Genomic DNA, 54,979 nt, shown 5'->3' with positions numbered 1-54,979 from the left:
AAAAATCTTCGAGATTCCCAATAATTAGCCTATATTTGTAATATAATAAAACGTTGGTTTATTTAAATTCAAATGGACTATTTAATCCTCAAAATTCCATGTTTGGAATTGTCATTCACTTGATTTAGGGATAATTCAGTTGTAGAATAATCACTGTTTGTATTTTTATCTTTGAGATTACACGTTATAAATGTAGTTTTTTCCTATTTTTGCGGGAATTCGAAAATTAGATAGAATGTACGAAGAAATCATCGAGAAGATAAAAGAAAGGCTGGCAGTCAAAAATTTGAATGTTGTTATTATACCTCATATTTCATCTGACGGGGATGCGGCGGGATCGTGTTCAGCCTTGTGGCAAGTGTTGGATAAAGTCGGGATCAATGCGCAATTGATGACGTGTGATTATATACCGGATTATTTGAAGTGGTTGAAACGTATACCGGATGCCATTTCTTTCCAGAATAGACAGAAGGAGTGTAAACAGTGGTTGAGAAAAGCGGATGTATTGTTTATGCTGGATCATAATACCATAGCGAGAGAAGGGGATTTGGAGCCTTTCGTGAGGGAATTCAAGGGGGAAACGATCATGATAGATCATCATCCCGATCCGGACGAGGTGACTTATCGGATTTCCGATACCAGTGTTTCTTCCACGTGCGAATTGTTGTACAACGTGATTTCCGGGATATGGGGAAAAGAGATCATTGATACGGATATTGCCAATGCCATATATGCCGGGATTTCAACGGATACGGGCGGTTTGAGTCATAATTCTTCTCATCCGGAAACCTACCGGGTAATTGCCGATTTATTAGCCTTGGGGCTGGACAAGGATTACGTGCATGAGCAACTTTACCAGCGTAACACGCTCTCTCGATTGAGATTGACGGGAAATTGTCTTTTGAATAAACTCACGATAGATGAACATTTTCCGGTTGCCGTTATTCCGATTACTTTGCAGGAATTGGATGTCTATAATTACAAGGACGGGGATTTGGAAGGTCTGGTGAATATCCCGCTGTCAATAGAAGAGATATTGGTTTCCGTGCAGATCACGGAACGTAAGGATAAAGTGAAATTATCATTCCGTTCAAAAGGAAATATACCCGTGAATTTGTGGGCGAAGGAATATTTTAACGGGGGAGGACACTTGAATGCCGCGGGGGGACAAATGCCGTTACCATTAAACGATGTAGTACAGAAAGTACGGGAAACATCTGAATGGTTTTTCAAACAATTGAAAATTGAAAATTGAAAGTGGAGAATTATTTCTTTACGGGAGATATAATGAAAATATTCCATTGAAGTTAAAATGTTTAATCTTGCAGGATAGAGGATCATTTTCAATTTTCAATTCTGCATTTTCAATTAATAGTTATGCCTTTTTTGAGATTTCATGCCATAGAAAAAGAGAAATTGGCTCGGGTAGGCGAGCGGTTGATTTCCGAGATTGTAAGTACCTTGGGATGTCCCCGGGAAACGGTTGTATTGGAGGTGGTGCATTCCTCTTTTGTGTCCGGGGATGAGCATTTGCAGGCGTATCCGTTCGTGAAGATCGAGTATTTCGAACGCCCGAAAGAACAACAGGATGCTTTAGCTAAGATCGTGTACCAGAGTTTACAAGAAGCCGGATATCCGGAGAGTGATGTCTATTTTTCTTTCTTGTCACCGGAGCGATATTACGAGAACGGGGAGGTTATCAAGTAATTTTCGAGAGAAATAATCTTGCTTGAAGTATTTATTTTCGGAAAAAATAATTAAGTTTGTGCATAGTATAAAATGCAACGACTATGACCGAACTAAGTGAACTGGTAGCCCTTTTGAGCAAGGCGGAAAGAGGTTACACGAAAATGCTGAATCGTAGTTTTCAAAATGCCGGTTATGATATCAGCCGGGAGCAATACGAGCTTTTGCAAGTGTTGTGGGCAAAAGATAACGTGAACCAACAAACCATTTCCAAACAACTTCAAAAGGACAAATATAATGTCACTAAATTGTTGAACACCTTACAGAAAAGAGGATACGTTCAACGAAAAATGTGCAAAGAGGACAAGCGGAATAATTTTATCGTTCTGACGGAAAAAGGAATTGATTCCCGTCACGCGTTGGAGCAGATAGAAGAGCAGGTGCACACGGACATGAGTTTCACCCTGTCTTCGCAAGAGTTGAAGTCTGCCATTTGGGTGTTGAAGAAACTGAATGTATAATATATTTATGATTTATGAATTACGATTTACGATTAAAAGAAATTACAAATTCATAAATCTAAAATCTAAAATCTAAAATTACTATGGGTGTTTTTCAAGGATTAAAACCAGAAGCTGTTTGGGGATATTTTGAAGAAATTTGTCAAGTTCCCCGCCCTTCTAAAAAAGAAGAAAAGATTATTGCTTACATGTTGGATTGGGCAAGCAAGCATGGTTTAGAGGCAAAAAGAGATGATGCCGGAAACGTGTTGATCAAGAAGCCGGCAACAAAAGGACGGGAGAATGCCCCGACCGTGATATTGCAAGCACATATGGATATGGTATGCGAGAAAAATTCCGATACGATACATGATTTCGATAAAGATCCTATATTACCTTACGTGGATGGGGAGTGGGTACGTGCTAAAGGAACTACTTTGGGTGCGGACGACGGAATCGGTATGGCTGCGCAAATGGCCGTGTTGACCTCTACGGATATTGCTCATGGTCCTATCGAATGTTTGTTTACCGTGGATGAGGAAACCGGATTGACAGGTGCATTTGCTTTACAACCGGGTTTCCTGAGTGGTAATATCCTTTTAAATCTTGATTCGGAAGATGAAGGAGAGATGTTCATCGGTTGTGCGGGAGGTATCGATACCGTTATTAATATGGGATATGAAACGGAAAAGACTCCGGCAAATTCTTTCGCCGTGAAAATACAGGTAAAAGGATTACAAGGAGGTCACTCCGGTGACGATATAAATAAAGGTAGAGGAAATGCCATTAAAATACTGAATCGGTTCGTGTGGGATCTGAATCGGAAGTATGGAGTACGGGTTTCTGTTCTCGAGGGAGGGAATTTGCGTAACGCTATCGCTCGCGAGGCTTCTGCCGTGATCACCTTTGAAGATCAATATCGTGAAAACGTGAGAGCGGATTTTAATGTTTACGCGGCGGAAATGGAAAACGTGTGGAAGATTACCGAACCGGGTTTACAGTTGGCATTGGAATCTGATGATGTTCCTGCGGAAGTGTTGACTGCAAAAAGCACTAACGCATTGCTTAATTCATTGTATGCATGTCCGCACGGGGTTTTCTCCATGAGTTATCGTATGCCGGGATTGGTGGAAACATCCACGAATCTGGCAGCAGTCCGGTTTAATGAACCGAACAACATTTTAATCACGACTTCCCAGCGCAGTGATGTAAATTCGGAGAAATTCAATATCGCGAATATGGTTGAGTCCGTATTCACGCTGGCAGGAGCCAAGGTCGAACATGGAGAAGGTTATCCCGGTTGGGCTCCGAATCCGGATTCTCCCGTGGTAAAAGTGGCAGTGGAGTCATACAAACGTTTGTTCGGCAAAGCACCTATCGTGCGTTCTATCCATGCCGGGTTGGAATGTGGTTTGTTCCTCGAGAAATACCCGAACATGGATATGGTTTCTTTCGGACCGACTTTACGGGGCGTACACTCGCCGGACGAAAAGATAAATATCAAGACTGTGGAAATGTGGTGGCAGCATTTGGTTGATATTTTGGAAAAACTTTAATAACGCTCTAATTTACGATTTATGATTTCAGATTTGCGATGTAGCTCTCCGGAATCATAAATCGTAATTCGCAAATCAGAAATTAATATATGAATCAATCTAAGAAACTAGCCAAATACGATCGTTTGTACGAACAAATCAAGCAGTACATTCAGTCGACGGAAGATGTCTGGGCTCGACTGGCGACCATGGAGGCGGTGTTGCATCACAAGATGCAATCTTTTTTTTGGACGGGGGTGTACGTGTTGATAGACGGAGAATTGATCGTGCGTTCATACCAAGGTCCCGTGGCTTGTCAGAAATTGCGTAACGGGGGTGTTTGTTGGGCGGCTATTAATTCGGGAGAAACCGTTATCGTGGATAATGTGGAAGAGTTTCCCGGACATATCGCGTGTAATGCGGCTTCAAAAAGTGAAATTGTAATCCCGTTAAGAGATCAAAAAGGGGTTATTTTCGGTTGTTTAGACGTGGATAGCGATCATTTATCGGCATTTGACAAGGAAGACGAGATTGGGTTGAAGAAAATTTTGTCACTTCTTTATCAGTCAGATAGCGTAAAATGAACTCATAAATGTGAAAAATAAGTTAAGAGGCTTTTGATTTTTCTTAAGAGTGTGTTATCTTAGGGGCATGAATAATGAAATTTATCACGTAAAATACAAAACTCAGAGGATTATGAAAAAACTACTTTTATTTGTTCTAGTAAGCTTTTTTGTGGGAACACTTGCAGCACAAACGACGGAAGAAGAAGCAGGTAAATTAAAGAATGCGGGAAATGCCGCATGGAAAGCAAAAAATTACAAGGAAGCATTTACCAATTGGGAGAATTATTTAAAAGCAATAGATTTTAAAGATGACGCCAGTGTTTACAACGTGGCTGTTTGTGCTAATAAACTGAAAGATTACGTGGCTGCCGAGAAGTATTTCACGATGTCTATCGCGAATAAATACAAATTAAAAGATTCCTATGCCGGAAAAGCAGATGCCGAGAAGAACTTGAAGAAAACAGACCAGATGATTAAAACACTGGAAGAAGGTATCAAGGCGACTCCGGGACAGAATTCCGCTTTGATGAGAACATATGCCGTGTATTTCTTGAAAGAAGGGCAGAAATTCCAAAAGGCGAATAATATTGCCAAGGCTGCCGAGAATTACCAGAAAATAGCCAACATGAGTGACAAAGGTTTTAAAGCTCAAGGATTGGTTAGTTTAGGTACTTTGTATTTTAATAATGGTGCCGCTATTCTTCAAGAAGCGACTCCTTTCGCTAACAAGGAAAATGATAAATACGAAGCAGGAAAAGCAAAAGCAATGGCAGAGTTTAAAAAAGCCCAAGGTTTTTTGATTGAAGCCATGAGTGCTGACCCGAAGAACGTGGAAGCTCCTGAGGTTCTAAAGGAAGTAAAGGACGCCATGACAAAATTGACAACTCCTCAAAGTTAAAGATAGTCTTGCTAAAGAGGAAGAAGGCTAAGATTTACTTAGCCTTCTTTTTTTTATGCCGTTTTTTTTGTAATTTTGAACAAATTAGTGAGGAATTTTAAAATTCAATGATATGAAAACAGATTCTTTTAGCGGTAAGTTACCATGGGAGGGACGACCGCCTATTTTCGAGCATGTAAAAGCCCATTTGAAAGACAAGAATGAGAAGGATAGATATTTACCGGATGTTAGCGAGAATAACCTACATTGGAAGGATTATACCCCGGGGTATAATGATTACTCGTTGATAGATAGAGAGGACCCTAAGATAAACTCAAAGTTTATTGACCGGTTGATTTATTTATTCGATAATTATTCAAAACATGCGCGTCTTGAGGATAAGGTCGAGTTCTATAATATGGTGAAAGATCATCACATCATAGGGTACATGGATGAGTTTTTTGAAAAATTGTCTGATAGAAAGATAAGGATTGAATATAATGCTATAGAATTAATTTACTGGATGGTTCGAAAAGCACCGGACCGGGAAGTGGTGAAGCTGGGTATTCTTTTTGTGGGTATGCTTCGTAATAAGAAAGATTTGAATTTACTGACCACGCTCAGCCAGCATGAAGAATTCACATTCTATGTCGGGATAGCACTGTTTAATATGACACCTGAATGGGAGGTTACTCTTATCAAACTGATAGAACCGTTAAGTGGTCACGGGAAATTACTATGCGCGATATTTACTCTCGAATTCGGAACAAGAAGACACGATAGAATGGTGTATCAGATATGGATATCAAAGACTGGAAATGACCGAGTTGGGTGTGATGGACTGTATGCAATATTGCAATGTCCCGGATTATCTGCAAAAGGAAAAATGGGACGAGCCATTGACGAGGGGCGTCCAAGTGATGCTTTTGTTTTCTTTACAATATATTGAATACGAACCGGTGTTTGACAGGATAGGGAAGATACTCTATTTGTATTTGCGCCAAACACGCGGGAAAAGGAGAGGGATCATACAATATTTCATACTATTATGGGCAGACAATTTTTTTAAATCTTTCAAAGAGAATGAAGAGGTTGTAGAAATAGCCGATATTACAGAAGAAGAATTCGCTGATATGTGGATAGAAGTACTCCAAGAAAAGAAAAAGTCTTGGTATGCTGAATTTCATATGTGCTGGGACCTTGATCGGGACAAGCTGTGTAAACACGCTAACAAAGCATTTAGTGAATTACTGATGAAACGATTCGATCAGTGGTAATATTGGGATATTACTTCTGCCGCCTTAGGGTACCCGAGGCGTTTCGAGATTTCGAGATCTTCGAGGGCTTCTTTGTAATTATCAACGACCAGCTTGGATATAGCCCGGTTGTAATAGGCTTTCGCGTTCGAGGGGTCTATTTGTATGGAGCGGGTGTAACTTTCGATAGCGTTGCTTAATTGTCCTTTTTGGTGGAAGATAACCCCCCGGTTAAAGAACAAGGCGCTTGATTTTAAACCTAACGAGATCGCTTTCTCGTAATCTGCCAATGCGCCGTCCAAATCCTTCATCCCGTAACGCACGATTCCCCGGTAATGATAGGCTTCCAGTAAATCGGGTTGCAGATTAATGGCATGGCTGTAATCTTGTATCGCTAAAGTGGGTTCACCCAAATTCTCGTGAATAATTCCCCGGTTGTAATATGCCATAGCATGGTTGGGCACGTTGGCAATCACGTAATTCATGTCTTTAAGCGCTTCTTGGGGTTGCTTCAGATTTGCCAATGCAATAGCCCGGTTATAGTAAGCCGAAAAGAGATTCGGTTCCAACGCGATGGCGTTATTGAATTCCTGTAAGGCCTTTCCGGGTTGTTCCCGGGTAATGTAATCCATACCCCGTCGGTTACTCTTCACCGCTTGATGATATGAGCACGAGGTGAGTATGAAAAATAACATTATCCAGATATAGTGGCGCATATTTGTTTTTATAATTACGTGATTCAAAGTTAATGATTAATCGTGAAATAATAAATAATTATCTATTTTTATTTGAATATAACCGTTTTACGATATCATTTCTTTTCAGTTTCGTCAAGATACCGATAATTTCATCCTTGAATTCCCTTTTATACCAGAAGAAGAAGATATTCTGACGTTTTTTCTCTGTTTCTGTCTTGGCAGACTGAATCTTACGCAAGGAGTAGGGGTGAAGTCCGGAATAATACATATCCGTGGCTAATGTCATGGGCGTGGGTGTAAAATCCTGCACCTGTTCCAAACGGAAATCCAGTTCTTTTGTCTGGATGGCCAATTCTGCCATATCCACGAGATTACATCCCGGGTGAGAAGATATAAAATAAGGTATGATTTGTTGCTTTAAATGCTCTTTTTTATTGATTGCGTTGAAGCGGGCTGTCAATTCATGAAATAATTTGAACGAGGGCTTGCGCATCAGATGCAGCACGTTGTCAGAACTATGTTCCGGTGCGACTTTAAAGCGCCCGGAAACATGGTGTTTAATGACCGTTTCGAGGTATTCCCGGTTTGTCGAGTCTACTTCTCTGTTACCCGTGCGGTGCATAACCAGATCATAGCGGATGCCCGAACCTATAAAACAGTGTTTCACTCGCGGTTCTTGCCGCACCTTATTATATAACTGTAACAGGTGCGAATGGTCGGTATTCAGGTTTTTACACACGGTAGGGTGCAGACAGGAGGGACGTTTGCATAGTCCGCAAATGTTCAAGTCTTTGCCTCGCATCGCGTACATATTGGCAGAGGGTCCCCCCAAATCGGATATGGTTCCCTTGAAATCCGGCATCTCGCACACGTGCTGTACTTCACGCAAGACGGATTGTTCGGAACGGGAAGCAATAAATTTTCCCTGATGAGCCGAGATCGTGCAAAAGGTACATCCCCCGAAACATCCGCGATGCAGGGTGATGGAATGCCGTATCATGTTGTATGCCGGTATTTCCTTGTCCTTGTATTTCGGGTGAGGCAATCGGGTGAACGGGAGATCGTAAACGGCATCTATCTCGTCCGTGGTCATGGGAGGATAGGGCGGGTTCACGATGATAAGTTTGTCCTCAATCGGTTGTATCAATTTGGCGGCGTGAATACTATTGGATTCTTCTTCGATATACCGGAAATTCGTGGCGTATTTCTTTTTATCCGTCAAGCATTCCTCGTGTGACGCTAAAGTAATGGTTTGCCATCTTTTATTCGTGGCGTATTTTTCTTCCTTATCCCGTAGCACGCAGGTTTGCGGGATATTTGTCAGACTGTGGAAAGGAATCCCTCTCCGTAACATTTGACAAAGCTCGGTAAGCGGTTTTTCTCCCATGCCATACACGAGCATATCTGCCTGACTTTCAAAAAGGATAGAGGGTTTAAGTGTATCTTTCCAATAATCGTAATGCGTGAAGCGACGCAATGATGCTTCAATTCCCCCGATAATGACGGGAGTATCCGGGAATAACTCTTTTAATATACGGGTATAAACGATGGTGGGCATATCGGGACGTGCCCCGCTACGATTACCGGGCGTGTAGGCGTCATCCGAACGGCGACGTTTGGCTGCCGTGTAATGATTGACCATGGAATCCATGCATCCCGGACTAATACCGAAAAACAAATTGGGTTTCCCTAATTTCTTGAAATCCCGTAAATCGTCTTGCCAGTTGGGTTGGGGGACGATAGCCACTTTCAAACCCAATGATTCCAACAGGCGTCCGATAACTGCTGCCCCAAAAGAGGGATGATCCACGTAAGCATCTCCGGAAAAGAGAATTACATCGATACTATTCCAACCCCGCTGTTCAACTTCTTTTTTGGTTGTCGGTAACCATTGCTGTATGTTGTAGTTCATAAGGTTCATAAAGTTTGTAAAGTTCATAAAGTTATTTCTTCACGAACTTTAGTCATTTGCTTGAAATTCGTTGCAAAGATACGGAAAGTCTCTGTAATAATTATATTTCGTTTGTTTCTTCTTGGTTGTCAAAATAAAAAATATCCGAAATCGTTTCTCCCTTCTTCAAGAGATGAGCCTGCCATCCGTTTGCCTTGGCTTGTTCTATATTGGCTTGATTATCATCAATGAATAATATTTCGCGAGGGGCTATTGCAAGTTCTTTCGTGATCCGCTCGTATGCTTTTGGATCGGGTTTCCGTAAATGTAATTCATCTGAATAGAAGTATTTGTCGAACAGGTCTTCAAAATCATACCCGAATTGCTCCCGGAACATGGCTTTATATGTTTTCCGGTGAGGATAGTTGGTATTACTGAAAATACAGGTTGTATAACGCTTTCTTATTGTTTTAATCAGCTCTATTCTTTCTTTATTGTAAGGCTGAAGCATATTGTTCCAAGCCTTCCAAATATCCTCGTCCGATACGTTTTTTGATGCTGGGAAATTCACGTGAAATTCATCAATGAATTCGGCAGGAGTTATTAACCCGAGTTCGAGATCACGGAAAAACGACCCGTTTTCGGCTATAATGTCATTATAAGCGAGTCCGTCGATATTGAGTTCTTCAAAAGATTTAACTGTTTTATTAACATCGACATCCATAATGACACCACCGAAATCAAAGATAACAATATTACATGTGTCAGCAAATTTTCTTATTTCTTTCATACTCGTTACTTTTTATAGTTTATAAAAGCAAAAATAGGAACGAGAAACCGGAAAAAATTTGTGATAGATTAAAATCGTACCTTTATTCTCCTCGTATTCTACTTAGAGTGGGTAATGTAATACCGAGATAGGAGGAGATATAACCTAAATTAACCCTGTTGCACAAGCCGGGAAGATCCCGAAGTAGTTTTTCATACCGTTCTTTAGCGGATAGTGTAAGCCTTTCGATACGCAAATCTTGTAATAGCAGAAATGCATCTTGATGAGAAACGCGAGCCCAATTAGCTAATTCGACATTGGTTCGGAACAACTCATTAAGTGTATCTATCGGAATGGAATATGCTATTGTTTCTTCAAGAGTCTGCACATACTCGAAACCAACCTTGTTCTTTAGAAAGTCCAACGATCCGTAAGTCCAGTCCCCCTCTTTGGAAAACCACGTGGTTATTTCTTTACCGTCAGACAGGATATAAGACCTCGTGAGTCCCGATTCAATAAAAAACACTTTCCGGTCGGGCTTGTCTGCCTTTATTATATGGGATTTACGGGGAAATAAGTGTTTTTCAAAACGGGAAGTCAATGCCTCTATCGTTTCATGGGATACAGGATACTTTTTTATAATGGATTCTATTATATTCTTCATGTCGGTTAGCTTTAAATTAGCTGGTGAATTTAACAAAGATACGGAAAGTCAATTAAAATACAGAATTAGAAATTGAAAATGAAAAATATTACCTTTGTCGGCAAATTTTGAAAGCAGAATGAAGAAAGTAAATATTATAAGTCTTGGGTGTTCCAAGAATCTCGTGGATACGGAGTTGTTGATGAAGCAATTGGAGAAAGTAGGGTATAGTGTTGAAGTTGATGTTGAGAATTCCAAGGCTAAGATTGTTGTAATCAATACTTGCGGGTTTATCGGGGACGCGAAAGAAGAATCGGTGAACACGATACTGGAACAGGTGGAGTTGAAGAAAGAGGGAAAGGTGGACAAAATATTTGTTATGGGATGTTTGTCCCAACGTTACGAGCCGGAATTACAGAAAGAGATCCCGGAAGTGGATGCTTATTTCGGGAAATTTGACTGGAAGGGTATTTTAGCGGAGCTTGGGAAAGAGTACGATGAAAAGCTTCGGAATGAACGCCATTTGACGACACCGCCGCATTACGCCTATTTAAAGATATCGGAAGGATGCAACCGTAAATGCTCTTATTGTGCCATTCCGATCATGACGGGAGAATACAAATCCCGTCCTTTCGAGGAAATTGTTGATGAAGCGGAGCGTTTGGCTAAACAAGGGGTAAAGGAACTATTGGTGTTGGCACAGGATATTACTTATTACGGGATTGATAAGTACGGGAAAAATCGACTTGCCGAGTTGGTGGAGCGAATTGCAGATATCAAGGGAATCAAGTGGATAAAATTGCATTACGCTTATCCGGCGGGGTTCCCGATGGAGTTGCTGCCCGTGATGCGGGAGCGCGAAAATGTATGCAAATATCTGGATATTGCTTTGCAGCATTGTAGTGATCACATGCTGAAACAGATGCGAAGAGGTGTAACAAAACAACAGACCATAGACCTCATCAATAAAATTCGGGAAGAAGTACCCGGAATAGCCTTGCGAACCACTTTAATGGTGGGACACCCGGGAGAAACGGAAGAGGACTACCGGGAATTGATTGATTTCGTGGAAACGATGAAATTCGAACGTCTGGGGGTATTCCCGTACTCGCACGAGGATGATACTTATTGCGACAAGAATTATAAAGATGATGTTGCTGAAGAAATAAAAAATAAGCGGGCGGAAGAATTAATGGAAAGACAGTTGGAAGTGGCGGCGGCGTTGAATCAAAGTTGGATCGGGAAGAAACTTACCGTATTGATAGATAGGACGGAAGGCGAGTTTTTCGTGGGACGCACGCAATACGATTCGCCGGAAGTGGATCAGGAAGTATTTGTAACAACCGACCGTCCTTTACAAGTCGGAGAGTTCTATGAAGTGGAAATCACGAGCGCGGAACCGTTCGAACTATACGGCGTAATCTAAAAATTTTATAAAAAATATAGAAACGGAGAATAATTTTTCGTTTTTATTCGTACTTTTACTCATCGAGGTTCATTGAAATTTTGATGAGTATTTTTTTGTATGACTTTTTACTAACTACAAATATAAATACCATGTTGAATAATCTATTTTGGATAGTACCGGCATGTGCCGTTATCGCACTTCTTTTCGCGAGGATTTTCTTTAAAGGGATGATGAAAGAGTCGGAAGGAACCGACACGATGAAACGTATTGCCGGACATGTCCGCAGGGGAGCTATGGCTTATTTGCGACAACAATACCGGATCGTGGCTATGGTGTTCCTCGTGTTGTGTATTCTGTTTGCTTGGATGGCGTACGGTCCCGGGCTGCAAAACCCGTGGGTATGGTTTGCTTTTCTTACCGGAGGTTTCTTTTCCGGTCTGGCAGGCTATATCGGGATGAAAACCGCAACTTATGCTTCGGCGAGGACGGCAAATGCCGCACGCAGAAGTTTGAACGATGGATTGAAAGTTGCTTTTCGTTCGGGTGCGGTAATGGGATTAGTAGTGGTCGGCTTGGCTCTGCTTGATATTTCGTTATGGTGGTTATTGCTCGATTATTTCGTGGAAGAGGCTACATCCACGGAGAAAGCGATAGTGATCACGACAACCATGTTGACCTTTGGTATGGGGGCATCGACGCAGGCGCTGTTCGCCAGAGTGGGGGGAGGTATCTTCACGAAAGCGGCCGACGTGGGTGCTGATCTCGTGGGTAAGGTTGAAGCGGGTATTCCGGAAGATGATCCTCGTAATCCCGCGACCATCGCAGATAACGTGGGGGATAACGTGGGGGACGTTGCTGGTATGGGGGCAGACCTTTACGAATCGTATTGCGGTTCTATTCTTGCCACGGCTGCTTTAGGTGCCGCGGCGTTCCGACTGGAAGCGGATATGCAATTTAACGCCATACTGGCCCCGATGCTGATTGCCGCTTTTGGAGTTATCTTATCGTTGCTAGGTATATTTATGGTAAAAACAAAAGAGGGTGCTTCTCAACAACAATTACTGAGAGCGCTTGACCGGGGGATAAATGTAAGTTCAATTCTTATCGTGGGCGCCAGTTTCTTGGTGATCTATTTATTGGGATTGAGTTATTGGATTTGCGGATCCGTGATTGTCGGGTTGATAACGGGAATCATTATCGGTAAAGGAACAGAATATTATACTTCACATGCCTATAAACCGACGCAGGATATTGCCAAGAGTTCGGAAACCGGACCCGCAACCGTGATTATTAAAGGTATCGGTACGGGTATGATTTCGACGGCTATCCCGGTTTTCACGATCGTGGTGGGTATTGTACTTTCATTTTTGTTCGCGTCACAATTCGACTTCTCCAACATGTCCATGGGATTGTACGGAGTGGGTATTGCCGCTGTCGGAATGCTTTCTACCTTGGGTATCACGTTGGCAACGGATGCTTACGGACCGATAGCCGATAACGCGGGGGGGAATGCCGAAATGAGTCATTTGGGCGAGGAAGTTCGTCATCGTACGGATGCATTGGATGCTTTAGGCAATACAACCGCGGCGACAGGCAAAGGATTTGCTATCGGTTCCGCGGCTTTGACCGGATTAGCATTGATTGCCTCTTATATCGAGGAAATAAAAATTGGATTGTTACGTATGGGAGAGGAGATTCTGACAGTCGGGGAAAACACGGTAAGAACGGCCGATGCAACGTTACAGGATTTTATGATTCATTATGATGTTACTTTAATGAACCCGAACGTGTTGGCAGGTATTTTTATCGGTTCCATGATGGCATTTGTATTCTGTGGACTGACGATGAATGCCGTCGGACGGGCTGCACAAAAAATGGTAAACGAAGTACGTCGCCAATTCCGTGAAATCAAGGGTATCATGACCGGAGAAGCAGAACCGGATTACGCTAAATGCGTGGAGATTTCGACTAAAGGCGCCCAACATGAGATGATCTTCCCGTCATTGCTGGCTATCATTATTCCTGTGGCTATGGGACTTATCTTCGGTGTTGCAGGTGTAATCGGTTTGTTAGCCGGGGGCTTGGGAAGCGGATTCGTGCTCGCTATCTTTATGGCAAACTCCGGTGGTGCATGGGATAACGCTAAAAAGTATATTGAAGAAGGCAATCTAGGGGGTAAAGGTTCCGATAACCACAAGGCTACCGTGATCGGAGATACCGTGGGTGATCCGTTTAAGGATACTTCCGGACCGAGTTTGAATATTTTGATAAAATTGATGAGTATGGTCGCTATTGTTATGGCAGGAGTGACTTGTGCATATAGTCTTCTCTAAGTTCCGACTATCTATCCAAGTAGTTGGTGTTTGCCCAAGTATACGTGATGAATATACTTGGGCAATTTTTATGTCCGTTTACTTCAGATAAAAGATAAACCATGAAAGGCTTAACTTTTTTGAAAAATAATCGTATCTTGTAAAAAAATAAAAGAAAGAGATATGAGTACATTAAAAGAAGCTTTAGCACATAGAAGAAGTTATTACGCTATTACAAATAAATCATTAATTACTGATAGCGAGATAGAAGATATTGTAAAGTTTGCCGTGAAGAATATCCCTTCCGCGTTTAATTCCCAAACAACACGAGTTGTTTTATTATTAGGAGAACAGCACCTGAAATTATGGAATATCGTGAAAGATACATTGCGTAAAATCGTTTCAGAAGAAGCATTTAAGGCAACCGAGAAGAAAGTAGATACATCATTTGCCGCGGGGTATGGTTCCGTGCTCTTTTTTGAAGACCGTACCGTGGTCGAGGGATTACAAAAAGCATTCCCGACCTATCATGAAAAATTCCCTATATGGTCGCAACATACTTCTGCCATGCATCAGTTAGCTATTTGGACAATGTTGGAGGATGCCGGCTTCGGTGCTTCGTTGCAACATTACAATCCTTTAATTGATGAAGCCGTTATCGCGGAATGGGGACTACCCGAGAATTGGGAATTAGTTGCACAGATGCCTTTCGGTATTCCGTTGCAAGAACCCGGGAAAAAAGAGTTTAATCAGTTGGAAGAAAGGGTTCGTGTTTTCAAGTAATATATGTATGAAAATTATTTTATAGAGGTGAGGTGTAACAACCTCACCCTTTTTATATTTGATCAATTTCTTCGAGAGAGAGACCAGTTATTTTAGCGATAGTATCCGGGAGTAAACCAAATGATTTCATATTTCGAGCAATTTCCAGCTTTTCTTCCATTCGACCTTTTTCTAACCCTTCTTCTAACCCTCTTTTCAACCCTTTTGTTCAGCACTATAATATAATGTTTTCTCCACGCTGATAATATCCCAAAATTGTTCGTAACCTAGTAACTGAGCCGGAGTAAAGGCTGATTCTTCAACGGCTTTAACAGCTTTTCCTACTTCTGGATTAGCTAATAGTTCTTCCGGTACTTCCACGGTATTCTCGTCTATCTCCGTCAGATAACGTAACCACAGTACTTGCATTTTTTTCTCCATGTAACAATGTGGATGAAACTTGGGTAACTCTACAAATATCAGTTGTAGACCGTCGATCACTTTATCGGAATTCTCCACGTGCACTAGCCGATAATGATGATAATATCCTTCTAATTCTGATTCAAAGGTATCGTTGACTAGATTAAGCGAGTATACCGGTTGCAGCAATTGATAGTTTTCCCCACTCTCGATCTGGCGCACATAAGCTTTCGAGGCATTGAACAAAACCCGTTGTTTGAACTCTGGTGACCAGATCATTTACATTTCCACGATGAATTGTCGACCTTGTTTATCTTTGCAACGCACGTCCACGATGCTGTTCTTGCGCAAGGGGTTTTCCGGCACCATTTCAGAAGGTAGGTACTCTATGTCGGTGATTTCCTGTCCGGGAGCTAACGGGAGTAAGGCGTTGAGTAAACTCATCACCAGATCGGGATGTTCGCCGAATACGCGTTTGAAAGTTAAATCAGCTTTAGGATTCAAGTATCTCATGGCAGTTTATTTTAATCTATAGTTCAACACTTACAAAATTAGCAATTAAAATTGGAACCTGTTAATCCTAGGGGGAGTTTTTCTTTTTAAAAGCATGTATGTTTTTGATTTTAATATTTATAGCAAGTTGTATAGGTCGTAAATTGAGGAAGAATTTTATATAGATATCTTTCGAATGTAAATTGCATCCGAGGGATATTTTTTGCTTTGAAAAAAATATGGGAAATGGAGTAAGGGTATTTGCTTTTTTGGACTCTTAATAGTAAAAAGTATAAAGGAACTTTTTAATTAATAGTAAATTTAAAATTTGAAGTTTATGAAAAAAGTATTATTTTCGTTGTACATACTTGCAGTTTTCTTCGCATGTAGTCAACCTGAAGTTGAAAACTTAACTCAAGAGAGAACAATGAGATTGAGTTCAAGGAGTATGGGAATGGAGGATCAAAAACCAGATGTATACGTTGAGTCTGGTTGCTTAGTTTTTAAGAATTTTAATGTTCGTGATTCCATTATTAATATGTTAGAGCAATTGAATGATGAACATAGGATTGCATGGGAAAAGAATTTAGGATTTGTATCTGCCAAAACCTATTATGCTCCGTATTTTTACGAATACGACAATGTAAAATCAGAAGAAGAATGTCATTTGTTTGCTGAGAAATATGCATCAATCTTGAATATTACGACAGATGAAGAGGGATGTATAGACGTGGAATATCCGTTTACGACACCTCGTTTCGAGGTCATATTGACTGCGGATGGAAGAGTAAAAGTTGGAAATGCTATGTATATTTATAAAACTAATCGACGAATTGTTATTCATTTCGCAGATGTTAGAAGAATTAATAATTATAAAAATGCTCTTGTTTCTTCTGAAAATGATAATGTGGATGTGATTTATAATAATGATGCACAAGTGATGTTGCGTGGCAGTGTTAGTCGAGACATATCATTAGTCAACTCTGGCGGGTTTATAAAATCAGGAAAGAAAAAATATTTATGGGATCTTATTTATTCTTTAGAAAAAGTTATGATTGATAAAACATTCTATCGTAATCATGTATATTTAAAATTGCATCAAAGAGCAAAGAAAAAATATCTTGGTGGTTGGCATGATTATAGTACAAGTTATAGTATCCATGGAACATATGTTAGCGTTCAAAGTAATGATATTAGTACTCAATACTATGGAGATGAACATTCTATTACACGAAAAAGTGGTGCAAATTATACATTTTTTCATTTAGAAACTCCTAGAGCCTTAAATTATGGTGTCGAGGGACACCCTAGACTAGACATTGTTGTAAGAGCAGATCATAAATCAAGCTTTTTGGGGTGGCCGGGATATCATTTAAATTATGAAGGAAGCGTTGGAAACATTACAGATTTTTATGTATTTGCCTCTTCTTTCCCTAATAAACTCTATTATTAATTTTCAATGAAAAAATATTTAGTCTTTTTTATAATTGTGATTTTTGCTTCTTTTTCTTGTAGCAAGAAAGAGGAAGAACCTATAGCTTATGAATTTGTTAGCACGGGTATGGATACATTGATTATAGGAAATTATTTTACATCCTTTTTTTATATCACGTCACCCTCTGCTAAAGTATCTTTTTACCTAGAGGGACCGATAGAGAATTTCAAAGGAGACGCTGGAGATTTTTTTTTCGATAATATTTCAGATAGTCTTTACATTCGTGATGATATGATATTTATCAAAGAAATATCTTCTTTTGAAAAGAATGATTATAATAAGAAGTTTTGGAAGATTTCTTTTGATTGGGTACCGACGACTCAACAAATTGAAGTCAATAAAATATATTGTTTTATAATTCAGAGTATTTGGGAGGCTGAAGGTATTCCTCGTACAACATGGAGAAATTACATATATATGAAAGGATGTTAAGGAATATACATGCTAAATAAGAAGTAGAGGTATCTTAAAACAATTATTTTTTACAAGATACTTTTACTTCTTATTTATTTAGCCTACTTTTGAGAAATAGTTTTCGTGTATGTGAAAAAGCAGGATATGATGCTTGTAGATTCTAATATTTTAGAAAAGTACTTCAATAAGATGTATAGACCGCTATGTCTGTATGCCCTAAATATAACCGAATCATACGATGATTCGGAAGATATCGTACAGCAGATATTTGTAGAGTTGTTGGAGAAAGCGGTTACGGGTAGTCTGGAAGTGGGAGAAATGAAATATTATTTATACACGGTCGTGCGGAATCGGGCTGTGAAACACGTGAAAAGAAGCCATGAAAAAATATCCATAGAGAACGCAATGTATCTGACGGATGAAAATGCTGTATCAATTTCTGTCGAGGAAGAAGCCTTGGTGTGGGATTGGATTGACGCTTTGCCTGCGGAAAGGCGGAATATATTCTTGATGGCAAAACAACAAGGCATGAAGTATAAAGAAATTGCCATGCAATTGAATATTTCGGTGAAAACTGTTGAGGGACAAATGGGGAAAGCATTAAAGACGTTGAGAGATAAAGCGATAAAAATTTATTTATTCTTCTTTGGGTAGTATAAGCTTTAATACATGACAAGAGCATGAAAAATGAATTATTAGCAAAATATATTCTTGGTGAAGCAAACACGAAAGAAAGCCAAAGCGTGGAACGTTGGTTGAAAGAAAGTGAAGAGCATCGACGAGAATTTCAACGCGTCGAACGTCGTATCCAATTGGGGGCAAAACGTTACAAGTGTGGGGTCTTTGATACTCGACAAGCCGCACGAAAAATAAAATTCCCGGCGAAGAAACACCCTTTCCGAGTTTGGCAAGTGGCTGCTGCGATAATTGTTTTAATATCGGGAATATGGTACTGGAATGAACCGGGGACCGAAGAAACGGTTTTAATATCTAAAGCCGGGGAAACAAAGGTATTTTATTTGCCGGATAGTTCGCATGTAACACTTGCCGGAGATAGTCGGTTGACTTATAATTCCGAGTATGGCAAAGGAAATAGAGAGTTGTTTTTATATGGAAAGGCGTATTTCAGGGTAAAACGGGATACGGAAAAACCTTTCGTGGTACGAACATCCTTGATACGGGTAGAAGTATTGGGAACCATATTTCAAGTTACATCACGCAAGTTTCTAGCCGAAGTCTTCGTGAGAGAGGGAAGCGTGAAAGTGGCAACCCGGGATAAGAAGCAGGAAGAAATGTTAGAAACCGGAATGTCCGCTAAGTATAAACATGACGGAGAATTAGTGATCTCCGAGCAATTCAATAAAAATCAATTCAACTGGGAAACAGGTGTTTTTATATTTGAAAATGCCCTCTTGTCTGAAGTAATTGAAGTCCTGAACGAGTATTACGGTTGTCATATCGTGTTGCCGGATGATTATGCTTCTCTTCGGATAACGGTTATCTTTAAAGAAGTTTCATTGAAGGACGCAATAGAAATAATCAACAGAACTTTGGATATTCAATTAACAATTTGAGTATGCGAGTGGGGATCATGATTATTCTGTTGTTTTTTTGTGTCGCGAGAGGAATATCTCAGAATACATTTTCGATTGCTTTTCACGAAACTCCCGTGAAAGAAGTGTTGGAAAAGCTTGAACAACAAACAGGATATATTTTCTCGTACTCGCCTGCTGTTTTGAATCCATTAGCCCCGATAACGGTATCTATACAACAAGCTGATTTGGAACAAGTTTTGAACTCGGTGTTTAAACCGTTGGGTATCACGTGGGAGATATTCGGGGGATATATCATTTTGAAGAAGAGAAAGCGTTTTTTCACCGTTTACGGAAGAATATACGACAAAGAATCACGGGAAAGATTGATTGGTGCCTCTGTTTACGATTCCCGGTTGCGTATCGGTGCAGCCACCAATAATTACGGATTCTACACGCTACTCGTACCGGAAGGTGAGGTGAGTTTAAACTATTCTTACGTGGGGTATCAGGGGAGTGTGTATCAATTCAATTTAAAAACAGATACCGTGCTCAATGTCGAATTACACCCGACATTAAATTTAGGGGAAATTATTGTAACTCAGCCATCCATTCCCGAATGGGCAAAGAATACTCAAGCCGGCCAGTTAGAGTTTCCGATTTTCACGGCAAATGTGCTTCCGAAACTTCTAGGTGAAAGTGACTTACTGAAAGCTGTCCAGTTATTTCCCGGAGTCCGTGCCGGTATAGAAGGCATAGCGGGTTTATTGGTCAGGGGAGGGAATAGGGATGAAAATCAATTTTTAATAGATGATATCCCGCTATATAACGCGAATCATTTATTGGGATTCTTTTCAGCTTTCAATTCCGATGCCGTGAAGAACGTGAACTTTTATAAATCCAGCTTTCCCGCTCGTTATGGCGGACACCTCTCTTCTGTCACGGATGTACGTCTGAAAGAAGGAAATATGCAAGAATACCATGGTAGTTTTTCTGTCGGTCTGCTGTCCAGTAAATTCAACATAGAAGGTCCTATCGAGAAGAACCGCAGTTCGTTCAATATTACTGCCAGAAGAACTTACATAGATTTGATCGGGGCGCCTATTTATGCTGCGGTAAGTAATACAAGCGACAGTAAAGAAAATGTCGGGTATAATTTTGCGGATATAAATATCAAGTTGACTCGTGTGTTTTCGAAACAGAATACGTTGTCTTTTATCTTTTTCTGGGGAGATGATCATTTAAAATACAAGAAAGACGAAAAGGATTCGTATTACATGGCTCCCGAGCGTATCCGGGATAATATGCACGGGACATGGGGAAATCTGGTTGTAGGATTACGGTGGGATAAAATGATTACCCCGGGGTTATATGTCAATACCGTATTTTCCTATAACCGCTATCGGACTTTCATGAACAAAAAATATCAACATGAAACTTTTTCGGGCGATACCATTCAGCTGAAGAAGATTCGCTTTAAATCGAGTCAGGAAGAGTGGCGGATAAAGAGCGACTTCACTCGCGTTGTGAATAATTGGAATCGTTTATGTTTTGGCGGTCATTACATTTATCATGTTTTCGTGCCGGAAAAACGATTGACTTTAAGAAAGGTGGAGGGTATAGAAACGGCGCTCAGAAAATGGATTCGCCATAGGGAATACGCTCATGAAATAGCCTTGTATGTCGAGGATGAAATGACGATAAAAGAGAATCTGACCATGAATCCGGGGGTACGAAGTATATTATTTCGTGTCGGGAGTACAAATTATTTCTCTTTGGAGCCTCGTTTTTCCATGCAATACAGATGGAACGATCATTGGAGTACAAAAGCTTCCTATACACTCATGTCACAGTATGTCCACCAATTGGGAAGCAGCATGTTGAACATGCCTACCGACCTGTGGGTGCCGGTCAGTGATAAGGTAAAGCCTATGAAATCGCACCAATGCGTGGTGGGAATTTACTATTATCCCCACGTGCGTTGGCATCTTTCTCTTGAAGGATTTTACAAGACCCAGAATAACTTGATGGACGATGACAACGGGTTGGATATTACCCCGGCATATCTGGATTGGAAAGAAAATACCCGTTCTGGAAAAGGACGGGCCTTAGGGTTGGAGTGGATGCTTCGGAAAATGGGTGGAAAAACCAACGGGTGGATAAATTACACGCTCTCGCGTGCATACCGTTGGTTCCCGGATTGTTCAGTGAATCAAGGACAACGTTTCCCGGCAATGTACGATAGCCGTCACATGGTCAATCTGGTCTTGTTACATAAATTCAGCGATTTCTTTGACATCAGTGCCACTTGGACATTTAACAATGGTTTTTATACCACGCAACCACTGGAAAGATACAATGCCCCTACCACGCTGCCGGGAGAAAAGGGGGAGAAGAAAAAGGATATTATATTCCACGTTGAAAAACGCAATAATTTAAAGACACCTGATTATCATCGGTTGGATCTGGGGATTAATTTCCACCGTCGCCGCCGACACGGGACATCAACGTGGAGTATTAATTTATATAACGCTTATTGCAGGTTGAACACGATAGGGTTAAGTCCAGACTACTCTGTTAGTTATGACGAGCAGAGAGAATGTCAGTATTTCAGTAATGACTGGCTTTTCCCGATTATACCGTCTTTTTCTTACACGTTTACATTTTAGGATTAGAGTTATGAGAAGAGTGATTTTTATTTTATCGTTTTTTTTATTCTACTACGGTTGCAACAATTCGGAAGAATATAATTTTCGGGGAGAAGTACCGGACAGTCGTTTGGTTATTTATGCTTATGCGGAAGCAGACTCTTTGCTCTATGCCGAGATTTCAAAATCGAGAACAGGCACGGACAACACGGAAATTGATTCCGCATGGGATATAAAATGTCAAGTGTACGTGAATGACTGTTACGCCGGAGAATTACGGTCGAGCGGTAATAATCGCTATTTATCCGGCATACGTCCTAAGGCGGGAGATAAGATCACGATAAAAGCCTCATGCCCGGAACTGGAGGATGCGACAGGTTCAACTACTGTATGTAACCCGTTTCCGGCTATAGAATTAGATACTTTTCGAGATATGAGTGCGCTCCAATTACGTGTTCGGGTGAAAGACAACGGGGAAGGAGTGAATTATTACAGGCTGGTCGTGGAGGATGAAATCTATTTTTATGGAATGGACTGGGAAGAAGGAAGCCGGAAAATAGATTCTTCTATAAAATATTCCTACGATGTGGATCTTTCCGGGGATGCACTATTATCGGAAGGACTGATTTCAACCATTCTGGGAAAGGAGATAAACACCAACCCGTACCAAGTATTCACGAATGAAACCTTTTTCGGGAAAGAACGGGTTTTTTATGCAAGCGTGAATTATCCCTATTCTTATGAAAGGAAAACATGGATGATCGAGCATAAAGATACCATTCATTATTTGGAAAAAAAATATCATCGCCTAAGAGTAAAAGTACTCCGGATAGATAAGTCCCTGTTCGATTACCTCTATACCTTGGGGATTTACGAGGGACAGCCGGCCATGTACAAAGAACCGATTCAAGTGTCTTCAAATATACAAGGGGGACTGGGTGTCGTGGGAAGTTGTTATACTCGTGAAACCGTACTGGATATCCCCGTGGTGAAATAAAAATAAAAATACGGAATAAGGGTTTTCGTGTTTATTGACTCTTATAAGTAGAATACTTAAAAGAATCAATACATGAAAAGGAAGAAAATAAGTGGTGTATTTTTAGCTTTATCGGTAAGTGGCATCTTATTGAACGGGTGCGAGCAGAAATTACAGTTTGATTTTAAGGCGCAAACTCCCGTTCCGGTTGTGAATAGTGTGTTAAGGGCAGGTGACGATACCGTGCGGGTACGGGTCACGTGGACTAGAAACGTGTATGAACAGGAGGATTTCCCCGTGGAGGCTGATGCTTCCGTGAAATTGTACAAGAATGATCATCTGGTCGGGGAGTGTAGCTATTTAAAGGATGGATGGTATGCCATAGCCCATCCGGTAGAGGCTACCGGTACTTATCGCGTGGAGGCACGTATTAACGGTCAACCTCTTGTTTGGGGAGAAACCCGTGTACCGGCACTTTTACTTCATGCGAGCATAGAATGTGACAGTCTGCGGGATCGGATTATCAATCGCTGGACAGACCGGGCAGAGGAAAAAAACTATTATTGGTTGTCAGCAACATATTCGACTGACAGACTGATGGATACCTCGCATATGGTATTGCAATCATATATAGAAACAAACAGCACGTTGCCCGATGCTTTTAACCGGAGTTTTGATTTCGAGGAAGAAATACCGGCGGAGTATGATTATTACGTGAGAATCGAGGATAGCGGATTGTCCGGCAAAGATATTGAATTGAGTTATAAGGGACGTCGTTATTACAGTAGTTATTGGGAACCGGATTCGGGATGTTATAAAAGTACCCGTTTCATACTAAGTTTGGATGAATCCTATGACCGTTACCTGAAAGCATCCATACTGAACGAGGATTACATGTTGGACATGGATTCCGAACCGTTATTTTACTCTCCTTTATGGACTTATTCCAATATACACGGGGGTACGGGACTCGTCGCTTCTTATTCGAAATATGAAGATGTATTTATCGAGGTATTTCAAAAACGAGAAGAATAAACCCATGAAAAAAATATTGTTTATAATTGTAATACATGTGTTTTCAGTTTTCGCCTCTTTTGCCCAAAAGAATTTTACTTTAAGCGGATATGTCGAAAACAAGATGACCGGGGAGCGATTGGTCAATGCCACGATACACGAAACCCGAAGCGGTAGGGGAACTACCTGTAATCAATACGGTTTCTTCTCGCTTTCATTACCCCGCGGACAGCATCATTTATCAGTCAGTCACGTGGGATTCGCAAGGATGGAAATCAACTTGGAATTAAAAAACGATACGTTGGTCGTCATATTTTTATCTCCCGAAAATCGTTTGGAAGAAGTGGAGGTAGTCGAGAGAAAGAGGTCTTTTTCGTCAGCCTTGGGCAAACATTCCTTGTCACTGGATTGGGTGAAACGAATGCCTGCGGTTTTAGGGGAAGCCGACGTTTTGAAATCACTGCATTTCCTGCCCGGCGTCAATTCGGGGCAGGAAGGATTGACGGGTTTCAGCGTGAGAGGGGGAAGCACCGACAATACCCAATTTCTGTTGGACGGTCTTCCCGTGTATAACGTGAACCATGCTTACGGGTATTTCTCTGCTTTCAATGGGGACGCTTTACAGGATGTTACGCTTTACACGGGCGAACTTCCCGCCCGTTATGGAGGAAGTTTGTCTTCTGTGTTGGAAGTGACGATGCGGGAAGGAAATCGTAAAAAATATTCGGGAAACATCCGTATCAGTCCCGTTGCCGGTTCTGTCATCGTGGAAGGCCCCATTAAAAAAGACAAGGCTTCCTTTATCATATCGGGAAGGCGAACTTGGTTGGACGGTTTACTATGGTTAGGTCAACGTGTTGCTGGAAGTGATTTTTCGACAGGCTATAACTTTTATGATTTAAACGCTAAAGTAAACTGGGAAGTCAATAAATATAACCGTCTGTATATAAGTATGTACAATAGTCGGGATTCCCGTTTCGCGGAGTGGAAGACGGATGGCTCGAAACACGCGGACCGCTTTCAATTTTACTGGGGAAACACGAGTGTTTCAGGACGTTGGAATCATTTGTTCGCTCCTTCTTTTTTCTCGAATATCACGTTATATTACAGTCAATTCAGTAATAGCCAAAAAATGACAATGTATAACGAAAACTTCGCTCGGCGGGAAGGATCGAGGACGGATTCACGCTTGCGGGATTGGACGCTGAAAACCGATTTTGAATACTTGCCGGGAGCAAAACATCATTTCCGCTTCGGGAGCGTGAGTTCCATAAAGTATTTCGCACCGGAGATGTCATATATCGGGAGCGTCAATTTGAACGAACACGTGAAAGACACCACGACCGGAAATGTTTATTCGCAGGAAGCCTATATAGAAGATCACGTGCAACTCGGTTATCGTTGGGCGATGGATGCCGGGATACGTTTCTCATTACACGCGGTGTCCGGTACCCGTTATTATGCTTGGCAGCCTCGCCTGTCCCTCTCGTACAGGGCAGGAAAGAACATGTTATTTAAGGCGTCGTGGGCAAGAATGCAACAGCCGTTACACCTTTTGATAAACACTTCCGTGGGTATGAATACCGACCTGTGGGTACCCGTAACCCGTAAGATCGCACCTGCCTCTTCGGATTTATTCTCGGTCGGATGGTCTTATTCATTTGCTAATTCATGGAATTTTTCGATAGAAGGCTATTTCCATAACTTGAAGAACGTCGTGCGGTATCAAGACGGAATACGTTTTCTGAAGAATAAGGATAACAGTTGGCAGGAATATGTCGACGTGGGAAAAGGACGTGCCTATGGGATTGACTTCATGGTGAAGAAAACATCGGGACTCCTCACGGGGTGGCTTTCTTACTCTTTATCAAAATCGGAACGAAGTTTCACGGGGATAAACGCGGGAAACTGGTATCCGTTCGAATACGATCGCGGGCATAAACTGAACGTAACCGCAAATTATGCGCTTCCCCTGAAAGAGAAGTCCCGTTTTTACAAGTCTTTCTCGCTCAACTTCACGCTGGCGACGGGAAATTATATCTCGTTGGGAAAACAATTGTATAACGCAGTTCCCATGCCCGAAGCCTATCTGTCGGGAGAGAGTACCCCGGAGTATCGGGAATATATAGAGCACCCGAACAATTTTCGTATGCCGGCTTATCATCATTTGGATGTATCATACGTGTTGGACAACCGGAAAGGACGAGGAAGCTCGTGGGTATTCGGGATCTATAATATATATGCCCGAAAAAATCCTTCCGTGATATACCATAAACCGACCGCGGAGGGGATAACTACCCGTTGTTGGAGTCTGTTGCCGTTTGTACCTTCCGTTACGTGGAGTTATAAATTTTAGAGCGTACCAATCTATACAAAGTACCCCGGTTTGGTATACAAACCGGGGTACTTTGTATATTCTTCCGGAAAGACTTCTGTCTTGTATCTATTTTTGAAGCATAATTAATTAAAACCGATTATGGAAAAGACAGAAGTTATTACACGAGTTTCAAAATTAGTCATACTCTTTTTATTCGCGGTAACACCGGTGATGCTCAACGGGCAAGACAATCGAAAAGCCTTGATGCGGTCGATACGGGGAACCGTGGTGGACGCGGCTTCGGGTTATCCGATTGCTTACGCTTCGGTTGCTCTGCTGGGAAGACCGGGAACGGGAGCGATCTCGGATAGTTCGGGACATTTTATTATAAAAAATGTACCTGTCGGGCGTCACGATATACAAGCATCGTTCGTGGGATATGAATCCGCTATTTTTAAAGAAATACTTGTCACTTCCTCTAAAGAAGTGTTTCTGAACATTCCGTTGAAAGAGGCTATACGGGAACTGGACGAAGTCACGGTGCGTCCGAGTCTGAATAAAGAGCAACCGTTAAATAAAATGGCAACGACGGGAGCGAGGATGCTGAGCGTGGAAGAGGCAAGCCGATACGCGGGGGGAATGGACGATCCCGCGCGTCTGGTCAGTTCTTTTGCCGGGGTATCACCTGCCATGTCAACGAACGGGATTTCCATTCACGGGAATGCTCCTCACTTGTTGCAATGGAGATTGGAGGACGTGGAGATACCGAACCCGAATCATTTTGCCGATTTATCAATTCTCGGGGGAGGTATTCTTTCGGGGTTAAGCAGTCACGTGTTGGGAAATTCGGATTTCTTTTCCGGGGCTTTTCCCGCCGAATTTAGTAATGCCGTGTCCGGTGTTTTCGACATGAAATTGAGAAACGGGAATAACCGTCGAGTGGAGAACACGATACAAATCGGATTGCTCGGTATGGACTTTGCCTCGGAAGGCCCGTTGACGAAGAAACATAATTCCTCTTATATATTCAATTACCGCTATTCCACGACGGGGATACTCGAGAAAGCGGGTATTGTTGACTTCGGGGGTATACTGGATTATCAGGACTTGAATTTCAAATTTAACATTCCCACGCGGAAAGCGGGAACATTTTCCGTCTGGGGAACCGGACTGATCGATAAATCCGAAAGTGAATTCGAGAAGAACCCCGAAGAATGGGAATATCTCGGCGAACAGATGGAGAGCGAAACAAGTCAGTACATGGTGGCGGGAGGCATCTCTCACAGCTATTTCTTCAACGATAACACGCGATTGAAAACCATTGTTGCCGCTACTTATTTCAGGCATAAAGGATTTGTTGACTTCTATGATTTCGATTTGAACAAGTACCCGAATCTGGATTTGGTACGTAATAACACGAACTTGATTTTCTCCGCCATATTGAACCGGAAATTCAGTGCAAAATTTACCAACAAAACGGGTTTTACTTTCACGAAGATGTACTACGACATGGAAATGAACCTGTCCCCGTACACGATGCAACCATTGGAATTGATATCCAAGGGTGAAGGCAACACGAATCTGATCTCCGGGTACACGAGTTCATACATCGGACTGAGCGACCGGGTAACCCTAAGCGTGGGACTTAACGCGCAGGTACTCACGCTGAATAATCATTGGACGGTAGAGCCTCGTACCGGAATAAAATGGCAGGCTACCCCGAAAGCCTCGTTTGCCTTGGCTTACGGGCTTCATAGCCGGATGGAAAAAATGGATGTTTATTTCGTGCGTACCCGAAGCACGGGTACGGAACCCGTGAACAAGGATTTGGATTTTTCGAAGGCGCATCACGTGATGCTTTCGTATGGTTGCAGGTTATCCGATAACTTGAATTTAAAGATTGAACCTTACTTCCAACATCTATTTGATATTCCCGTGATTGCCGATAGTTCCTATTCCGTGCTGAACCGTGTGGACTTCTACGTGGAGGAAGCTTTGAAGAACAAGGGAAAGGGACGTAACTTCGGGGTAGACGTAACCTTGGAAAGATACTTGAATGACGGTGTTTACTACATGATATCCGGTTCGCTTTTCAGTTCCAAATACAAGGGAGGGGACGGCAAATGGCGGAACACGAAATATAACCGACAATTTATTATCAATTGTCTGAGCGGCAAAGAGTGGATGTTAGGACAAGACAAGCAGAATATACTGGGAATCAATCTGAAAATGACCATGCAGGGAGGGGATCGTTATAGTCTGGTTGACAGGGTGGCAACGCTTGACGATCCCGATAAAGTGGTACAACATGATGAAACGAAAGCATTCACGAAACAATTCTCGCCGATGTTTATCGTCAATTACACGATCAGTTACAAGATAAACAAGAAAAAAGTTTCTCATGAATTTGCCTTGAAAGGCTTGAATGCAACGGGTTGTAAAGAATATTACGGTCACGAGTATAACTTTAATACGGGAGAGATCAAGCCGTTGAGAAGTGCAACCGCTTTGCCGAACATTAGTTATAAGTTAGAATTTTAAAAATTTATAGAGATAAGGTATTACATTTGTACGCGTGGAAATAAACAAATATCGAATCATGAATTTGAACACGAAAGGGCAGAAGCTGCTGCATCATATATTGATAAACCCGAAGGCTAAGGTTTGGCGGCACGCTCTCCTGATCGTGGCTATCGCTTCGGTTTCTTTCAACCAGACGTATATAGTTTTTCAACACGGGATTCCCGTGTTGCGCGATAAACTATACCTGATAGCCTTGTTTGCAGCCTTATCGTATCTGGTCGTTGTCTATTACAATATTTACGTGCTGATTCCCAAGTATCTGATAAAAAAGAAATACACGTTGTACGGTATAGGAGTTGCTATCTCGGTGATATTGCTTCTGTGCGGGCAGAACTTGATCGAGGATATTACCCGTTCATACTTGGGAGAAGCGGGAATGAACTATCTCAGTCCGGTATCCTTGATAAACAATATATCTTCTTTTACCACCATCTCTCTCTGTTTGGTGGGTGGGTCTATCACCGTGCTGCTGAAATATTGGATGCTGGAAAACCAACACGTGAGCCGGTTGGAGAAGATGCATATTCAATCGGAAGTGGAGCAATTGAAAGAACAGGTGAACCCGCAATTATTGTTCAACATTCTGGATAAAACCGGACGTTTGGCAAACACGGAGCCGGAGGAATCTTCCCGTATGCTATTCAAATTGAGTCAACTCCTGAGATACCAGTTGTATGATTGTAGCCGCGGCACGGTATTGCTGGATGCTGAAATTCGTTTTCTAGGCAATTACCTGTCACTGGAGCAAATATATTCACGGCAATTCGAATACCGGATTTCATCGGAAGGAGAGGTCAGGCGGGTGTTTATCCCACCTTTATTATTTATCCCTTTCGTGCAGTGGTGCGTGATGCAAATATACAAAGGGAACCAACAGGGAGTGCTTCACTTGGATTTTAAAGCGGATAAGAAACAGGTTGAATTTGTTTGCGAACACGATCGCGAAACAATTCCCGGGGAAGGCGATCTTTCAAGAATAAAACAACGCTTGGCTTTCTTGTACAAAACTGATTATTCGTTAGCCCTCGCTGAAAATTCCATTCATTTAACGTTAAAACAGCCGGAATCATGATAAAAGACATAGACCAAAGTATACCTGATTTCCTGTCATCCCCCAAGTTCCGGGTACACAGACATCTGTTATTGCAGTTGACACTTATCTGCATATCGTCGAGTGTTTTTGCCGACCTGTCGGGAGAGGTACTTGCCACGCGGGAACGGCTCTACTGTTTTATAGGGTTCTATCTCGTGCTTAATTTGGACGTGTATTGCAATCTTTATCTCCTTGCACCCCGTTTCCTTATGAGAGATCGTATTTCCAGCTATATATTATCCGTTGTCGGTATGATATTGTTTGCTATCTTGGTTATAGCCGTTTTGCAATCCAGTTTTTATAATCTCTATCAAACAGATCCCGTGTATAACCGGTATATCGTGTTGAATCTTGTTTCTTCAATGATATCAATCGGGCTGCTTACATTCGGTTCGTCAACCTTGCTACTTATAAAATACTGGATAGAATATAATCAGAGAGTGGATGAATTGGCTTCTTCCACTTTGCAGTCGGAACTGAAATTTCTGAAGAAACAAATCAACCCTCATTTCTTGTTCAATATGCTGAATAATGCCAACGTGCTGATCCGCAAGAACCCGAAAGAGGCTTCCCGCGTACTGTTTCGTTTGAAAGACTTGCTGCGTTACCAGATAAATGACAGTACCAAAGAGAAAGTATCATTGAACTCGGAGATTCAATTCTTGAGTGATTTCCTGAATTTGGAGAAAGTGCGGCGAGATAATTTCGAATACCTGATTATGAAAGAGGGAAAAATGGAGCAGTTTTGGCTACCGCCATTGTTGTTTATCCCTTTCGTGGAAAATGCCGTGAAGCATAATCCGGACACGGAAAACAAGTCGTTCGTCTACCTTTCTTTTGAAGTGACGGACGATCGTTTGATATTCCGCTGCCAAAATTCGAAGCCTGCAATAGCACCGGAACGCGCTGAAGTGGGAGGGTTGGGATTGAAAAATATAAAACGTCGGTTGGAATTGTTATTCCCGGGTAACCATTCTTTGGAAATTCAAGAAGACGAAAAAACATACACTGTAAATTTACACCTGATATTATGAATTGTATTATTGTAGATGATGAACCGTTGGCAAGAGAAGCCATAGAATTATTGACAGGGGAGAACACGCGATTGAAATTGACGGGGACATTTAATAATGCATTGTCCGCTTCCCGGTTTATGGAGGACAACCCCGTTGATCTGGTATTTCTGGATATCCAAATGCCGGGCATCACGGGGATTGAATTTGCCCGGGCGATTCCCCGGAGGACTCTGGTCATTTTCACGACCGCGTACACGGAGTATGCCTTGGACAGCTACGAGGTGGATGCTATTGATTATCTGGTGAAACCCGTGGAGGCAGAACGTTTCCAAAAAGCCGTGGAAAAAGCGATGATATACCATGCACTCTTGTTGCAGGAAGAAAAAGAGAATATCGAACCGGTAGATAATGAATTTTTCTTCGTGAAGTCCGATCGCCGTTATTTCAAAGTGAATTTCAAAGATATACTTTTTATCGAGGGACTGAAAGATTACGTGATTATCCAACTGGCAGACCAGCGTATTATTACCCGGATGAACTTGAAAACGACATATGAACTCCTGCCTAAAAAAGACTTCCTACGGGTAAATAAATCATATATCGTGAACACGAATCATATTGACTCTTTCGACAATAACGACATCTTTATCGGGAATTACGAAATAGCGATAGGCAACACGTACCGGGATTCATTTTTCGATACGTTTATGAAGAGGGGATAAATTCAAGGTAAAAAACGTTTTCACGCGTTTGTCCTAGAGTAATCCCGGTAATATCGTGATGCAAACGGGTAATACTTGAGTTGTAATGTGGTTGCACGTTTGTTGTAGATACAGTGTAGAAACGCTTCGGGGTATATCTGCAACGGATGAACAATGGTAGAACATCGAATGAAGGAGCCTACTTGGGGAGAAAGGTAACCTTTACGCATGAGATTTTCAGACTATCGTACATATACGATATTTATTGATTTTATTTGGAGTTTTCACGTATTGTTCGTAGATTTACGAATAACAAACAATCTAAAGAATGGAAGATAAGAAATACTCTGACGAACAAATACAGGTAGCCCGTTTTGCCAAGGCAATGGGGCATCCGGCAAGAATGGCGATTCTTGATTTCCTTGCAGGACAGGAGAATTGCTATTTTGGAGATATTCACGAGGAATTACCTATCGCGAAAGCGACTGTTTCTCAGCACTTGAAAGAACTGAAAGAAGCAGGTTTAATACAAGGAGAAATTGAAACTCCCAAGGTGAAGTATTGTATCAACCGGGAGAATTGGGCTTTAGCAAGTAGATTATTCGCGAATTTCTTTTGCGAGTGTAATCGGGTGCGGCTTTAGTGGCCGTTGTCGGCGTACTTGTCGAAGTGCTGGTTATGCTTGCTTTGGTACGAATGGCAAACTGAACTAAAAAGTGGTTCCCTGCGCTAGGGAGTAACACGATCAAGATATGAACAAGAGAGGAGTATCATTAGTTTACCCGCGCGCAAGCGGCGGGCTATGGCTTGTCCCGACTATCTTTAGAGTAGAAACACTGTTGAAACATACCATGAAGGCAAATCAGCGAAGATGCTTCGTTCATGCTTCGTTCATGCTACGTCTATGGTGTAGAGAAAGTATAGAGTAAAGGCAGAGCAATGTATGCCAAGTTCACATTAAATGAATCAATAATGAAATCACGTATTCAAAGTTATATATATATTATCAGCGTTCTCGTGTTATTGGGAAGTTTATTTCTTCTAAGGGGAAATATTAGTCGTTTTCTATCGGGGATACAAACGAAAAATAGTACGGATATAAAACATGAAGCGATAGCCAATACAATCATCAAACGATACAATTACAACCGGAATGACAGTGATTATCAAGTCACTTTTTTAGAATTCGGGGCAACTACCTGTCATTCTTGCAAACTAATGGAGAAAGTCATGGAGGAAGTGCGAGAACGCTATTCGAGCAAAGTAAATACCGTGTTTATCAACGTGACTCTTCCCGCGAATAAAGATATCGTGAAACATTTTGGAATCGTGACTATTCCAACTCAAATATTACTTGACAAAAATGGAAAAGAATATTATCGTCATGAAGGCTATATCTCGGCAGATGATTTGAGTAAACAATTTCCCTGATAAGAGCATATAAAGATGGAGGTATGTCAAAAAAACAAGGAGTGTAAAAGGAGAAAACTTTTTTCTCTCCCTTTTCTTTATCTCTACAACGGTTTCACCGGAATACAAATATCCACGATATGTTTTTGTTCGGGATGTGTGGTATAATCGTTGTGATAGAGTTCGTAAGTCCAACCGTCACCTTGTTGGTATCCGCTTTCGACAAACCAGTTACACATACTGTTCCACGCTTTCTCAAAATCATTAAAACCGAGTTCAAAGTGTCCGACGGCATACTTTCCAGAAGGAATGGTTAGCTTACCGATTTCACCATCCACTTTTACATCTTCCTCGATGATGATACAGGCGCTTTGGCGCACTTTTTCAAGTTCGGTTACTGACGGGTCATCATGTGTTACCGTTGCACTTTTAGACACGTTTGGCGTGTAAAGTCCGCGAGGATAAGCCCATTTTAACAATTTCCCATATGCTTCTCCAATTTGGTTGAATGCTCCGATGTGGCGCACATACACTGCCTTCATTTCAGGCATTTCCTTAACTTCAATGTTTGCTTTCATGAAATATAATTGATTTGATTCTACAATGCAAAGGTCGGTTTCTTCCAGTACATCATGTTTCAAATTCTTGCGGAGCATTTGCCCATTCTTGCTAAAAAGTTTCCCCCCTAGTGCATAAACAGGTTTATCCTCCCAGCTGAATTGGCTGGGTGTCATACCAAAATATTTCTTGAAAGTGCGACTGAATAATGACACGCTACCGAATCCACATTCATAAGCGATTTCGGTTATGGCTTGCGGTTCTGTCTCCCGAAGTTTCCACGCTGCTTTTTCTATCCGCAAGCGTTGAATATAGTCGATTGGCGTTTCGCCAATCAAAAAGGTAAATACTCTGTGAAAATGAAAAGGTGAAAAGTTAGCAATATCGGCTATTGCTTTTAACTCCAATGGCTGGTCGAGGTGTTGGTCAATGTAGTCCATCACCCGATTAATGCGTGACCGGTATTCTATACGGCTTTTTTCTTGAATATTCATAATTTGCAAAAGTAGTCTAATTTACAAAAATAGATTTTCTTATTCTTGCTAAATATTCTTATACTTTATATTATATCCCCTCCGTAATCTGTTTTTCCAGAGATTCCAGTGTATGAGATAATCAAGCATTGAAGTATATTTATTACAATCGCTAAAGATATCCATTGTACACGGTCAATCAAAAGCATATGATGCCCCCAAGGAATAATGAAAAGTGGCGATAACGACTTTTCAGCAACTTGCTGAAAAGTTGAGTTCTCGCCGATACGTTCTATGTTGCCGCCAAAATCTTCAGCAAGTTGCTGAAGATTTCCAAACGTCTTATTATAAAGCATATAAAATCTCTTGGCATAGCACCAAATGCACCATATCAAAAATATAACGGGGAGATACGTGAATTTTGAATAAAATAAAAACAGCTATCTCACCTGGAGATAGCTGTTTTGTATGTAATAAATTCGATTGAAATCAAATCTTGGAGTTCACGATATTCAGAATATCGGTTTCCATTTGTTTTGCCAGTTCGACCACTCTTTCACCTCTGGAAATGATGTCGTTAGCATATTCTTTATCATCCAATCCGGCAGCGTTGATCTTCACGTTGAGGAAAGCGCCGATTACCCCGGAGCGGGCAGCCAAAGCTCCAACTCCGGCATCTGTTACTGAATTAGGGTTACCGATTTCAGCCATAGCTTTCACGACTTCCATGCACTCGAAGCAAAGCATCATCGTCTTGAAAGGAACTTCAGTAGCGAATTTGGTTGCGTCTTGGATAGCTTGATGTCGAGCGGCTTTTTCTTCCTCCGATTTCTTGGGTAACCCGAAGGCATCCATGATACGGTTGAAAGCGTTGGTATCCTCGTCAACCATTTTGATTAACTCAACTTGATAAGCCTTTCCTCTTTCTGCCCAATTGCTGAATTCTTCCCAACGTTCATCCCAACCGCGTTTGTGAGAGGAGAGGTTAGCCACCATGGTAGCCAATGAAGAAGCCAGAGCACCCATGTAAGCGGAAATAGAACCACCACCGGGAGCGGGAGATTCGGAAGCCGTTTCGTCAGCAAATTCACGAAGGTTCATATCAATCAGGAATTTCTTTCCTTGATTCATCTCGTCTTCCAGAATATATTCGATAATCTTCTTTCTCGGTTCGAAAGGATAAAGTTCATCCAAACCCAAAGACTTCACGGCAATCTTGATTAACTCCTTGTCGGAAACTCCGGTAGAGCGTTGTTGTTTGCGCAGGAAATAACGTCCGGCATCCAACATGGCTTTCAACGGAATTACACCTACCAACTCGGAACCCGTTACACGAATACCGCGATCTTGTGCTTTCCGGCATACTTCGTCAAATGCCTCGTGCACGGAAGTCACGGAAATATCGGTCAGGTTCATGGAAATTTGGGCGATACCGTATTCCTCGATAAACCAGCCGATGGCTTTCACGGATTTCAATGTTCCGGGAATCATCACGTTTTTACCTTTCTCGTCTTTCACGATTTTCCCGGTGATAGGGTTGCCTTCTCTCTTGGCACGTCCGCGTTCGCGCACGTCAAAAGCGATAGCGTTGGCACGACGGGTAGAAGTCGTGTTCAGGTTCACGTTGTAAGCAACTAGGAAATTACGTGCTCCCACGGCTGTTGCCCCAGTTTTTGCCGTCCATTCGTTCAATTCGCGGGGACCGAAATCAGGATGCCATTGCTCGCTGCTCAAACGTTCGCCCAAAGCCTCGTATTCTCCGGCACGGCAAGTAGCCAGATTTCTTCTTTCCGGGGTAAAAGCGGCGTTCTCGTAGCAATATACCGGAATATTCAATTCTTCCCCGATACGTTTTGCCAAAGCGCGAGCGTATTCCACGGTTTCTTCCATGGTAATATTGGACACGGGCACTAAAGGACACACGTCAGTTGCCCCGAAACGAGGATGCGCTCCTTTATGTTTTTTCATATCAATCAGTTCAGAGGCTTTCTTTACCGCGCGGAAAGCGGCTTCGCAAACTTCTTCCGGCGTACCTACCATGGTCACTACCGTGCGATTGGTTGCCTTACCGGGGTCCACGTCAATCAGACTAACACCTTCAACAGCCTTGATCTCTGCCGTAATCTGGTCAATAATGTGCATATCGTTCCCTTCACTGAAATTCGGAACGCATTCTATTAACTTTTTCATATCCTTGTTTAAATTGAAAATTACTATTTATAAAATATTCAGAATCAACTAATCACAAAATCGGAAATCATATAATCGACTACGGGTAACGTATCCTGTACGCTTTCCGAATCCATACTTTCTTGTAATGTGAATACGGCATAACGCGTCAGATTTGTTCCCCGTTCAAGAACACGGCTTCCACCAAGTCGCTTCCGTAAGCGTAGGGGAGATACTCGATTCCCGTGATCGGGGCAGTGATATAGAAATTGGCTTTTTTACCCACGGCGATACTGCCGAGTTCGTCTTCAACTCCCATGGCATAAGCCGAATTTATGGTTGTAGCGTTTATCACCTCTTCGGGAAGCATCTTGTAGTTGACACACCCGAGTGACATCACGAATTTCATGTTTCCGGAAGGAGAGGAGCCCGGGTTAAAATCAGAAGCCAAGGCTACCGGCAACCCCGCGTTTATCATCGCCCGAACGGGAGAGTAGGGCATATTCAAAAAGAACGCGGCACCCGGTAACACGGTCGGCATGGTTTCACTTCCTTTCAGCGCGGCTATTTCCTCTTCACCCACGTATTCGAGGTGATCGACTGAAAGGGCGTTATATTTTACCCCGACTTGGATACCACCCGAGTAGTCCAGTTCGTTGGCGTGTATCTTCGCTCGCATTCCGTACTTCATTCCGGCATTCAACATTCTGTCCGTGTCTTCCACGGTAAAGAATCCTTTGTCACAGAACACGTCGATATAATCGGCCAAATCTTCTGCCGCCACTGCCGGAATCATTTCGTTAATAATCAAATCCACGTATTCGGTCTGTCGTCCTTTGTATTCCAACGGCACGGCATGAGCCCCCAAGAACGTGGATTTTATAGTTAAAGGAGTTTCTTCTTTCAGGCGTTTAATCACTCTCAACATCTTGAGTTCACTCTCTGTATCCAACCCGTAACCACTCTTGATTTCCACGGCTCCGGTTCCCAGTGAAGCGATTTCTTGCAAACGGGCGTAAGCGGAATCAAATAATTCCTGCTCGGAAGCTTTGCGGATACGCTCGGCAGAATTTAATATACCACCGCCTCTTTTAGCGATTTCCTCGTAAGAGAGTCCTTTGATTTTGTCTATATATTCGATCTCGCGACTTCCCGCGTACACGAGATGCGTGTGTGAATCGCAATAAGCGGGCAACACAAGACGACCGGTCGCATCAACTTCCTGTACCGTGTCGGTATTCTCGTAAATAGCGTCTTGATTCAATTCGCTCATTTTCCCGAAAGCCTCGATACGATCATCATCGATTAGAAGGTAGGCATCATCAATCATGCCTAATTTCGCCATATCGGCACCCGCAACCCATTTACGCGGTTCTTCCTCAACCTGAACGAGTTGCTTTATGTTGATAATTAATGTTTTCATCCTTTTCGTGTTTATATCATTTGGGAACGAAAGTATTAAAAACCTTGAATATCCGCAAGGTTTTTACCTGAATACTTGCAATCTGTTCGCGTCTAATCTTAAGAAGATGAAAATAAGTATGGTAAATGCCCATAAGGAGGAGCCCCCGTAACTGAAAAACGGGAGCGGAATCCCGATCACGGGTACAAGACCTATCGTCATTCCGATATTCACCGCAACATGGAAGAATAGGATAGAAGCTACCCCATACCCGTATACGCGCGAAAAAGCGGAACGCTGTCGTTCTGCCAGTTTTATCATTCGCAAAATGAACGCCATTAATAATAAAATCACGACGGAACTACCAAGGAATCCCCATTCCTCACCCACGGTACAGAAAATAAAGTCAGTACTTTGCTCTGGTACGAAATTGAATTTCGTCTGTGTTCCCTGCAAAAAACCTTTCCCGAAAAACCCGCCGGAGCCGATGGCTATTTTAGACTGAATCACGTTATAGCCCGAACCTTTGGGATCAACCTTTATACCCAGAAGTTCGTTTATACGATCTTGCTGGTGAGGTTGAAGATGGTCAAAAGCATAATCAACGGAAAGCGCAGCTCCCACGCATAGCCAAGATACAAGAAGCAACGCGATCATGTATTTCATCTTCCGCTGGTAAATCGGGAACAAGGCCGCGATTGTCGTTACAATGTACACGCTCAATAACATATAATAGAACGGGATAGACAGGTGGAACACCCAATCAACCAGAACGAATAACCCGAAACCACCCGCGATAAAAGCTACAATCTGTAATAATTCCCGCATATTATGCCTGTAATAATAGAAGGCTATCAACGTCCCGATAATGATAATTATCAAAACCGCGAAAGGAGAATAAAGCAAGGAGATGATAAATATAACGGGTACGATAAAGCAGAGCAACAGTATTGAGCCATGCAACCCTTCCCGGAACAGCACGAGAATAAAACTACTGTACACGAGTGCCGAACCCGTATCGTTCTGCAAAATAATCAATCCTGCCGGAATGGCAAGTATGACACCGATCGTGAGCAGGCTGGAAAAACGCATCATCTTGAAATTGTGACGACTCATAACATAAGCGATAGCCAGATTGGTGGCGAACTTGGCAAACTCTGCCGGTTGTATTCGTATATCCTTGATTTCAAACCATGAACGGGCTCCTTTTGCTTCCGTACCGAACAAAAGCACGGCGACCAACAGGAACACCATAAACCCGTATATCACGAGCGAGAAACTCGTGAAAAATTTACTGTCTGTCAATAGCACGAGGAAAGCCAACACGAAAGAAGCCCCGATCCATAGCAATTGCTTGCCGTACCTTTGGGTTATATCGAAAATACTACTATGTTCTTCGTCATAAACAGCCGCATATATATTCAGCCAACCGATGAAGACGAGCAAGATGTACAGCAAAATAGACACCCAATCAATATTCGCCAATAATTTATTAGACCTGCTATTCATCACTTTTCTCGTTGCTTTTAATGGTTAGGTTTTTGATAAGATTTCCCTCGAACATCTCTTTTTCCAGTGGTTTCTTCTTGTCCGATATCTTGCCTTTCAAGTATTTTTCTATCAATAAGCCGGCAATCGGGGCGGCATAGCGCGAACCCCACACGCCATTTTCGACATACACGATTAACGCTATTTTGGGGTTCTCTACCGGGGCAAAAGCGATAAACACGGAATGGTCGTCACCTTCCGGGTTTTGTACCGTTCCCGTTTTCCCGGCTATCGTTACGGAATCCACTTGCGCCCGTCGTCCCGTGCCTTTAGTGATAACCATTTTCATCCCCTCGATAATGGGCTCGAAATGCTTTCGGTCTATCGGGATTTCGTGTTTTTCGATACGTCTGGCAACGTCATCCGTGGGACGCACGACATGGGGAGTCATGTAATATCCTCGGTTCGCCAGTATAGTTGCAAGGTTTGCCATTTGTATCGGAGTAATTAATAACTCACCTTGACCGATAGAAAGGGAGATAATGTATGACGGGAACCATTTTTGGGTTTTCAGCACTTTGTCATAGTAACCCTGCGTGGGAATGGAACCGGATACTTCATTGGTGAAGTCGGGACATAGTTTACTCCCGAACCCGAAGGAAGTCACGTATTTTCGCCATTCATTGTAAGCGTTACGCACGTTCCCGTACTCCGGTAATTCCAGTATCTGTTTGAAAACGGTCACGTAATAAGGATTGCACGAGTTCTCTATCGATTGCACCAGATCGACGGGAGAGCTGTGGTTATGGCATTTCATAAACCGCCCGCCGACAATAGGAGCTCCGCCGTGGCATGAAACCCGCGTATTCGTCGTGATCGCCTTTGTTTGCAACCCGATAAGAGCTTGCACAGTTTTAAAAATAGAGCCGGGGGGATACTGCGCCATGGTCGTTCTGTCAAAGAGAGGTCTTAGCGGGTCTTGAATTAACTTCGAGTAATTGTTCCCCCGGTCTAGCCCGACCATTAATTGCGGATCATACCCCGGACTGGACATTTTTACCAGTATCTCGCCCGTGTTGGGTTCTATTGCCACGATACCGCCCTTTTTGTTTTGCATTAATTGATAAGCGTATTCTTGCAGGTCGATATCTAACGTGGTATGTAAATCTTCTCCCACAACAGCCTCGTGGTCGTATTCCCCGTCCGCAAAGGAACCTTTCACCCGATTAAAACGGTCGACTAATAAAATCTTTTTCCCCTTGGTTCCTCTCAAATGTTTTTCATATGTATATTCCAACCCGTTTGCGCCGACATAGTCACCGCGGGAATAAGAAGTATCTTTACCGATTTGTTCTTTTGTAACCTCGCTGATGTACCCGAACACATCAGCCGAGTGATTCACGTTATATTTGCGTAACGTTCTGGTCTGAATATAGAAACCCGGGTAACGGTATAGCTTTTCTTGAAGTACGGCATATTTAGGCCCCGTGATCTGAGAGATCAGGGGAGATGCTTTCCATGTTGAATAATCCTTACATTCTTGAATCTTTCGGTCTAAATATTCTCTGGATATACCTAAAATCGAAATCAGTTCCAATGTATCAAACTGTTTTACCTGCCGGGGAATAATCATCAAATCATAGGCGGCTTGGTTATCCACCAAAAGTTTACCGTTACGGTCATAAATCAACCCGCGCGCAGGATATTGAGTTTCCGTACGCTGCGAATTGTTGTCCGCCATGACTTTATAGGTGTCGTCTATCACTTGATAAGAAAACAAGCGAAACATATATATGGCGCATACCGCTATGATAATACCTGATATGATCCCTTTCCTGTATCCGAATTTATTCATATCAAAAGTCTGTTACTAAGTCAATTGAAACACACTATTCTCTATTGCTGTACTTTCTTGATTCCTATAAAATAGTAAAGCAGGATAAACAGCATGGAGATAAAGGTACTCAAAATAATCCGTATAAGCGTGATCGTGATGTCGTTAAACGTGAACGCTTCCGCGAAAATCAGGACTATATTGAAAAACAACGTGGATAAAAAAGAATATTTGAAAAACCACCTGAAGTCATCCAACCGTAGCGTCCCGTGGGCTTCATCCAATTCTTCCCGCGTGGAAGTCAGCAATAATAGCCGGGGGCGGAGATAGGCCAGAAAGGTGGAAGCCGCCGCGTGAATACCAACAGTGTTATCTGCCAAGTCCATCAAAAAGCCCAAAAGGAACCCGAACAAAAGTAACGGTATACCTTTCACCTTGTAGGGCAGGATGAAAATGGCCAGAATATATATATTGATATAGAAATAGGAGCCAATATGGATATTATCCACGATCACGATCTGGAGAATGGCTAAAATCACGAAATGGATAAGATAATTTACATTACTCATGATAGTTTATGGCTTCTAACAGGTTTTGCTCGTTCTTCTTTTTGTTCTCGATCACGTACACGTGATTCAATCGCTTGAAATCAACCGCTAATCTGACTTTTATCTTCAAGAAATTAGCCGTTTCACGATCTACCGCTTCCACGTATCCCACGATAATACCTTCCGGAAAAATCTTGGAAAGTCCGGAGGTCACGATCGTGTCACCCTCTACAACATCAACATGATAGGGGATATCTTTCAAGTAAGAATAGCGATAATTGTCACCGTCCCATTGTAAAGAACCGTAATAATTATTCTTCTTTATCTTGGCTGAGATTCTGGTATCGATGTTAATCAAAGGAATAACGATAGAGTAGTTGTCACTCAGGTCTTGAATCAGACCTACAATTCCTTCCGGGGAGGCCACGCCCATCTCTTTCTCGATGAAGTTTTTACGCCCCCGGTCAATCGTGATGTAATTCTTCACCCGGTTGAAAGTCGCATTCACAACCTTAGCCCCCGTGTAATCGTAAACGGGTATACTATCCTGTACAACTATTCCCCTGACAACCGTATCCCTCAATACCTCGAATCCTTCCAGACGTTTCTTTAATTGAATGTTCTCGTCTGCAAGAGCTTCATTAATCTCCTTTAACCGGAAATAATCTTTCACGTCAGTAGTCACCGACGAGATATTCCCGAATAGAGTAGAGGCGTGTTGAGAGAAAATTGCTCTCTGATACTCGTTATGACGAATAATCAGAGAGAAACTTACGATTTCCAGAAGTATAAAAATTATAGTAAAATGGTACTTTAATATAAGTTTTATAATCTCTTTCACATCACTATCTTATAAGGAATGAGAACCTATCTACATTCTTTAGCGCGATACCCGTACCTCGTGCCACGGCGCGAAGCGGATCCTCGGCAATATGGAACGGAATATTCAACTTGTCGGTCAAACGTTTGTCGAGCCCCCGAAGCAACGCTCCACCACCGGCGAGATAAATACCCTTGTTCACGATATCGGCATACAATTCCGGTGGCGTCTGTTCCAACGCCGCGAGAATAGCAATCTCGATCTTGGAAATGGATTTCTCGATACAGTGTGCTATTTCTTGATAAGACACGGGCACTTCAACCGGGAGCGAGGTCATTTGATTAGGACCTTGTACCACGAAATCGGCCGGCGGTTCGTCCAACTCGGAAAGCGCGGAGCCTACATGAATCTTGATTTCCTCGGCAGTACGCTCACCGATTTTGATATTGTGCTGATGCCTCATGTACTCTTGAATATCATCCGTCAAGTCATCACCGGCAATACGGATAGATTTGTTGGTCACGATACCCCCTAAAGAAATCACCGCGATCTCGGTGGTACCACCACCTATATCCACGATCATGTTTCCTTCCGGGGCTTCAACATCCAACCCTATACCCAAGGCGGCAGCCATCGGCTCGTAAATCATGTACACGTCACGTCCCCCGGCATGCTCGGCAGAGTCGCGAACGGCACGTAATTCCACTTCGGTACTTCCCGAAGGGATACATACCACGATACGCAGGGACGGGGAGAAGAACTTGCTTTTCCCGTTCGCCATTTTAATCATTCCCCGAATCATCTGTTCAGCGGCGTTAAAATCTGCTATCACACCATCGCGAAGAGGGCGAATGGTCTTGATATACTCGTGTGTCTTACCCTGCATCTGGCGAGCTCTCTCGCCGATAGCAATCACTTTTTCCGTCTTTTTGTCGATAGCCACGATGGAAGGCTCGTTTACAACCATCTTATCATTCATGATAATGATAGTGTTTGCCGTTCCCAAGTCTATCGCTATATCTTGTGTTAAAAAAGAAAACAAACCCATAATTCTATTAATGTTTGAAGTGTCTCATTCCTGTAAAAATCATCGCAATATCATACTTGTTTGCCGCGTCAATCGAATCTTGGTCATGGATAGACCCGCCCGGTTGAATAATAGCCGTGATACCGGCCTTGTGAGCGGCTTCCACGCAATCGGCAAACGGGAAGAAGGCATCGGATGCCATCACGCTACCCGGAATACGTTCGCCGCCTTGACGGATTGCATTCTCCAAAGCCCATATCCGGCTGACTTGTCCCGGACCTACCCCTGTCGTGCATTTATCTTTCGCGATAGCGATAGCGTTGGATTTCGTGTGTTTTACCACTTTCCACGCGAATAGCATATCTTCCAGTTCTTTTTCTGTCGGACGACGATTGGTCACGTATTGTAATTCACCGCCCAGAAGTTGCAAATCCATGTCTTGAATCAACAATCCCCCGAGCACAGTTTTCGCTTTCGAACACGTGTAATCTCTCTTGGTAATATCGGATAATTGTAATAATCTTAAATTCTTTTTCTTCGCGAATATAGCACGTGCTTCTTCCGAGAAGGAGGGTGCTACAACGACCTCAAGGAAAACGGGTGCCATAACTTCTGCCGTGGCCTTGTCTATTTCCCGGTTCGCGGCAACAATACCGCCGTAAATAGATACCGGATCCGCATCATACGCTTTTTTGAATGCCTCTGCTAATGTAGCGGCACTTCCGACCCCGCAGGGATTGGCATGTTTGGCTGCCACGATTGTCGGTTCGTCGAATTCTTTCAATGCTTCCAGCGCACCGTCGGTATCACCTATATTATTATAAGATAATTCTTTTCCTTGCAATTGAACGGCTCCCGGTAAAGTTCCCTCTGTTTCCTGCACTTGCGTGTAGAAAGTGGCAGCTTGATGGGGATTTTCCCCGTAACGAAGATCTTGTTTCTTCTCGTAAGTCAGAGTCAGTGTCTTCGGAGATTGGATATTCAATCTCTTTGAAAAATAGTTGGCTATTAGAGCATCATAATGAGATGTGTGAATAAACACTTTCGCTGCTAATAATTCCTTGGTTTCGACAGAAGTATCCCCGTTTGCTTGAATTTCTTCTATCACCTTACTATAATCTTCCGGATCGGTAATTACCGTCACGAAAGGATAATTCTTTGCGGCTGCCCGAATCATCGTCGGTCCGCCGATATCAATATTTTCAATAATTTCCTCGTGTGAAACTCCTGCTTTTAAAATGGTTTCCTTGAACGGATATAGATTACAAACGACCATATCAATAGGTTCAATCCCCAATTCGGTCATTTGCTGTTTATGCTTCTCGTTGTCCCTGATCGCTAAAATTCCTCCTTCTACATTCGGGTGAAGAGTTTTTACTCTACCGTCAAAACACTCTGGGAATCGGGTTATGTCGGAAATATCTTTCACGTTAATTCCTTCTTCCTTTAGCTTCTTGGATGTGCCTCCGGTAGAAATGATTTCCCAACCCATAGAATTTAGCGATTTAGCAAAATCAACAATCCCACTTTTGTCAAATACACTGATTAATGCTCTTTTCGTTCTCATCCGGATATTTTATTTTTTGTATGAACGTAATATTACTTTGCCGACAAAGGTAAAAAAAAGAATAGTATTTCTTTAAATAAAAAATGGTTTCGTGTAATATTTTTCTCGATATCGTTTCCACGTGTTTGAAAAATACGTATATTTGATAAAATTTTAGGTTTCACGAAAGGCTTTTAAAGCCATTTATATATTGATATTATGAGTGATAGCGCACTTGATTTGATTGTTTACTTGGCGTTGACCTTAGGGGCAGGAGCCGTGGGTTTAATAAAGTCCTCCAGAGAAAAGAAAGCCAAAAATGCACGTCCGGTTGTACAGCAGCCGGAAGAATTTTTTGATGAATCGGATGATGACACGGTAGTCATAACGCAGCAACCGGAAATTTTTAAACCCCAAGAAATATTTCAACCTGTATGGCAAGACGAGGAACTTTCCGAAAAACTGGAAAAAGAAAAAGAGGAAAGTATCACGGGTTTTGGGAGAACGGATGAAGAACGCTATGCCATGTTGGAAAGAATGCAACAAGAAGCCCGAAAAGTTCGAGGGAAACGAATCACGACTTTATTTAAAGAGGAAGAAGAGGAACCGTCTAACGAGCAACAAACGGAAATCCAAAATAAGCATTTTGAACTGGATATCCGTCAAGCCATCATCGCTAGTGAAATCTTGAACCGGAAATATTAGAAATTAATCCCGATACCGGTAGAGAAAGTGAAAGAATAAGGTTTGAAGTCAATATCACTATTCTTACTAAGCGATTGTAGATAATATTTGAATCCCGGCTCCAATTTAAGGCGAATGGATTTAGATAACGGGTATTCAATACCGAAACCGACATTCGTGCTGATATTAAACGTCCGGATATTTTCAGCTTCTCCCATTAATTCTTTTTTACCGCTATAATTCACGTAAGTATGATTACGCACGAGGAAACTTGCACCAAGACCACCCAATATACTGAAACGAATCTTGTTATCGTTCAAATGGAAACGGAATGCTAACGGGATCTCGATGGCATCAAATTGCTGCTCGATACTTCCTTCTTCATCTTGTTCTCCTTTTAAGGACAAATAATTCTCTGAATTGGAAACTGTCGCTTTTGCTTGATTCTTCACGTTACCAAGTGGAGTATAGGCATGTGTATTAGCAGTATAACTTACCATATCACCGCGAGGCACGAAAACCTGTGCATCTGATGTCTTTTGTCCCATTCTGGAATATCCCAATCCGGTTTCAATAGATATACGTTTGCTAGGTTTCACCGCAAAGGTCAACCCTCCACCTAAATTGAATATACCACTCATCGAACTGTTATCAAATTGAGCGGAACGAGCAGCTTGATTATTTACATGGTAATTTCCCGATGAATACCCGGGGGAGATATAACCTCCAACCATAAATATTTTCTCTTCCTTGGAAAGTTTTTTCTCTTTAGGAGTACTTGCAACAGGTGCTCGACCATCCAACAAAGCCATATACTCCTTTTGATTTTGCAGGGCATTCCCGTTTACCAACGGGATAAATTCCGCACGAACACTTGTTTTTTTCAATTCACTCTCGGGCTGCTCCACTTCCAGACCGCTTGAAGATTGAATCGCGAGTTGCACGGGAGTGATTGTCCCCGAATCCATACCGGACTGTCTTGTTTCCCGTTTACGGGTAACTGTCGGAATTGAATGAGGAGTTGAAGTAAATGCTAGTATTCGGTTTTCATCCTGAGAGTTATCAATTGGTTGTATAGCAGCAATAGGAGTGGGAGAGTGGAGAGTGTCTTGTTGATTGGGAATAACAAAAGTAATGCACAGCAGTAAAATAACAGCAGCCGCAATTCCGCTATATGTATATATGCGTTTCAAGCGTCGTTGCTTCATCACGAAGTGGGAATCAATCCTTTCCCATATTCGTGCCGGAGGCTCGACGGAAACCTGTTCCATGGCATTTTTAAACAATTTCTCTAAATTCTCACTCATCTCTCAAATATGCATTTATCTTCTTTTTCAAAATATCTTTTGCCCGTGCCAGATTGGATTTTGACGTACCGTCAGAAATACCCAACATCGCGGCGATTTCCTTATGTTGCATGTTCTCCATGACATACAAGTTGAACACCAACCGATACTTTTCCGGTAATTGATTGACAAACTCAAACAACACGTCCGACGGAATGCTCAAATTATCATCAATATCGTCTTCATCCGTTACTTCCGGGACTTCTTCGACAACTTGCAGAGAACGGTTTTTCCTGTATTTTTCCAACGCGGTATTAATAAATATACGTTTCATCCATCCCTCAAAGGAGCCTTTGCCCGTGTATTGCCTGATAGACTCCAGTATCTTTATAAAACCATCCTGTAAGTTATCTTCAGCCTCTTCGCGTGATTTGGAGTATTGAATGCATATAGCAAACATTTTAGCAGAGAACATATTATATAGTTGTTCTCCCGCTTTTCTGTCTCCTTTCTTGCATCGCTCTACTATTTTGTCCAAATTACACATTGATAACTTATTTCTTAGATGCGGTTTTGCGCAAATGGTTGCGTTCGTTACGCGAAAAAATAAAAAAAATTCATTACCAACTAAAAAGCTGCCGTTTTTTTTGCATCCTATCGTTTTTTTGCGAATATTCGCAGTGTAATTTCAAAAATCAAATGCGATTACGAATATTTTAAACTATAAAAAACAGCTAAAATGAAAACATTTTTAAATTTGAAACAATGCTTAATTTTATTCGCAGCGGTGTTCTCCTTGACATCCTGCTTGAAGAGTGACGATCCTGATTTTCAGATTGTAGCAGGAGGATATGTAAATCAAAAAGTAACAGAAATTTCAGGGGGCGAAGGGGAAGATGTTAAAATTGAAAGTGAATTTACTCCCGTTGTTCTAGTACAGGGAAATGAGCAAATTGCGAATTGTACAGCCAGTGGTTCAAAAAGCATGCTATTGGGGAAAACAAATGATTATGGAACCGCATGGAAAACAATCTCTGCCACGCCATTTGAAGAACTTCCTATCAGTACATATACAATAACTGGTGTAAATGCGGAAGGGAAAAGTGCTTCAACTTATGCTTCTTTCAGTCCAACCCAAGGTATGAAAAACAAGCTGAAAGGGGATATAGACTATAATAATGGTGTACTTATTTTCACTTTTAATAAGGTTGAAAATGCAACAGCATATCTTGTTATAGCCAAAAGTTCGTCAAATGCTACGTATTTTGAATCTTTCGAGATCAAAGGCTACACAGAAACTGAAGCTAAAATAGGAGAAGAATTAAAACTGGAGGAATCAAGTATTGCAAGCAAAATCACAGTGCCTGGGACTTACCGTATAACTTTGGCCGCCGTTATCTCAAGCAGCAATGGTATGGTGTACCAAGAAAACGACAAATATGTATCTTATACCAAAGAATAATATTTCTTATTTAGTAAAAAGTAATAAAGAACGCCTTTAATTAAAGGCGTTCTTTTTGTGTCTATATCTTCTGTGTTTTTTCTTGTAACCATTCCTTTTCCTCATTCGTCAAATAAGGCGAAACCTCTTTATAAACCCGCTCATTATATTCATTTAGCCATTCGATTTCCTCTTTAGTTAACAATTCAACTAAAAGGGCGGATGTATCAAAATAGCAGAGTGTGATGGTTTCAAACTGATAAAATTCGCCAAATTCGTTCTCCGCTTTAGGTTGACAAACAATCAAATTCTCGTGGCGGATACCATGTAAACCTTCTCGATATAAACCCGGTTCATTGGAAGTAACCATTCCGGGAAGTATTTCTTGATTTTTAAGATCAGGGCGTATGGATTGCGGTCCCTCGTGAACATTTAGGAAATACCCGACACCGTGTCCGGTTCCATGCCCGAAATTCCTTAAATTCATATATAAAGGCAACCTTGCAACTATGTCAATATTACATCCTTTTGAGCCTTTAGGGAAATATAGCCGACTAAGGTCAATCATTCCTTTCAAAACCAAGGTGTAATCTTCTTTCTCCAAACGAGTTAATTCACCTAACGGCATCGTTCTTGTAACATCCGTTGTACCGTGTATATATTGTGCCCCGGAATCCACCAGATATAACCCTTTCGGTTGTAATTCGGACTGTTGTTCCGGTGTAGCGGAATAATGCGGTAGAGCGGCGTTTTTTCCATACGCTGAAATACATCCGAAACTATCCGACATATAGCCCTCGTTCTCGGCCCTGAATTTACCTAATTGCTCCGCGGCTTCAAGTTCCGTAATCGTTCTCTTCGTCAAATTCTTTTCCAACCAGTAGAAGAATTTTGTCAATGCCACACCGTCTTTTTTACAAGCCAACCGGAAGCCTTCCAGTTCTGTTTCGTTTTTCACTGATTTCATTAACGGTACAGGTGATTCCACTTCCTTCGTTTCGAACCGTTTTGCTAAATGATAGTACACGGCATAATTACAAGTATTCGTGTCTACCAAATACTTCTTCTCTTTGTCCTGTTCATCCAGAAATAAGAATAAATGGTGATAATCATGCAATTCAATACCATCTGCCTGTAACTGTTGTTGAACTTCCGGGGTTACTTTATCCAATTTAATAAATAAATGGGCTTTTTCCTTCTCCACTATGGCATAGGCTATCGCCAGAGGATTGTAAGATATATCATTACAACGAATATTGTACATCCAAGCGATTTCGTCCAAACAGCTAAACAGCATGACATCACTGCCTTGAGCCGAAATAAATTGTCGTACACGTGCAACGCGTTCACTTGCCGATTCTCCGACATATTTCAAATCCAATCGCATTAATTCTCCCATAGGGAAAGCAGGACGGTCTAACCACATTTCTCCAAGTAAATCAATCTGTTCTTGTACAGTGATATTCTTGGGGGACAACACGTTCTTTAGATTGCGCACATCGCTAACAGACATACAAAATCCATCTATACCTACTTTAGAGTCAGCTTCCAACACTTCGGACAACCATTGCGGGTAATCCACGGCACCCGGTATCCGAAGTTTATGCAACGCGATACCGGAACCCGCTAATTCCTGTTCTGCTTGAATAAAATATCTGGTATCTGTCCACAATCCGGCATCGTCGTTTGTTACCACTACGGTTCCGAACGAGCCGGTAAAACCGGATATCCATTTTCTTTGTTGCCAAGGAGCGGGAAGATATTCACTATTGTGAGGATCTGTACCGGATATAATATAAGCGGAAATATTCTCACGTCGCATAATCCTTCTTAATTCTGTAAGTTTCTCTTGTATCGTCATGACTTGATTTTTTATTTTTTCAAATGTAAAGATTTTAAAGCAGATAACAAAGCACACGAATGTTACATTTGTAAATAAAATATTATTGATACTTGTGATTACATTTGTAATGTCATCAAGTTCTAGGAAAAAACAGAATTTAATCATGTCAGAAAGATAGGAGATATGATCCATAAAGGCGAAATGATGTATTAACATCTATATACAATTGAATTTAATATACTGAAAACCAATATGTATATTCATCTATTCTATTGTGATAATTCAAGTGAAAACCTTTATTTTCTCTATCCCGATCCTTAAGTTCTTGTGAATAAATGTAAACAATATAAGTTATATATCTATTTACCAATATGTTATACTGTTTTTACGAAGTTTTACTCGAATATAAAAACAAGACATCTATTGTTATTAAGTAGTTGAATATTAATGACATATCAATTATTTGAAGTAGCGTTAAATCTGTAATGTTATAAATACAATCGAACTAATTGTTTATTAGAGTAATATAAATATAATCCAGTTATTACATTCTTACTCCTCATTCTATGTAATACATTTGTAAATACACTCCATTACAAATGTAATTTTGAAAACTCAACAAGAAGCATTACATTTGTAATGTGGAATTTTACAAAAGGAGGGAGTTATGCAAGAACGATTAAATCAAATTATAGAGCAAAGAGGATTAACCGCAACTAAATTTGCCGCTCTGATTGGAGTGAATGCCTCCACGATCTCTCATATTCTAGCCGGAAGAAATAAACCGGGATTTGATATTATCAATAATATTGCAAAAACTTTTCCGGATATAGATTTAGGTTGGTTGATAACCGGGAATGGCTCCATGTATACTTCCTCCTCTAAAAAAGAGAATAATCATTTTTCCGAGGAACCTACCTTATTTGATTTGGATGAGCCTAAAAAACAAACAGACACCCCGATTCAAGAAAAAGAAAAGAAAACAGAAATAGAAATTATCGGTAAAGCGATTGCCAAATCTCCGACAAAGAAAATTAAACGGATTGTTCTCTTTTTTGAAGACGGGAGTTTTGAAGATTACGAGAAATAAAGACTTCTCTTACATCTAAGCGTTACAGAAATCAACTCAGATGTAAGAGAGTCAAGTTAAATTAAACCGATAATATCTCTCAAGCATTTGAAACCGTTCTGGTCGAGGTATTCATTAATCCCATCAATCACTTTGATTGTCACAGTCGGGTCAATAAAATTCGCCGTTCCGATTTGTATTGCGGATGCTCCGGCAAGTAGAAATTCGATGGCATCGGTTGCACTACAAATTCCACCTAAACCTATCACCGGAATTTTAACAGCTTTGGCAACTTGCCATACCATCCGGAGTGCCACGGGTTTCACGCATGGTCCGCTTAATCCCCCGGTTATCGTACTCAAAACCGGTTTTCTCGTTTTGGCATTTATTGCCATCCCCATAAGCGTGTTGATCAAAGAAACGGAATCCGCTCCGGCGCTCTCCGCCGCGAGGGCAATTTCTTGAATACTAGTCACGTTGGGTGACAATTTCACCATCAAGTGTTTTTTATAAACCTTACGAACTTCCTTCACCACTTCGGATGCAGATGCACACGAGGTACCGAAAGCCATTCCGCCTTCTTTCACGTTCGGGCAGGAGATATTCAATTCTATCCCGGGAATATTTTCCAATTCATTGATTTTTTCTGCCGTCGCCACGTAATCGCTGACAGTAGAGCCGGAAACGTTAACAAGAATATTACTCTTGATATCTTTGATAGTCGGGTAAATATGTTCTATAAAATAATCGACACCTTTGTTTTGCAATCCCACGGCATTTAACATCCCGGAAGGAGTTTCCGCCATACGGGGATAAGGATTTCCTTCACGATGCTTGAGAGTTGTACCCTTCACGATAAATCCTCCCAAACGTTCAAGATCAATAAAATCTTGAAATTCTGTTCCGTAGCCGAAAGTCCCGGATGCCGTAAGCACGGGATTCTTTAAAGATAAACCGTTGATATTGATGCTTAAATCTGCCATTTCAAGTCTTTTATATTAAAAATAGGACCTTCCGTACACACGCATTTGTTGCCTTCTTTCGTGTCTGTCACACAACATAAACAAGCCCCGATGCCACATGCCATCGTGTTTTCCAAAGACACCTCACACTCTATATTTTTAGAATTAGCATAAGCGGCAACTGCTTTCATCATCACTTCGGGACCACAACAAAAGATACTGTCAAATGTTTCATTCAATATTGAATGTTGTGTCACGTATCCTTTTTCCCCGAAAGAACCATCCTCGGTCGTGTAATAAACCGTGGCGTATTTTTCAAATTCCTCCTTACGAAGAATATCTTTACTAGCGCGAGTCCCGATTAAAACTACCGGAGATAATCCCCGGGCTTTCATTTCCCGAGAAAGATGTAACATAGGAGCTACTCCACAACCGCCACCAATTAATAATGGTCTACCAGAAGAAGGTATAGTGAAGCTATTACCCAAAGGCAGTATAACATTCAACTTCTCTCCGGGTTGCAATTCTCCCATGGTTGAAGTGCCGCATCCCACGATCTTGATGAAAAGATAAAGTAATCCCTGCTCTTTATCTACATCATGTACGGATATCGGTCTTCTTAAAAAGGTTGACGGAGAATGGTCTACCCGGACATTGACAAATTGTCCCGGTTTTATCTCCGGGAGTTCCGGTGAATGTAATACCAATAAGATGGTATCATCGTTCAACCTTTGGTTTTCTTTGACCGTGAAATCTATAATCTTTTTCATTTACTCAATATTTCCCAGTAATTTTCATTTATAATCATTTCTCTTGTAATTTCTCTGCTAAATATTTACCCGTGTACGAATTTTGGCATTTCACCAATTCTTCGGGGGGGCCCTCGAACACGAGGTATCCGCCTTCACTTCCTCCCTCGGGACCAAGGTCAATAATGTTATCAGCGCATTTGATCACGTCCATGTTATGCTCGATAATCAGTACCGTGTGCCCCCTGTCTATCAAGGCATTCAACGAGTCCATCAGTTTGTGGATATCATGAAAGTGTAGACCTGTCGTGGGTTCGTCAAACACGAAAAGGGTAGGATCAGCATTCTCTTGGCTCAAGTGATAAGCTAATTTTACCCGCTGACTTTCTCCACCACTTAATGTACTGGAAGCTTGTCCCAACTTGATATACCCAAGCCCGACATCGACTAATTTTTGCAGTTTCGCCACGATACTCCGTTCGCTATGGCTTGTCCCGGAAGAGAAAAACTCGACAGCTTGGTTTACCGTCATTTCCAATATATCGTAGATGTTCTTGTCTTTGTACTTGATTTCCAACACTTCATCCTTGAAACGCTTCCCTTTGCAATGCTCGCATTCAAGGTAAACGTCCGCCATGAATTGCATTTCAACTTTAATAATACCTTCTCCTTGACACTCTTCACATCGTCCTCCCGGTACGTTAAAAGAAAAGTGTGCCGGTTTGAAACCGTTTAATTTTGAAAGTTTCTCGTCCGCGTATATTTTCCGGATATCATCCCATGCTTTCAAGTAAGTCACCGGATTGGAACGAGAGGATTTACCAATCGGATTTTGATCTATAAATTCAACCCCGCGTATCATATCAATATCACCGGATAATTTATTAAAACTCCCGGTACGATCGGAATAATCACCGTAGTATTTTTTCAGGGCGGGAACGAGGATCGTTTTAATCAATGTACTTTTCCCGGAACCACTTACTCCGGTTACCGCGGTCATCACGCCCAAAGGAATCGTGACATCAATATTCTTCAAGTTGTTTTCTGTTGCCCCAATAAGTACAATTTTGCGCACCGATTTCTTTCTGACGGCAGGCACAGGAATCGTTTTTTCCCCGTAAATATAGTCTGACGTTAATGTATTCGCTTTTTTTAGTTCCTTCAACGAACCTTGGAAAATAATTTCACCGCCTAAACGTCCGGCCAATGGTCCTACGTCAATAATTTCATCGGCAGATTTTATAATATCTTCATCATGCTCCACGACAACGACCGTGTTTCCCAAGTCCCGAAGACGATGCAACACGTTGATCAAGCGATCCGTGTCGCGAGAGTGAAGTCCGATACTCGGTTCGTCCAAAATATACAAAGAACCGACCAAGGCCGACCCTAGAGAGGTTGCCAAGTTAATCCGTTGTGACTCACCACCGGACAGAGAAGAAGATAACCTATTAAGAGTCAAGTATCCCAATCCGACATCCAGTAAGAAATTAATCCGGTTATGAATATCCGGAAGCACACGAGCGGCAATAACTTGATCGTGTTCGGAAAGTACCAACGTGTCAAAGAATGTTTTCAATTCCGTGATAGGCATATCTACAAGTTCCGTTATTGCCCTACCGTTTATTTTCACGTAAGTGGCTTCTTTTTTTAATCGGGTTCCATGACATACCGGGCATTTTGTTTTACCGGTATAACGTGCAATCATCACGCGGTTCTGTATTTTGAACTTTTTGGATTCAAGATACTCGAAGAACGCGTATATACCACTCTCGTTATTCCAAAGGGTATCTTTTTCTTTTTCCGTCAATTCATAATAGGGGGTATGCACGGGAAAATTTACCTTGTGCGCGTTTTTGATGAAATAGTGTTTCCACTCGCTCATTTTTTCTCCCCGCCAACACATGACGGCATCATCATATACACTTAAAGATTTATTAGGAACCACAAGATCTTCGTCAATTCCTAGAATCTTCCCGTATCCCTCGCATCTGGGACAAGCCCCGATAGGAGAATTGAAACTGAACGTGTTTATTGTCGGGATTTGGAACGTGATTCCGTCGGCT

At 41.7% G+C, this 54,979-nt stretch carries 47 protein-coding genes and 1 pseudogene; 27 read left to right on the top strand and 21 right to left on the bottom strand.

Annotation, left to right across the window (positions count from 1 at the left end):
• Positions 1-235: 235 nt before the first annotated feature.
• The 7 genes from Q5866_RS14880 (at position 236) to Q5866_RS14850 (ending at position 6,113) form a co-directional block, all read left to right on the top strand.
• Complete coding sequence (locus tag Q5866_RS14880) at positions 236-1,255, top strand: bifunctional oligoribonuclease/PAP phosphatase NrnA (RefSeq protein ID WP_303181031.1); 1,020 nt, start codon at positions 236-238, stop codon at positions 1,253-1,255.
• Positions 1,256-1,377: 122 nt separating this feature from the next.
• Entirely contained in the window at positions 1,378-1,707 is a 330-nt protein-coding gene (locus Q5866_RS14875) for a DUF1904 family protein (RefSeq protein ID WP_099292427.1), read from the top strand.
• A gap of 83 nt (positions 1,708-1,790) precedes the next feature.
• A complete protein-coding gene (locus tag Q5866_RS14870; RefSeq protein WP_303181030.1) occupies positions 1,791-2,207 on the top strand; it encodes a MarR family winged helix-turn-helix transcriptional regulator in 417 nt (138 codons plus the stop codon).
• Positions 2,208-2,290: 83 nt separating this feature from the next.
• Positions 2,291-3,742 carry an aminoacyl-histidine dipeptidase gene (locus tag Q5866_RS14865; protein WP_099292429.1) on the top strand — a complete coding sequence of 484 codons (1,452 nt, stop codon included), beginning with the start codon at positions 2,291-2,293 and terminating at the stop codon, positions 3,740-3,742.
• Positions 3,743-3,831: 89 nt separating this feature from the next.
• Positions 3,832-4,305 carry a GAF domain-containing protein gene (locus Q5866_RS14860; protein WP_303181029.1) on the top strand — a complete coding sequence of 158 codons (474 nt, stop codon included), beginning with the start codon at positions 3,832-3,834 and terminating at the stop codon, positions 4,303-4,305.
• A 112-nt stretch (positions 4,306-4,417) separates the two neighbouring features.
• Positions 4,418-5,185 carry a hypothetical protein gene (locus Q5866_RS14855; protein WP_186975359.1) on the top strand — a complete coding sequence of 256 codons (768 nt, stop codon included), beginning with the start codon at positions 4,418-4,420 and terminating at the stop codon, positions 5,183-5,185.
• Between the two features lie 112 nt (positions 5,186-5,297).
• Positions 5,298-6,113: a hypothetical protein gene (locus tag Q5866_RS14850; protein ID WP_303181027.1), complete on the top strand. Its 816-nt coding sequence runs from the start codon at positions 5,298-5,300 to the stop codon at positions 6,111-6,113.
• 318 nt (positions 6,114-6,431) lie between these two features.
• Here Q5866_RS14850 and Q5866_RS14845 read toward each other — a convergent pair whose 3' ends face one another.
• The 4 genes from Q5866_RS14845 to Q5866_RS14830 form a co-directional block, all read right to left on the bottom strand.
• Entirely contained in the window at positions 6,432-7,052 is a 621-nt protein-coding gene (locus tag Q5866_RS14845; protein ID WP_292267583.1) for a tetratricopeptide repeat protein, read from the bottom strand.
• A gap of 142 nt (positions 7,053-7,194) precedes the next feature.
• Positions 7,195-9,030: a YgiQ family radical SAM protein gene (locus tag Q5866_RS14840; RefSeq protein WP_303181026.1), complete on the bottom strand. Its 1,836-nt coding sequence runs from the start codon at positions 9,028-9,030 to the stop codon at positions 7,195-7,197.
• A gap of 100 nt (positions 9,031-9,130) precedes the next feature.
• Positions 9,131-9,799, bottom strand: a complete 669-nt coding sequence (locus Q5866_RS14835) for an HAD family phosphatase (protein ID WP_303181024.1) — start codon at positions 9,797-9,799, stop codon at positions 9,131-9,133.
• A gap of 82 nt (positions 9,800-9,881) precedes the next feature.
• Positions 9,882-10,442, bottom strand: a complete 561-nt coding sequence (locus tag Q5866_RS14830) for a Crp/Fnr family transcriptional regulator (RefSeq protein WP_303181022.1) — start codon at positions 10,440-10,442, stop codon at positions 9,882-9,884.
• A gap of 118 nt (positions 10,443-10,560) precedes the next feature.
• On the opposite strand from Q5866_RS14830, the gene rimO reads away from it, so the two are divergent.
• The 3 genes from rimO (at position 10,561) to Q5866_RS14815 (ending at position 14,924) form a co-directional block, all read left to right on the top strand.
• Complete coding sequence (gene rimO / locus Q5866_RS14825) at positions 10,561-11,847, top strand: 30S ribosomal protein S12 methylthiotransferase RimO (RefSeq protein ID WP_303181020.1); 1,287 nt, start codon at positions 10,561-10,563, stop codon at positions 11,845-11,847.
• Between the two features lie 131 nt (positions 11,848-11,978).
• The gene (locus Q5866_RS14820) at positions 11,979-14,162 is read left to right on the top strand and encodes a sodium-translocating pyrophosphatase (RefSeq protein WP_303181019.1); all 2,184 of its coding nucleotides are present in this window, start codon (positions 11,979-11,981) and stop codon (positions 14,160-14,162) included.
• Positions 14,163-14,324: 162 nt separating this feature from the next.
• A complete protein-coding gene (locus tag Q5866_RS14815; protein ID WP_303181017.1) occupies positions 14,325-14,924 on the top strand; it encodes a nitroreductase family protein in 600 nt (199 codons plus the stop codon).
• Between the two features lie 52 nt (positions 14,925-14,976).
• On the opposite strand, the pseudogene Q5866_RS14810 reads toward Q5866_RS14815, so the two are convergent.
• Positions 14,977-15,836 (bottom strand): annotated as a pseudogene (locus tag Q5866_RS14810) (Rpn family recombination-promoting nuclease/putative transposase).
• 316 nt (positions 15,837-16,152) lie between these two features.
• Between Q5866_RS14810 and Q5866_RS14805 the strand changes: the two are divergent.
• The 14 genes from Q5866_RS14805 (at position 16,153) to Q5866_RS14740 (ending at position 33,035) form a co-directional block, all read left to right on the top strand.
• A complete protein-coding gene (locus tag Q5866_RS14805; protein WP_303181016.1) occupies positions 16,153-17,268 on the top strand; it encodes a hypothetical protein in 1,116 nt (371 codons plus the stop codon).
• A 6-nt stretch (positions 17,269-17,274) separates the two neighbouring features.
• The gene (locus tag Q5866_RS14800) at positions 17,275-17,742 is read left to right on the top strand and encodes a hypothetical protein (protein WP_303181014.1); all 468 of its coding nucleotides are present in this window, start codon (positions 17,275-17,277) and stop codon (positions 17,740-17,742) included.
• Between the two features lie 126 nt (positions 17,743-17,868).
• Complete coding sequence (locus Q5866_RS14795; RefSeq protein WP_303181012.1) at positions 17,869-18,378, top strand: sigma-70 family RNA polymerase sigma factor; 510 nt, start codon at positions 17,869-17,871, stop codon at positions 18,376-18,378.
• A gap of 26 nt (positions 18,379-18,404) precedes the next feature.
• The gene (locus tag Q5866_RS14790) at positions 18,405-19,298 is read left to right on the top strand and encodes a FecR domain-containing protein (RefSeq protein WP_303181011.1); all 894 of its coding nucleotides are present in this window, start codon (positions 18,405-18,407) and stop codon (positions 19,296-19,298) included.
• Between the two features lie 2 nt (positions 19,299-19,300).
• Positions 19,301-21,925 carry a TonB-dependent receptor gene (locus Q5866_RS14785; RefSeq protein ID WP_303181010.1) on the top strand — a complete coding sequence of 875 codons (2,625 nt, stop codon included), beginning with the start codon at positions 19,301-19,303 and terminating at the stop codon, positions 21,923-21,925.
• Between the two features lie 10 nt (positions 21,926-21,935).
• Positions 21,936-22,901, top strand: a complete 966-nt coding sequence (locus tag Q5866_RS14780; RefSeq protein ID WP_303181009.1) for a DUF4249 domain-containing protein — start codon at positions 21,936-21,938, stop codon at positions 22,899-22,901.
• Between the two features lie 72 nt (positions 22,902-22,973).
• Positions 22,974-23,915 (top strand): DUF4249 domain-containing protein, encoded by a 942-nt coding sequence (locus tag Q5866_RS14775; protein ID WP_303181008.1) that lies wholly within the window; start codon positions 22,974-22,976, stop codon positions 23,913-23,915.
• A gap of 4 nt (positions 23,916-23,919) precedes the next feature.
• Positions 23,920-26,250 carry a TonB-dependent receptor gene (locus Q5866_RS14770; RefSeq protein WP_303181007.1) on the top strand — a complete coding sequence of 777 codons (2,331 nt, stop codon included), beginning with the start codon at positions 23,920-23,922 and terminating at the stop codon, positions 26,248-26,250.
• A 192-nt stretch (positions 26,251-26,442) separates the two neighbouring features.
• A complete protein-coding gene (locus tag Q5866_RS14765; RefSeq protein WP_303181032.1) occupies positions 26,443-28,752 on the top strand; it encodes a carboxypeptidase-like regulatory domain-containing protein in 2,310 nt (769 codons plus the stop codon).
• A gap of 34 nt (positions 28,753-28,786) precedes the next feature.
• Positions 28,787-29,866, top strand: a complete 1,080-nt coding sequence (locus Q5866_RS14760; protein WP_222621146.1) for a sensor histidine kinase — start codon at positions 28,787-28,789, stop codon at positions 29,864-29,866.
• Positions 29,863-30,921 (top strand): sensor histidine kinase, encoded by a 1,059-nt coding sequence (locus Q5866_RS14755; RefSeq protein ID WP_303181005.1) that lies wholly within the window; start codon positions 29,863-29,865, stop codon positions 30,919-30,921. Before Q5866_RS14760 ends, Q5866_RS14755 begins: the two co-directional genes overlap by 4 nt.
• Positions 30,918-31,625: a LytTR family DNA-binding domain-containing protein gene (locus Q5866_RS14750; RefSeq protein WP_099292441.1), complete on the top strand. Its 708-nt coding sequence runs from the start codon at positions 30,918-30,920 to the stop codon at positions 31,623-31,625. Before Q5866_RS14755 ends, Q5866_RS14750 begins: the two co-directional genes overlap by 4 nt.
• 307 nt (positions 31,626-31,932) lie before the next feature.
• Complete coding sequence (locus Q5866_RS14745) at positions 31,933-32,247, top strand: helix-turn-helix transcriptional regulator (protein WP_262905167.1); 315 nt, start codon at positions 31,933-31,935, stop codon at positions 32,245-32,247.
• Positions 32,248-32,576: 329 nt separating this feature from the next.
• On the top strand, positions 32,577-33,035 hold the full coding sequence (locus tag Q5866_RS14740) for a co-chaperone YbbN (RefSeq protein WP_303181004.1): 459 nt from the start codon (positions 32,577-32,579) through the stop codon (positions 33,033-33,035).
• Between the two features lie 83 nt (positions 33,036-33,118).
• Here Q5866_RS14740 and Q5866_RS14735 read toward each other — a convergent pair whose 3' ends face one another.
• From Q5866_RS14735 to purH, 10 genes are all read right to left on the bottom strand, one after another.
• Entirely contained in the window at positions 33,119-34,066 is a 948-nt protein-coding gene (locus tag Q5866_RS14735) for a GyrI-like domain-containing protein (RefSeq protein ID WP_303181003.1), read from the bottom strand.
• A gap of 65 nt (positions 34,067-34,131) precedes the next feature.
• A complete protein-coding gene (locus tag Q5866_RS14730) occupies positions 34,132-34,401 on the bottom strand; it encodes a hypothetical protein (protein WP_303181002.1) in 270 nt (89 codons plus the stop codon).
• Between the two features lie 133 nt (positions 34,402-34,534).
• Positions 34,535-36,235 carry a glutamate formimidoyltransferase gene (gene ftcD, locus Q5866_RS14725; protein ID WP_099292445.1) on the bottom strand — a complete coding sequence of 567 codons (1,701 nt, stop codon included), beginning with the start codon at positions 36,233-36,235 and terminating at the stop codon, positions 34,535-34,537.
• A 148-nt stretch (positions 36,236-36,383) separates the two neighbouring features.
• Positions 36,384-37,637, bottom strand: coding sequence for an imidazolonepropionase (gene hutI / locus Q5866_RS14720; RefSeq protein WP_303181001.1), 1,254 nt, complete (start codon positions 37,635-37,637; stop codon positions 36,384-36,386).
• Positions 37,638-37,700: 63 nt separating this feature from the next.
• Positions 37,701-39,125, bottom strand: coding sequence for a rod shape-determining protein RodA (gene rodA, locus Q5866_RS14715; protein WP_099292447.1), 1,425 nt, complete (start codon positions 39,123-39,125; stop codon positions 37,701-37,703).
• Positions 39,118-40,959, bottom strand: coding sequence for a penicillin-binding protein 2 (gene mrdA / locus Q5866_RS14710; RefSeq protein ID WP_303181000.1), 1,842 nt, complete (start codon positions 40,957-40,959; stop codon positions 39,118-39,120). The genes rodA and mrdA overlap by 8 nt, the downstream gene beginning before the upstream one ends.
• Positions 40,960-41,000: 41 nt before the next feature.
• Complete coding sequence (locus Q5866_RS14705) at positions 41,001-41,507, bottom strand: rod shape-determining protein MreD (protein WP_099292449.1); 507 nt, start codon at positions 41,505-41,507, stop codon at positions 41,001-41,003.
• Positions 41,500-42,327, bottom strand: a complete 828-nt coding sequence (gene mreC / locus Q5866_RS14700; RefSeq protein WP_303180999.1) for a rod shape-determining protein MreC — start codon at positions 42,325-42,327, stop codon at positions 41,500-41,502. Before mreC ends, Q5866_RS14705 begins: the two co-directional genes overlap by 8 nt.
• Before the next feature lie 4 nt (positions 42,328-42,331).
• On the bottom strand, positions 42,332-43,354 hold the full coding sequence (locus Q5866_RS14695; protein WP_018336345.1) for a rod shape-determining protein: 1,023 nt from the start codon (positions 43,352-43,354) through the stop codon (positions 42,332-42,334).
• Between the two features lie 7 nt (positions 43,355-43,361).
• Positions 43,362-44,900, bottom strand: coding sequence for a bifunctional phosphoribosylaminoimidazolecarboxamide formyltransferase/IMP cyclohydrolase (gene purH, locus Q5866_RS14690; protein ID WP_099292451.1), 1,539 nt, complete (start codon positions 44,898-44,900; stop codon positions 43,362-43,364).
• Between the two features lie 198 nt (positions 44,901-45,098).
• Here purH and Q5866_RS14685 point away from each other — a divergent pair, with 198 nt between their 5' ends.
• Entirely contained in the window at positions 45,099-45,584 is a 486-nt protein-coding gene (locus Q5866_RS14685; protein WP_303180998.1) for a hypothetical protein, read from the top strand.
• Here the strand turns inward: Q5866_RS14685 and Q5866_RS14680 are convergent.
• Both Q5866_RS14680 and Q5866_RS14675 read right to left on the bottom strand, forming a co-directional pair.
• Positions 45,581-46,870 carry a hypothetical protein gene (locus Q5866_RS14680; protein ID WP_303180997.1) on the bottom strand — a complete coding sequence of 430 codons (1,290 nt, stop codon included), beginning with the start codon at positions 46,868-46,870 and terminating at the stop codon, positions 45,581-45,583. The genes Q5866_RS14685 and Q5866_RS14680 overlap by 4 nt on opposite strands.
• Positions 46,863-47,396, bottom strand: coding sequence for an RNA polymerase sigma factor (locus tag Q5866_RS14675; RefSeq protein WP_303180996.1), 534 nt, complete (start codon positions 47,394-47,396; stop codon positions 46,863-46,865). The genes Q5866_RS14680 and Q5866_RS14675 overlap by 8 nt, the downstream gene beginning before the upstream one ends.
• Positions 47,397-47,588: 192 nt before the next feature.
• On the opposite strand from Q5866_RS14675, the gene Q5866_RS14670 reads away from it, so the two are divergent.
• Positions 47,589-48,311, top strand: a complete 723-nt coding sequence (locus Q5866_RS14670) for a hypothetical protein (protein ID WP_303180995.1) — start codon at positions 47,589-47,591, stop codon at positions 48,309-48,311.
• 61 nt (positions 48,312-48,372) lie between these two features.
• On the opposite strand, the gene Q5866_RS14665 is transcribed toward Q5866_RS14670, so the two are convergent.
• Positions 48,373-50,151 (bottom strand): aminopeptidase P family protein, encoded by a 1,779-nt coding sequence (locus Q5866_RS14665; RefSeq protein ID WP_303180994.1) that lies wholly within the window; start codon positions 50,149-50,151, stop codon positions 48,373-48,375.
• Positions 50,152-50,800: 649 nt separating this feature from the next.
• On the opposite strand from Q5866_RS14665, the gene Q5866_RS14660 reads away from it, so the two are divergent.
• Complete coding sequence (locus Q5866_RS14660) at positions 50,801-51,223, top strand: helix-turn-helix domain-containing protein (RefSeq protein ID WP_099292457.1); 423 nt, start codon at positions 50,801-50,803, stop codon at positions 51,221-51,223.
• 56 nt (positions 51,224-51,279) lie between these two features.
• Here Q5866_RS14660 and Q5866_RS14655 read toward each other — a convergent pair whose 3' ends face one another.
• The 3 genes from Q5866_RS14655 to uvrA form a co-directional block, all read right to left on the bottom strand.
• Entirely contained in the window at positions 51,280-52,185 is a 906-nt protein-coding gene (locus Q5866_RS14655) for a dihydroorotate dehydrogenase (RefSeq protein ID WP_099292458.1), read from the bottom strand.
• Positions 52,173-52,934 carry a dihydroorotate dehydrogenase electron transfer subunit gene (locus Q5866_RS14650; RefSeq protein WP_186975378.1) on the bottom strand — a complete coding sequence of 254 codons (762 nt, stop codon included), beginning with the start codon at positions 52,932-52,934 and terminating at the stop codon, positions 52,173-52,175. Before Q5866_RS14650 ends, Q5866_RS14655 begins: the two co-directional genes overlap by 13 nt.
• Positions 52,935-52,968: 34 nt before the next feature.
• Positions 52,969-54,979: excinuclease ABC subunit UvrA (uvrA, locus tag Q5866_RS14645; RefSeq protein ID WP_303180993.1), on the bottom strand; the 2,011-nt coding region annotated here is incomplete at its 5' end.

This window comes from uncultured Butyricimonas sp. (assembly GCF_959596855.1).
Taxonomy (GTDB): Bacteria; Bacteroidota; Bacteroidia; order Bacteroidales; family Marinifilaceae; genus Butyricimonas; species Butyricimonas muris.
Note: the sequence above shows the minus strand (reverse complement) of the source record. Positions and strands in the feature narration are given on the sequence as shown.

Excerpts from the sequence above, each read along its gene's own strand:
- Q5866_RS14670 (WP_303180995.1), top strand. The coding sequence starts at position 47,589 with ATGAAAACATTTTTAAATTTGAAACAATGCTTAATTTTATTCGCAGCG.
- Q5866_RS14840 (WP_303181026.1), bottom strand. The coding sequence starts at position 9,030 with ATGAACTACAACATACAGCAATGGTTACCGACAACCAAAAAAGAAGTT.
- ftcD (WP_099292445.1), bottom strand. The coding sequence starts at position 36,235 with ATGAAAAAGTTAATAGAATGCGTTCCGAATTTCAGTGAAGGGAACGAT.
- Q5866_RS14795 (WP_303181012.1), top strand. The coding sequence starts at position 17,869 with ATGATGCTTGTAGATTCTAATATTTTAGAAAAGTACTTCAATAAGATG.
- Q5866_RS14820 (WP_303181019.1), top strand. The coding sequence starts at position 11,979 with ATGTTGAATAATCTATTTTGGATAGTACCGGCATGTGCCGTTATCGCA.
- Q5866_RS14705 (WP_099292449.1), bottom strand. The coding sequence starts at position 41,507 with ATGAGTAATGTAAATTATCTTATCCATTTCGTGATTTTAGCCATTCTC.
- mrdA (WP_303181000.1), bottom strand. The coding sequence starts at position 40,959 with ATGAATAAATTCGGATACAGGAAAGGGATCATATCAGGTATTATCATA.
- Q5866_RS14680 (WP_303180997.1), bottom strand. The coding sequence starts at position 46,870 with ATGAGTGAGAATTTAGAGAAATTGTTTAAAAATGCCATGGAACAGGTT.
- Q5866_RS14775 (WP_303181008.1), top strand. The coding sequence starts at position 22,974 with ATGAAAAGGAAGAAAATAAGTGGTGTATTTTTAGCTTTATCGGTAAGT.
- Q5866_RS14855 (WP_186975359.1), top strand. The coding sequence starts at position 4,418 with ATGAAAAAACTACTTTTATTTGTTCTAGTAAGCTTTTTTGTGGGAACA.
- Q5866_RS14660 (WP_099292457.1), top strand. The coding sequence starts at position 50,801 with ATGCAAGAACGATTAAATCAAATTATAGAGCAAAGAGGATTAACCGCA.
- Q5866_RS14805 (WP_303181016.1), top strand. The coding sequence starts at position 16,153 with ATGAAAAAAGTATTATTTTCGTTGTACATACTTGCAGTTTTCTTCGCA.
- Q5866_RS14740 (WP_303181004.1), top strand. The coding sequence starts at position 32,577 with ATGAAATCACGTATTCAAAGTTATATATATATTATCAGCGTTCTCGTG.
- Q5866_RS14875 (WP_099292427.1), top strand. The coding sequence starts at position 1,378 with ATGCCTTTTTTGAGATTTCATGCCATAGAAAAAGAGAAATTGGCTCGG.
- Q5866_RS14870 (WP_303181030.1), top strand. The coding sequence starts at position 1,791 with ATGACCGAACTAAGTGAACTGGTAGCCCTTTTGAGCAAGGCGGAAAGA.
- Q5866_RS14790 (WP_303181011.1), top strand. The coding sequence starts at position 18,405 with ATGAAAAATGAATTATTAGCAAAATATATTCTTGGTGAAGCAAACACG.
- Q5866_RS14830 (WP_303181022.1), bottom strand. The coding sequence starts at position 10,442 with ATGAAGAATATAATAGAATCCATTATAAAAAAGTATCCTGTATCCCAT.
- Q5866_RS14850 (WP_303181027.1), top strand. The coding sequence starts at position 5,298 with ATGAAAACAGATTCTTTTAGCGGTAAGTTACCATGGGAGGGACGACCG.
- purH (WP_099292451.1), bottom strand. The coding sequence starts at position 44,900 with ATGAGAACGAAAAGAGCATTAATCAGTGTATTTGACAAAAGTGGGATT.
- Q5866_RS14665 (WP_303180994.1), bottom strand. The coding sequence starts at position 50,151 with ATGACGATACAAGAGAAACTTACAGAATTAAGAAGGATTATGCGACGT.
- rimO (WP_303181020.1), top strand. The coding sequence starts at position 10,561 with ATGAAGAAAGTAAATATTATAAGTCTTGGGTGTTCCAAGAATCTCGTG.
- Q5866_RS14815 (WP_303181017.1), top strand. The coding sequence starts at position 14,325 with ATGAGTACATTAAAAGAAGCTTTAGCACATAGAAGAAGTTATTACGCT.
- Q5866_RS14695 (WP_018336345.1), bottom strand. The coding sequence starts at position 43,354 with ATGGGTTTGTTTTCTTTTTTAACACAAGATATAGCGATAGACTTGGGA.
- Q5866_RS14650 (WP_186975378.1), bottom strand. The coding sequence starts at position 52,934 with ATGAAAAAGATTATAGATTTCACGGTCAAAGAAAACCAAAGGTTGAAC.
- Q5866_RS14800 (WP_303181014.1), top strand. The coding sequence starts at position 17,275 with ATGAAAAAATATTTAGTCTTTTTTATAATTGTGATTTTTGCTTCTTTT.
- Q5866_RS14745 (WP_262905167.1), top strand. The coding sequence starts at position 31,933 with ATGGAAGATAAGAAATACTCTGACGAACAAATACAGGTAGCCCGTTTT.
- rodA (WP_099292447.1), bottom strand. The coding sequence starts at position 39,125 with ATGAATAGCAGGTCTAATAAATTATTGGCGAATATTGATTGGGTGTCT.
- Q5866_RS14845 (WP_292267583.1), bottom strand. The coding sequence starts at position 7,052 with ATGGATTACATTACCCGGGAACAACCCGGAAAGGCCTTACAGGAATTC.
- Q5866_RS14785 (WP_303181010.1), top strand. The coding sequence starts at position 19,301 with ATGCGAGTGGGGATCATGATTATTCTGTTGTTTTTTTGTGTCGCGAGA.
- Q5866_RS14780 (WP_303181009.1), top strand. The coding sequence starts at position 21,936 with ATGAGAAGAGTGATTTTTATTTTATCGTTTTTTTTATTCTACTACGGT.
- Q5866_RS14730 (WP_303181002.1), bottom strand. The coding sequence starts at position 34,401 with ATGCTTTATAATAAGACGTTTGGAAATCTTCAGCAACTTGCTGAAGAT.
- Q5866_RS14685 (WP_303180998.1), top strand. The coding sequence starts at position 45,099 with ATGAGTGATAGCGCACTTGATTTGATTGTTTACTTGGCGTTGACCTTA.
- Q5866_RS14755 (WP_303181005.1), top strand. The coding sequence starts at position 29,863 with ATGATAAAAGACATAGACCAAAGTATACCTGATTTCCTGTCATCCCCC.
- hutI (WP_303181001.1), bottom strand. The coding sequence starts at position 37,637 with ATGAAAACATTAATTATCAACATAAAGCAACTCGTTCAGGTTGAGGAA.
- Q5866_RS14880 (WP_303181031.1), top strand. The coding sequence starts at position 236 with ATGTACGAAGAAATCATCGAGAAGATAAAAGAAAGGCTGGCAGTCAAA.
- Q5866_RS14675 (WP_303180996.1), bottom strand. The coding sequence starts at position 47,396 with ATGTGTAATTTGGACAAAATAGTAGAGCGATGCAAGAAAGGAGACAGA.
- Q5866_RS14835 (WP_303181024.1), bottom strand. The coding sequence starts at position 9,799 with ATGAAAGAAATAAGAAAATTTGCTGACACATGTAATATTGTTATCTTT.
- Q5866_RS14865 (WP_099292429.1), top strand. The coding sequence starts at position 2,291 with ATGGGTGTTTTTCAAGGATTAAAACCAGAAGCTGTTTGGGGATATTTT.
- Q5866_RS14655 (WP_099292458.1), bottom strand. The coding sequence starts at position 52,185 with ATGGCAGATTTAAGCATCAATATCAACGGTTTATCTTTAAAGAATCCC.
- Q5866_RS14860 (WP_303181029.1), top strand. The coding sequence starts at position 3,832 with ATGAATCAATCTAAGAAACTAGCCAAATACGATCGTTTGTACGAACAA.
- Q5866_RS14770 (WP_303181007.1), top strand. The coding sequence starts at position 23,920 with ATGAAAAAAATATTGTTTATAATTGTAATACATGTGTTTTCAGTTTTC.
- Q5866_RS14765 (WP_303181032.1), top strand. The coding sequence starts at position 26,443 with ATGCTCAACGGGCAAGACAATCGAAAAGCCTTGATGCGGTCGATACGG.
- Q5866_RS14735 (WP_303181003.1), bottom strand. The coding sequence starts at position 34,066 with ATGAATATTCAAGAAAAAAGCCGTATAGAATACCGGTCACGCATTAAT.
- Q5866_RS14750 (WP_099292441.1), top strand. The coding sequence starts at position 30,918 with ATGAATTGTATTATTGTAGATGATGAACCGTTGGCAAGAGAAGCCATA.